The sequence below is a fragment of the Streptomyces sp. NPDC001668 genome (genome assembly GCF_042893155.1).
In the GTDB taxonomy this organism is placed as follows: domain Bacteria; phylum Actinomycetota; class Actinomycetes; order Streptomycetales; family Streptomycetaceae; genus Streptomyces.
In genome coordinates this window covers 860,541-906,150 of record NZ_JBIAUQ010000002.1, presented here as the reverse complement: position 1 = coordinate 906,150, position 45,610 = coordinate 860,541, and the positions used below count along the sequence as shown (strand labels likewise).

The window sequence follows — 45,610 nt, the reverse complement described above, 5'->3', positions numbered from 1 at the left end:
ACGGTGATCCCGGAGGGGAGGACGACACTCGCGGTCCCCCCCCCCCCCCCCCCCGGCCCCCCCCCCGGCCCCCCCCCCCCCCCCCCCCCCCCCCCCCCCCCCCCCCCCGCCGCGGGGGAGGACATCGGCACCACTTCCAAGCGGTCGGCGGGGACGGGTTCGTGTCGCCATACCGTAGGAATCCGCAGGTCAGCGGCACATGTGGTGGGACACCATAGTTCTGGGTGTGGAGGTGCGTGCGGCCACCATGGGGGCGTCGCCGGAGCTCTGCGGGAGCCCCGATCGGGCCCGCGAGAGAGCTGTCCGAGTTGTGCTGTTCGGGCATGTTTTGGGGGTGGAGTGCTGACTCCCGTGCTGACTTGGTGCTGACCACGCTGCGTCAAAATCTGGCGTGTGGGCCATATCGGGCGAGCCTCGGTAGGTGGCTGGCACCGCTGTGGCGACAGGTATCGCCGAACTGGGGCGCCTCATCGGCGAGGGCGCATACCTGCCTGTGTGTCCTCCTGCGGGTAGCAGCACATGGCGAGGTCCCGCCCGTCGGTCCCTCCCAGCAGGTTCTTCGTCTGCTGGTGGTACACAGCTCGCATGTCGCTGAAATGCGGAAATAACCTTTGCTGAGGTGGGTGGCGGGTCGCTGGTCCGGGGTGGTCCGGATCTTGGTTCGAGGTCCGACCTGGCCGTCTCGGCTCTATCTGGCGTGGTGGAGGCGGGTGGGCGGACCGGCACTGTCGTGTGGCTGGGGACGGTGACGTAGGTGACGCCGAGCGGCACGTTGTTGCGCGTCCGCCAGATGCTGCGCGCGGACGCATGGTCCGGACGCTTGAAACTTCCGACGCTGATCAGACGGCCAGTGTGACGCGTCGTGCCCTCGTGAGGGCGACGTACAGCGACCGGTGATCCTCTTGCTGGGGGTCGAGGCCGCTCGCCAGAGCTTCCGCGTCGGCCTTCTCCAGTTTGACGCCGACTTTGTCCCACTCCCGCCCCTTTGCTTGGTGGCACGTCAGACCGGGAACGAGGGGTCGGGTAACTTGCAGGCGGGCTTGCAGGCCCTTAAGGCCGGCAAGGGGCGCGCGCTCGGTGTTTCCCGGGGGTCTGGTGAGGAGTTCGTCGAGCAGGGCTTGGGACAGGGAGTGCCACACATGACGAGGGTCGCTGGAGCCTCCTAGCTGGTCCACGGTGGATTGAATATGCGGGCGTATGGTTGCCAAGGAATCCCCGTCCTTGATGCCCAGGGTTATCAGAGCGTCATTGAGGAAGGCCGCTTGCATGTCGAAGGCGCGCTGGGTGACCTCGTTCAGAAGCAATGTGCAGGCGGCTTCCTGAAGTTGTCCTGATCGCGGCTTGATGGCAAGAGGCAGGACGTGCGGGTCGGCATCCCGCGTGCCTCGGCGACGTATGCGTGGGAGGTGGTGCAAACTGCTGGCATGCCCGAGGACGAGGCGCAGTACACTCCTCCAGACTCACTGCTACAGGTGATCGACAACCTCGCGCGGTTCCACCGAGAGCATGAGAAGTACTACTCACAGGCCCCTCTGCGGCAGGCCGCAGAGCTTCAGGCGCGATCTCGGGCGCTGAAGTCACTGGCCGATCGATGGAGCGACGTCGAGGCCGGTGAACAGACGTCGGCGATCGCGTTCGCCGGCACGGAGGACCTGAATGCTCCAGGTCTTGTAGCGGAGGCGGGCATCCTCTTCATGGAAGGGGAGGACGAGCCCGCAGAACTCCGGAGGCTGAAGAGGGAAGTCGGCATGATTGCCGAAGACACCGAGCAGGGCGCTGCCTGGCTGGCCCAGGCGATGGAGCAGGCGTGGGAGATCGCGGGAAGCCTGGCCGCCTACCCGGCGCTTGCCGACCTGTTGGGGGAACGGCACCGGATCATCGCCAATGACTGGCAGTCGGCGGGTCTGCAGGCTCTGGTTGCGCGGCTGCTGCGCCGCGCTCTCGACCTGCTGGCCCGGGTCGACTTCTCTCCGGCGGCGCTCCGGGCCGACCTGCGAGGCGAGCGGAAGGCTCCTTCCTACCTCTATTCGGCTTCTGAGCTGTTCGACCGGGCAGCCGACCTGATGGCGGAGTCAGCGATGCTTGTGCATGAGAACGAGAGGCGCTGGCGCACGTTCCGTACCCGGGTTCGCGAACTGCAATCCGAATAGGCCGGCGACCACGGGAGTGTTCCCACCGCGAGAGATGATCTTCATGGATCCGCTGCTGCGCTCGCAGCACAGCAACGCCGCCAGGTCGGGTGCCTCGCGCGGAGTCACGGTCTCGCCGCCGCGTACGGCCCGGCCCTCGGGCGCGTAGCCGGTCCCCATGACCGTCGCCTCGCCGAGGGACGTCGTCCACAGCTGCTCGGCCGCCATCCGGCCCTCGGTCAGGGTGCCGGTCTTGTCGGTGGCGATCACCGTCACCGAGCCCAGCGTCTCCACCGCGCAGCGGGTCACGCAGCACCCGCCGCCACACCAGGGTCCGCGGTTCCGAGGGGATTTCGTTGGGCCCATGGCGCCTGAGACGCCTTGCGGCCTCTCCGACGACAGACCTGTCGAGGGAGTCGAGTCCGAGCGTCGGTTTGCCTCGGCAGCGGGCCTCTGGCTGCCACTGCGGCGGTTCACGGCCGTCGCTGAGGCATGCCCGGGCGGCTCTGCGTGCTGGGTGCCATAACCGCTCCCGTCCTGTGACCGGCCGCCCGAGGCGTGATCGCCGAGGCAGCCCGCCAGGGGCAGACGGACTTGTCTCTGGTCAGCGTAGACTCCACCACCGCCCGCGCCCACCACGACGCCGCCGGGATGCGCATCGGCAAGGAGGCCATGGACGCCTCTGAGGAAGCCGCCGCCGAGCAGGAGCGGGCCCGGCAAAAGGGGGCGGCCCGCCGGAACAGAATGGACAGGACGGAAGTGACGCCCCCGGCCGGGAAGAGGGGCGGCACATCAGGCGACGGCGCAAGCTTCGTCTGAAGGAGGACCTGCTCGGCAGGTCCCGTGGCGGGCTGACGAACAAGATTCATCTCGCCGCGGACCGCAAGTGCCGTCCGTTGTCGTTCGTCCAGCCCGCGGGACAGGCCGCTGACAGCCCGCAGTTCGCCCCGGTGCTGCAGTTGGACGCCCTGCGCATCTGGGGCCCCGGCCACGGCGGCCCCGCCGTGGGCATGCCTGCCCTTCGTCAGCCGCAACCGCTGGCTCCTGCGAGGGCCGGACACTCCTCGGACCGGGGATCCTCCGCTCGTCGGCGGAGTGCCCCGGTTGCGGGAGGGAGACGACGCCTGCTGGTCAGGTCCGGTCTTCGTCCGTGTGCAGGGCGAGGACGGGGCAGGCGGCGACGGCGCGGCGGGCGTGGACACGCAGTCGCTCGGGAACGGTCTTGTCCTCCAGGACGGGATAACCCCATTCGTCGAGGTCGATCAGCTCGGGGAGGAGTTCGGCGCACAGGCCGTGCCCGGTGCAGGCGATGCGGTCGATGCGCAGGTTGCGGGTGCGGTTCATCGCCAGCTCTTCGGGGCTGTGGAGGGTGGCACGGGGAGCAGAGGTGGCTGATGGGCGGCCGGGCAGGTGCCGTGAGCGCGGTGGTGGTCGACGTCGTGGGCGAACGCGTGCAGTGCGGAGCCCGCGAGGCGGGCGGCGCCGTCGGGATGGCGGCAGGCGCCCCGGCCCGGGAGCAGGCCGACGCGGTGGCGCAGGCGGGACAGCAGGGCCGCGTCCGCCCGTCCGGTGGCCAGCATGGTGAAGTCCTCGGCCACGGCGGGCAGGCCGAGACGGCAGGGGCCGCACTGGCGGGCACTGTGCGCGGCCAGGTAGGTGAGGATGCGGGCCGTCTCTGTCAGGCCGCAGGACGCTTCGGGCAGTGCGACGAGCACGCCGGCGCCGGGTGCGGCGCCCAACGGGGCAAGATCGCGCCGGGTGAGCGGGGTGCGCAGGTGCTCCATGGGGAGCCAGGTGCCGGCGAACCCGCCGAGCAGGACCGCGCGCAGTGGCTGCGTGGCGCCGCCGGCCTGGTCGAGGACCGAGGTGAGCGGTGTGCCTGGCGCCACCTCCAGCACGGCGGGGGCGCGGACGGCGCCCGAGACGGTGACCAGCAGGGTGCCAGGCTCGTCCGGCGTGCCGGCCTGTCGGAACCAGGTCGGTCCGTAGCGGGCGATCAGAGCCAGATGGGCGAGCGTCTCGGCGTTGTGGACGAGCGTGGGGCGTCGGCCGACGCCTCGCTCGTGGGTGCGTGGCGGGTTGCCCTGGGGCCGGGCCGGGCCTCCGTTGAGCCAGCGCACCAGCGCGGTCGCCTCGCTGGAGACGTAGGTGTGCGGAAGGGCGTGCAGACGCAGTCGCGCCCGGTCCACGCGGGCGCGTCGCCGCTCGTCCACGGCAATGGTCAGTTGCCGGTACTGGGCGGCACGGTCGCGGGGCAGGCACACATGGACGGTGTCCGCGCCGACCGCCACGGCGGCCAGCACGGCGCCGTCGAGGACGAGATGGGGCGCCACGGCGATCAGGAACTGGTCCTTGCGGCTGGCCGGTTCGCTCTCCATGGCATTGACTACGACCACGCAGCGGCCCCGCCGCGCGGCCACGGCGGCCAGCTTGCGGCCGGTCGGGAACCCCGCGCCGCCGCGCCCGGTGAGCCCTGCCTCCGCAACGGCCTCCACCAGCGGCAGGGAGGAGCGGGCGCCGGTGGGGGGTGACCCGTAGCGCCTCAGGTGATCGACAAGCGTTGCCGGTCGGCCCGTGGCGTACCAGCCCGCCAGCAGCCGGGCGGTGGGGGGATTGTCCGCTCCCGGGAGGAGGTGATGGGGTGTGAAGGGCATCGCGGCCGAGGAGTTCATCGTCCGCCTCCGAGAAGGACCGCCGTCGAGGTGGCGCGCTGGGACCAGCCCGGCTGAAGCGGCCCGGTCGCGAGGAAGGCGGTGAGCAGCACCGGTACGGCGGTCGCGGCGAGGGCAGCCGTCAGGCGCCCGGCGAACCGGCCCGGACCGGCCCTCACCAGCCGCCACCCCACGGCCGCGAGCACGGTGGCGAGGCATCCGGCGTACATCCACAGCTGGAGGGGGAGCCGGGTGTCGGTGCCGGTGCCCACCCCGTGGAAGAGGGCGAACGGCCAGGCCGCGTACGCCAGCCAGTGCACCGCCTTCCAGCGGCGTACCCCGAGGCGCCGGCGCAGCCCGCTGGTGATCGCGACGGCCAGCAGCAGATCCAGCGCGGCCGTGCCGAGGCCGAGCCACAGCGGGCGATAGGACGCGCCGAACGGAACAACGGACGCCGCCCACCCCAGGTGGACGAACGGATCGAGCACGGCCGTCACCACGTGCACGACGAGGAACACCAGCGTGAGCAGGGACAGGTTGCGGTGCAGCACACCGAGCTCGAAGCGGGCGAGGCCGCGCGGCCGGGCCCGCCCGCCGGAGATGATGCCGAGCAGCACGGTGGCGGTGAGCAGCAGCAGGGCGACGGTGCCGCCCGCGCGGCTGGCGTACCACAGCGGGCTTCCGGTCAGGGCCAGGGTCGTCATCGCGGATCTCCGGGGGTGACTGCGGGGACGCCGGCGGGGGCGGAGTCGGGCGGCCAGCCGCCGAGCCGTACGACGCGGCCGTCCAGGGCCACCAGCCGGGCGGGCAGAGCCGTGCCGCGCAACCAGTCGACCGCCCTGTCGCCCAGCACGATCGCCGCCGTGCTCGCGGTGTTGGCGTCGACACAGCAGGCGGCCGCGACGGTCACGGTGCGCCAGACGGGGGTGGCGGGTTCGCCGGTGGCCGGGTCGACGATGTGATGCAGGGTGCGTCCTGCCCGGTGCCAGGTACGTACGCGGATTCCGGAGGTCGCGAGCGCCCCGCCGGTCACCGTCACGGCGGGGCCGTGCTCGGTGGCGGGCCGGGCGTGGTCGTCGGCGAGGGCGATCCGCCAGCCGCCTTCCGGGGGCGCACCGGCCACCGTGAGGTCCCCGCCGAGGCTGACCAGGACCCCGCACCCGATGGTCGCTGCGGCGCGGTGGGCTGCGCGGTCGGCGGCGAGGGCCTTGGCGGTCGCGCCGAGGTCGAGCTGGGTGTATGTGGGCAGACGCAGCAGCCGGGAACGGGGATCGAAGGCGATCCGCCGCCATCCGGGGGCGGGCAGGGCGGGCGGTAGCGGGCGGGTGTCCTCGGGTCTCAGGGCTGCGAAGGTGCGGTCGTAGCCGAGGGCGGTCATGGCGCGGCCGACGGTCGGGTCGACGGCGCCGTCGGTGAGCAGGGCGGCGCGGAGAGCGGCTTGGAGGGCCTCGGCGAAGCGTTCGCTGACCGTCGTCGGGTTGCCTGCGTTCAGGTTGACGCGGGTGAGTTCGGAGTCCGGCCGGAAGCGGCTGCACGCGAGGTCGACGGCGACCAGCTCGGCGCGCAGAACGGCCTCAGCGGTCGGCAGCGCCTCCGGGTCGGTCACCAGCAGCACGGCCGTGGTGCCGAGCGCGGGGAACACGGCTACGGCCGGGGACACTGCGGGAGCGCGGATGGTCATGACGCCCCCGTCGTGGTGTGAGGCGGCTGTTGGGTGGGAGCGGGCGGCTGAACCGGGGGTTGCGGGGCCGGCTGCGACGCCCGGGCCGCTCCCGTGTCGTCCTCGCCCTCGTCGTCACTGTCGCCGCTCCCCTGACGGGCCGAGTCGCCATGGTCGCCGTCGGAGCCGGCCCGTGGGGCGGCACTGGAGGACGCCGCGGGGTGCGGGGTGGGGCCCGACGGTACGGGTGAGGCTGAACTCCCGGGAAGCAGATGGGTGTAGAGGCTGCCCAGGGCCGCCGTACCGGCTACGGCGGTGACGGCGATCCAGCGGGTGAGACGGCGGCCCCGCCGCAGGCCGCGATCGCGTGCTCGTGCCGCGTCGGGCGGGGACGGGGGCTGCTCGAAGTCGTCGGAGGAAGGGGACATGGCAGCGGCTCCTGGTGGATCGGCGGCCCGGAATCGGCTGCGGGCACCTTCCAGGCTGTGCCCACGGCACCCGGGAACCTGCTCACGTCTTCTTCAGAACCGGTAAAGATCAGAACCGGTGGAGGTCGGAGCCGGCGGAGGTCAAAACCGGCGGAGATCAGAGTCGATGGAGGTGAGAACCGGCGAAGATCTCAGGGTTCCGTCCGTAGAGGCAGGTCCATGACCACGGTCAGCCCGCCGCCCGGCGTGTCCTCCAACCGCGCGCTGCCTCCGTTGGCGGTGACCAGCCGGTGGACGATGGCCAGCCCGAGCCCTGTGCCCCTGGCCTCGGGGTTGCCGAACCGGCGGAAGGCGACTGCCTTTTCCCTGTCGGTCATTCCAGGGCCGTCGTCCCTCACCCACACCCGCGCCGAGTCCCGCGCGAGCCTATAGCCGACGGCCACGCCCCCTTCGTAGGGAACGGCGTCCAAGGCGTTGGCGACCAGGTTGTCGAGAATCTGCTCCAGGTGGCCACTGCCCAGCGAGGCGGTCAGGGCGGGCCCCTCCGACGCGCTCAGACGCACGCCGCGCTCCCCGGCTACCGGCGACCACGCGGCCACCCGCTCCGTCACCACCTCGTCCACCCGGACCGCGGTCGGCCGGGGCGTCGCTTGTTCGGCACGTGCCACCGCGAGCAGCCCGTCGACCAGCCGTGACAGCCGTGCGATCTCTTCCTGGGCCGCGTCCAGCTCTGCCGCGGTGTCGCCCTCGGCACCGGTACGCAGGACGTCGAGCCGCAGCCGCAGGGCCGCCAATGGGGTGCGCAACTGATGGGACACGTCGGCGATCATGGCCCGGTGACCGTGCACCAGGGCCTCCGTACGGGCCGCCATGGTATTGAACGTGGCGGCCAGGCGCCGTACTTCGGGTGGTCCGCCGTCCACCTCGGCCCGCTCGTCGAGAGCGCCCTCGCCGAGCTTCCTTGAGGTGGCGTCGAGTGCGGACAGCGGACGGTTCACCCAGCGGGCGAGGCGGACGGACAGTAGAACGGACGCGCCGAGCCCCGCTGCACCGATCGCGGCGGACCACCCCCAGATCGCGGCGGTACGGGCATCCAGCGGGGCCGCGGAGCGGGCCAGGACGACGGCGCCGACGGGCCTGCGGACCTCACCGGCCGGTTCGGCGGCCAGCAGTCGGCCCTCGTTCTCCGGCGGCTCCGGCTCCTGCCCGGCCAGCACGTCCTTCACCAGTTCGTCCGCCTCCTCGCCCTGGGCGGCGCCGCAGGGCGTGCTCGCCACCACTCGGGCGGAGGTGTCGTACGCGGCGGCACAGTCCCCGGCCCGTGCCGCCGCATCCAGTTCCCGGCGCATGGCGGTCGGAGGTTTGTGGTCGGAGAGGTACTCCTCGGCCGCGGCGGCGATCACGCGGGTGGCCGCCCGCTGATCGTCGCGGAAGGTGACGCGTTCACGCGCGGTCATCAATACGGCCAGTGGTACGACCGCCAGCACCAGCAGCACGGAGGTCAGGGCGAGCAGTGTCCAGGTGAGGCGCCGGGTCACGGCCGTTCCCGCGCGCCCTCGGCCTCACCGAGCCGGAATCCGTGCCCGTAGACCGTCTCGATCAGCCCCGCCAGGCCGAGTTTGCGGCGCAGCGCCGCGATGTGCACGTCCAGGACCTTGGTGGGTCCGTACCAGTGGGCGTCCCAGGCCCGTTCCAGGATCTGCTGCCGGCTCATCACCCTGCCCGGGTCGGCGGCCAGGCACTCCAGGATCCCGAACTCCTTCGGGGTGAGCGCGATCGGCCGGTCGTCCACCGAGACCTGCCGGGTGCGCAGGTCGAGGGCCATGGGCCCGTGCCGCACGACCTCCGGACCGACGGGGCGTCTGCGGCGCAGTACGGCCCGGATCCGTGCCAGCAGCTCGGCCAGCCCGAACGGTTTGACCAGGTAGTCGTCGGCACCCTCGTCCAGAGCCACCACCCGGTCCGCCTCCTCGCCGCGGGCGGTCACCGCGATGATCGCGGCATCCGACCGCGCGCGCAGCATCCGGCACACCTCGACCCCGTCGATGTCGGGCAGCCCCAGATCGAGCAGCACGACGTCGGGAACCGCAGCGCTCAGGGCTGCCCGGCCGGTACGCACCCCCTCGACCGCGTATCCGGCCTGCCGCAGGCCGCGCACCAGGGATTCCGCGATGCTGCGGTCGTCCTCCACGACCAGCACCCGCGTTTCCTCGGTCAAGCCCGTGACCTGCCCGTTCATGCCTCAGACCCGCTTTCGGACCATGAGAGTCGGATACGCCCTTCGTCATCCAGTCTGCGTCGTCGGCCGGGCTGCGCCACAAGGGGCCGTTCGTCCCTGTCTGCTCCGCGGAAGGGACAGTCAAGGCTTCGAGCCCCGATCCACGGCCGCCCGCAAGGACGTGGGTTCAGAAGAAGCTGAGAGATTTCTGTGCCAGGCTGACGCGCCCTGCCAGCCGGCGCGCGCCGACGTGCCCGAGCTGACTCCTCACGGTCGCTTCATGGAGGAACACCTGATGAGCCTCACCGTCGTCAACGGTCTGCCGGCCCACGTCCTGATCGTGCACTTCGTCATCGTGCTCGTTCCACTGAGCGCTCTGGCGGTTGTGGCCGGCGCGATATGGCCCGGCGCCGCCCGGCGCATGGGGATCGTGCTGCCGGTGCTGGGTCTGCTGACGCTGGCGAGCGTGCCCTTGGCCACGCAGGCCGGTGAGTGGCTGGAGGAGCACGTCGACGGCAACGCCCTGGTGCGCAGGCACGCCGAACTGGGCGACGGGTTGCTCCCCTGGGCAGCGGGTCTGTTCGTGCTGGCCGTGGCGATCTGGTGGACGACTCGCAGGTCGGCCGCGGCACAGACCACTCCTGGAGAGCAGTGGACTCGGCCGGCCTCGTCCAGGTCCGCGCTGGTCGTCCGCGTGGCGGTGGTGGTGCTGTCCGTCGGCGTGGCTGCGGGCGCGGTCGTGGACGTCTACCGGATCGGCGACTCGGGGGCGAAAGCGGCCTGGCAGGACGGCTTCTCCAAGACTGCCACGGGCGAGCGGAGTGACAACGGCTGATGCGATCGGCTCAGCCGTTGGAGCGGACGCGTAGGCATCGGATGCCGTAGCCGGGCGGGCAACCGAACAACTCGGTTCCCTGCCCGGGACCATGCACCGGGGCTGCCGGTGGCACGCCGCCAGGATCCGTCTCCGAGACAAGTGCGAGGACCGGTGCCAGTCCTCCATCCGGGCATCTGGGATACGCACGTCTGGTAGCGACCGCATCAGGTCCACACAGTCGGTCAGCCACCCCGCACGCTGCCCCTCTTCTCGGACCAACGCACCCGTTTCCCTTGACCAAAGACACCGGGGCACCCCCTGTCGTTGGCCGGTTGCTGAGTCAGTTGCTCGTGCCGGGGGCGGTGAGTGAGGTGAGGGCGGCGTCGAGGCGCCGAGTGGCCTCTTCGGCGACCGGGCGCAGCGCGTCGAGTTCCGTGAGCGCGATCATCGTGTTCGGGTCGAGGACCTGTACGGTTGTGTGGCCGCCGTCGCGGCGGACGACGACGTTGCACGGCAGCAGCAGGCCGATCGAGCGGTCGGTGTCCAAGGCGCGGAAGGCCAGAGACGGGTTGCAGGCACCGAGGATGACGTAGTCCTCCATGTCGTGGTCGAGCTTGGCCTTGAGGGTGGCGGTGACGTCGATCTCGGTGAGGATGCCGAACCCCTGCTCCGCGAGGGCGTCGCGGGTGCGGGCGACCGCGGTGGCGAAATCGGTGTCGAGCAGCACGGTCCGGTCGTAGCGCATGGCGTCGGCCTTTCTCGTCGTCGCGAGGGCCGGACCGGTGTCCGGCCGAGTAAAGGAATCTCCCGTCCTGTGGCCGGCCGCCCCGTAGGACGGAACCCAGCTTCTCAGAGTGCCACCCCTTGCTCGCTCAGGGCTGAGCGCCGTCGCGGCCGTGGTCGGCGGCGTATGCGGCGAACACTTCCGTCGGTGGGCCGCCCGTATGGAGGAAACGTTGGTCGAGGATGTTGGCGAGGTCTTTCATCGCGCCTGCGAGCAGGGCGCCCGCCAGTCGCACCTCAGGTCGTTCCGCCGCCTGCCCGCGCTGGGCGAGTACGGCGGCGTAGCCGACCATGGCCGCCAGCGACGAGTGGTCCTCCCCGTCGTGGAAGTAGTACGCCTCGGCGTACTGGGTGAAGTCGATGCGGACGCGTGAGACGTCGGTGGCCAGGCTGTCCAGCAGCAGCGCTCCTGCGGTGCAGTCGATCTGCCGCGTCGTGGGCTCGGCGTCGCGCAGCAGAGCCAGTCGGACGGCCAGGACCCTCCGGCGGGTCAGCGCCGGATAGATCTCCAGCACCCAGGAGACGGTGGCCGTCAGGAGGGCGAAACCGATGAGGGCTTCGAGCGGTGAGACCAGACGGAGCCAGCCCTCGTCGGGTGCGATGTCGCCCAGTCCCAGGGTGGCCACCGTGACGAGCGACAGGTACACGGAGTCGAGCAGTGCCGGCTGCTGTGCTGCCTGGGAACCGGGGGAGAAGGTGAATGCCCCGGGCATGTGGGGCCAGTAGACGATCGCCCAGCCGAGGACGACGGTGACGGCCCACATGCTCACGACCGTGACCATGGCGAGCGGTCCGACGAGCCCGACCACGCGGCCGGGTGCGCGGAAACGCCGGGCGAGGCGCCACATTGCTGTCATCACGAGGCGGCTCAGACCACCGTGGCGTGTGGGGTGCCAGAGGGTGTGGAACAGGTCCCGCAGCGTGACCATGACGAGCCCGGCACCGGCCAGCGAGACCAGCCACTTCATCCGCGTCTCCCCACGGCCCTTTGGCATGAACGGAAACCTATTCGGAGCGTAGGCCGTGTGCGGCGCGTGACGGTGCGGATGCGGGTACGCCACGCTCATTCGCTCGGATCATCCGCCTTCAGAACGAGCGTGCAGGTCTCCCCAGGAGCCACAGTCACGGCCCGGTCCGCCAACACCACGCGGATCGCCGACTCCTCCGAGTCGGGCACGCCGATCTGCAACTGTCCGCTCAGGCGCCGCATGCGCACCCCCCAGTGGCCGCGATAACGCAGCGAGAATCCGTACTCGGAGAGCGCCGGAAGAGGCACGGGGTCCAGCCATAGGGCGTCCTCACGTGTCTCCAGGCCCGTCAGTCCACGCTGGACCAGGTCGAGGGTTCCGGCCATCGCCCCGAGGTGGATACCTTCGCCGGTCGTGCCGCCCTGGATGTCGGCGATGTCAGCCTCCAGGGCCTCCTGGACGTACTGCCACGCCTCGGCCCGTCTGGCCCTGGCGAGGACCAGGCCGTGGACGAGGCCGCTGAGCGTGGAGCCGTGGCTGGTGCGCCGGAGGTAGTAGTCGACGGTCCCGCGCCAGATGTCGTCGTCCAGGTCGTGGCCGAGCCGCTCGAACAGCTGCCGAAGCTCCGCGGGTGAGAACAGGTAGCCGAGCATGAGGACGTCGGCCTGCTTGGACGCCTTGTAGCGGTTGACCGTGTCGCCCTCGGCCTCCAGGATCCGGTCCAGCCGCCGGACGTTGTCGTAGCGTGTGCGGTAGGCGTCCCAGTCCAGCTCGGCCAGATCGCCGTAGCCCTCGAACTGGCTGATGACGCCACGGTGGAACGGCACCCACAACCGTCGGGAGATCTCCTCCCACTCGGGGGGTTCGTCGTCGTCCAGCCGGATGCGGTCGCGCAGTTCCTCCCGGCGCCAGGCGGGAAGGCGCCGCAGGAGGTCCAGGGCGCGGCCGAGCACCCAGGCGGCGGTGACGTTGGTGTACGCGTTGTCCTCCAGCCCTGGCACGTCGGCGCCCGGGTAGGAGTCGTGGTACTCGTCGGGGCCGACGACTCCGCGGATGTGATAGCGCTCCGTCGCGGGGTCGAAGACCGCGAGGTTCGCCCAGAAACGGGCGATCTGCAGCAGCATCTCCGCGCCCCTGGTGTGCAGGAACTCGGTGTCGCCGGTGGCCTCGCAGTACTGCCACACGTTGTAGGCGATCGCCGAGCCCACGTGGTGCTGGAGCCGCGAGTGGTCCGGCAGCCAGCGCCCCGAGCGGGGGTTGAGATGCCACTCCTGGGTTTCCTCGCGGCCGTCGCTGCCGCTCTGCCAGGGGTACATCGCCCCGCTCCGGCCGATCGCGGCGGCGGCTTCGCAGGCCCGTGGGAGGCGTCGGAACCGGTAGTTCAGCAGGGCCCGGGCGACCTCGGGGAAGTGCAGGTTGAGGTACGGCAGGACGAACAGCTCGTCCCAGAAGACGTGGCCCCGGTACGCCTCGCCGTGCAGCCCCCGGGCCGGGACGCCCACGTCCAGGTCCGCGGTGTGCGGTGACAGCGTCTGCAGGAGGTGGAAGAGGTGGAAGCGCAGGACGCGCCCGGACTGACCAGGCACCTGGATCTCCGCGCGCCGCCACAACCGCTCCCAGGCCGCGACGTGGGAGTTGAGCAGGCCCGCGAAGTCCGCCGCCGAGGACACCCGGTCGACCGCCGCCCCGAGAGGATCGCTGATCGCCGTGTCGCGTGAGGTGTGCAGCGCCACGGTCTTCTCCACGGCGACGGGACGGCCGGGAGCGAGTGGGAGCACCAGGCGGTGGACGGCACGGTGGCGGGCTGGGCGGAGCTCCGACGACGTCGGAGGTCGGTCGGTGACGACCGTCCGGGCGGCCATGGCAACACTGAGGTCGGAGGTGGTGGTCCGGCAGGTCAGCCAGACGGTGTCGGGCTCCCACCTCCCGGTCCGCACCTGGGTCAGCTGGTGGCGGTTGAGGGCACGGTAACGGTGCACATTGCCGTTGAGTACCTCGCCGTCGAGGCAGGACTCGACCTCGACCTCTCCCGACCAGTCCTCGGCGGTGAAGACCGTCCGTAGTGCGGCCAGATGAGGATCACCCATGTGCACGAGGCGGGTCTGCTCGACAGCGACCACACCTGCCCTCTCGTCCCGGTGGCGGAAGGTACGGGTGAGCGTGGCGCGGCGCAGATCCAGGGTGTGCCGGTGGTCCAGGAGGGTGCGCGGACGGGGGGAGAACCACGGGCCCCACACCCCCTCGGCGCGGCGCAGGCGGAACCGCAGGAGCAGCCAGTTGGGGAGGTTGACCAGGTCTTCGTTCACCACCTGGCGTCCCGCCACGGTCGACTCCGGGCGGTTGTAGCATCCGGCCGCGTAGGTTCCCGGGTAGTGCACCAGTCCCGCCCGGCACTCGGGCACCGCACCTCTTGTGGCGAAGTAGCCGTTGCCGAGCGTGCAGAGCGATTCCCGCAGCTGTTCGGCAGCGGGGTCGTATCCCTTCCACTCCCACGTCCACTCCGACATCCGTCGCCCTCCTCAGTTCGGAAGCCGTGGAAGCGGTGCCTGCACGGTGAACCTCACACCCGATGAGGGATGACGGCGACCGGGCACGCGGAGTGGTGCAGCAAGGCGTGGGCGATACTGCCGAGTTGCAGACCGAAGTGCCCGTGCCGGCGCAGAGCACCGACGACGATCAGGTCGGCATCCGCCGATGCCTCCAGCAGGACACGGTGGGCGGGGCCCTCGACCGCGCTGCGCGTGACATCGACCTCGGGGTGCTCCCGTAGGACCTCGCGTAGCGCGTCGTCGAGAGTGGCCGAGACTTGCTCCTCGGGCGCCGCGGCGGCGTCCGCCACGTCCCGGGGGTCCCCCGGGACGGACTCTGCGGGAGGGGAGCCCGGTTCGTGAGCCGGACTGCGCCAGGCCCGTACGGCGGTCAGGGCGCAGCCCCGCGAGTCGGCCTCTTGGGCGGCGAACCGTACGGCACCCGTGCCGCCGGTCGCATCGCCGACTCCCACCACGACCCGGCCAAGGGACCCCCGAAGGTTCGGTTCGTCGCCTCGGACGACGATGACCGGGCACATGGCACGAGCCGCCACAGTGAGGCTGACCGACCCCAGCAGCAGCCCGGCGACCTCGCCGCGCCCATGAACGCCCGTGACCAGGGCGAACGCCTCGGACCCCGCCCGAAGCAGCGTGGACACCGCATCGGCGGCCACGACGTCGGCGGACACCTTCACCTCGGGGTCGCGGAGCTGGGCTCGGTGAGCACAGGAAGCGACGATGTTCTGCGCCATGACCTCTCCGGCGGGGCGATCGGCGCTGAGAGAGGGCCGGGCTCTCTCATAACGCTCCCAGAGGGAGGCATGGACAAGCCGCAGCGGCAGGCCGTGACGGGCCGCTTCGTCCACCGCCCAGTCGACCGCCAGCAAACTGGATTCCGATCCGTCGACGCCCACGACCAGCGGGAGTTCCATCGCGGCCACCGCCTTCCGTCCCGTTGCTGACAAACCCCCTGTGAATACCGTCGCACCGCCCGCGGGCCGCCGCGACATCCGGGCGGGCGCTCGGATCGGGTGGCCGTCGACGAGTTGCGGTGCGCCGGGTCGCGACGACGCCGCAGATGTACAGCCCGACCAAGCGCCCGGTGCGCTCCCCAAGGACCTGGGACATGCCTGAGACCCGCACATCGTGAGGGATGCGATGACCTTTCCAGCGGTAGCCGTCCGGCGCGCGTCGCCCCAGATCAGCATCTGTCCGAGCGCGCCGAGGAGGGGGCGGTGACCGCCGAGGAGCACATGACCGCTCCCGGGTATGGCCTTGTCCACGAGGACGGACGGACAGCAGATGTTCGCGACTTAGAGCGGCACCGGCGGAGGCCACGGTTCGAATGCCGTGAGGATGCCCCTGTCAGTGTTCGCTGGTGGCGATGTAGGTGCCGTGCCAGGTGTGGTCCCACACGGCGCCGGTGGAGGCGTTGACCGACAGCATGCCGTTGATCTTCCCGGAGCGCAGGGTGTGCAAGGTGCAGTAGCCCGGGAAGGCCTCCGCCTCGTCGGCGGTCAGTTTGCTGCCCTGGTCGCTCAGCCACTGCTGGGCGCGGTCCTGAGCCTGGTCGGGGGAGATGCGAGTCTGGGTCTGGCTCTGGCCGCGGGGGTGCATGCCGTAGTCGGTGTTCCACATCATCGCCGGGCCGTATTCGATCCCGGTGTCACCGTCGGCCGGGTCGACGAGGATCTCGGTGGCCAGCGTCCCGGAGGGGGTTTTCAGCTCGGCGTAGAAGTTCTTCGAGAACTGCATGACCTCGCCGACGCGCAGGTCGAGCCGGTTCGCGAAGGCGTCGGCGCGCTGTCGGGCCTGGTCCAGGGTCTTCACCGGGGTGCCGTCGCCGCGCTGCCAGTAGTGTCCCCCCATCATGCCGGGGCCCCACGAGCAGTCATCGCGGCCCATCATGCCCGGCCCCATACCGGGCCCCCATGAGTCCCAGTCATCCCAGTCGTCGCCCGATGCGTCCGACCTCCAGCAGTCCTTGGCCGAGGGGCTGGGCTGGGCGGCCGGGCGGATGGAAGCACCGCTTGAGGGGCTGCTGTTGCCTGCCGCGCATCCAGCGGCCACCGTGCCGGCCAGTACGAGGGCCGCCAGTGCGGCGGCGGTCCGCCTGCTCGCCCTGCGCATGATGATCACCCTCCGGGTCGTTCCCTTCGCGTCCGCCCGGCCCGGCAGACGCGGGCGTGTTACCCCCAGCCTCTCTCCGCGCGCAGGGAACCGCCCAGGGCCATCCGGACCTGCCGGTTCCCCGATCGGCCCACGCGTGAAACGGTGCCCACGGATGTGCCCCTTCGGCCTGCTGACCTTCGTTCTCTTCGGCTGGAGCCGGCTCGACCCACTCGCCGGATTCTTCGTCGCCGCCTTCGTCATCATGGAAGGCAAGGAAGCCTGGGAGGGCGAACTCGTCTGCGACGACGGAAAATCCGCCGTGAAGGGCACGACCACCTCGTGCTCCGACGGCTGCAACTGACCAGTCCCCTACCGACACGGCGAGGGCCCCGCCGCTGCATCGCAAGACGCCGGAGCCCGCAGTTCTGCTCAAACCCTGGCGCACAAACGCTGCTCAAACTCGGCCGTGGACAGCCCAGGGTCAGGCTTCGATGTCGAGTACCTCCGACACAGGGCGGCGCGGCGTGCCGGGACCGTTGGGGCCGTAGCCCAGGCGCAGCAGGACCTGTGTGTAGCCCGTCCCGGTCATCGGGTCGCGCACCGGCCAGCGCAGGTCTGCCCATTCGAGAGGCTGGGTCACGAAGGAGCTGGCGAGGCCCTCGCGGGTGGCCAGCAGCAGCGCGCGTTCCATCGCCTGGCCGGCGTGGAGCCAGTCTTCCGGGCGGTCATGATCGGTGCTGATGAGAGCCAGTTGAGGGTTCTGCTCGAAGTCCGCCGCGTCGCGTCCCGCCACCTGCCGGGGGCCCGCGAAGTCGCGCATGGGTGCCTTGCCCCCGCGCTTGCGCGGCCCGAAGGCGTAGTGCGGGACTCCGTCGTCGGCGGTGCTCACCGACGGGGCGTCGATACGCGGCCACCGGGCCAGGTCCTGGTCGCTGCCGAGGCCGGTCGCGGCGAGAGCCGCCCGCACGGGCTCGGGGATCTGTCTCTCCTCGAACGGGTAGCGGCTGCTGTGCCGTTGGCGGATCGCCGGACACAGCGCGCCGAGGCCGCTCACACCGCCCGTACGGCCGGCCAGCCGCACGCTCGCGAGGAGGGCCCGGTCGGTGAGGTCGGGCAGTAGCCGGGTTTCCGAATGCCAGCCCGCGTGGGCGATGGCGGCCCTCAGGTTCAACAGGGCGGCACCGCAGCCGAGATGAAAGCCGCGAGTATCGGGGTCGGAGTGCGGCATGGCGCGCTCGAAGTCGGCCCACACCTCGAAAGCGCGGCTCTGCCGGAGATGGAGATAACGGAAGCGCCAGGGCTGCACGTTGTGCATCGACGGCGCGGCCACCGCGTCGCGTACCACGGCGGCCACCCATTCGTCGGACGGTGCTGGCTGGCTCATCGGGACACCCTTCGAGAGCCGTCGGGGCAGGAGCGCTCTCAGTGGCCCGCGACTGCCTCATCATCCATCGGCTGGAGTGATGCGGCGGCCCGTGAGGCGTGCGGGCTGGATCGCCACCCACATCTCGCGTTCACCGCCCGGCCACGGCGTGGTGTGGGCGCGTTCGGTGAGCCTGCGCACGGTGTCAGGCTCCGTCACCACGCTCGCGGGGCCGACGACGAGGACGCTCCAGCCCTGACTCAGGGCCTCGTCCATGTGATCGACCTCGAAGGCGACCTCGGATCCGACGGCTGCCGCGGGTGTGGAGTCCGGCGCGGTCCGGAAGACGATCGCGTCATCGACGACCTCGTAGTTGACCGGCACGACCGCCGGGCGGCCGTCGGAGGCCGTCACCGCGACGCGCCCCACGCCGTGGGTGGAGAGCAACGTGCGGCATTCCTCCGGGCCGATGTCCCGCAGCTGAGGATGCAGCAGCGCATGTCCTTGGCCGGGTGGCAGATCCATTCCGCCTCCGCGCAGCTTGGTGACGGTGGTGCCCAGCGCGTCGGCCAGCCTGATGAGGGTCGCCAGACTCGGGTCGCCAGGCCGTTCCTCCAGGTACTCCAGGTAACCGGGGGACATCCGGGCGCGGCGGGCCGTCTCCTCGCGGCTGAGCCGCTGCCTGTGGCGTTCGACAGCCACGCGTCGGCCGATGTCACCGGGGTCGGGTGCGGGTGCTTTGGGCGGCACGGCCTCCGCCTCGGCCGTGTCGGGGACCGAAGGGGCATCGGTGCTGACGGGCCGGCCGTGTTCGAGATGGCGGATGTGCGCGTCGGGCCCGGGGAACACGAGCGTCACTTCGTCCGTGTCCGACCAGCGCACGTCGTAAGGAGGCGTTCCGTCCTCGTGATGGAGTCCGACGATCTCGCCGTCACGTTTGCCGGCGCCGGTCGTCGTGCGTTCGATGACGAGTTGGTCGCCGAGGTGAGCTCTCATGGCGCCGCCCTCTCCTCAGAATGGTGCTGTATCCAACGTGCCACGCGCGACGGGCGGTCGCACGGGACCGATCAGCCTGGGAGGCTGCCCCGCCTCGCTCCCGCACGGCCGTCGACCGACTCAGCCGGTGATCTCGATGCGCTGAGCCTTGCCCTTCTCGGTCTTGGGGACCTTCACCGTGAGGACTCCGTTGTTCAGATCCGCGCTGATGTGCTCGGTGTCGGAGTTCGGCGGCAGGATCGTGCGGTAGTCGAACCGGCCGATGCGACGGGTCTGCCGGCGGACCGTCCCGGTGTGTTCCTTCTCCCGGATCTCACCGTGGATGTCGAGTTCGCCTTCGGCGACCTCCACGGTGATCTGGTCCTTCGCCACTCCAGGCAGCTCCAGTTCCACCAGGCAGGCGTCCTTGGTGTCCTCGATGTCAGCAAGGGGTGCCCATGGCTCGGCCACGCCGAACCCGGGGAAGCCGCCACCGGGAAAGGCGGCGTGCATGAGCTGGTCCACCCTGGTACGCAGGTCCTCAAGCTCCCGCAGGGCTGCCGGAAGCCCACCTCTGCTGTGTTGCGCGGGATGTGTCATGGCGGAACCCTCCTTCGACTTCTGCCACGGGGGCGCTGTGTCGCCGTCGGTCACGTGAACCACCCGGCGACCTCCCGCCCGTGTGGCCGGGGTGCGCCCATGCCCTCGATGTCGCGCTCGGCGGTCTTCAGCAGCTGCCCGGCCAGGTCGTTCAAGGCCCGGCCCGCTGCCAGTTCGTCACCGATCTCCGGCACGTTCGAGTCCGCCGGATGGCAGTGCGCGGTCCCGTGACCGGTGAGTTCTGAGGTGCCGGTGTCCAGTACCAGACGTGCCTTCGTCGTTCCCGCGTCGTCCTCGAACAGATGAAGACGAACCGTCCATTCCAACGTATGCGGCATCGTTTTCTCCTCACCTCGGTACGGACCGATGCGATCCTGATGGGGCTCGTTCTGGGGCTTGCCGTGCGGAGGCGGCCGGCATCCGGTCCTCGATGCGTTGCCGGACTCGGGCCGTGAGTACGCTCAGTCGCTCGGAGGTCGTCGCCCGGGGCGCGACGGGCGCTCGGATCCGGCGCGCGGCCGAGGGCAGCTCTCCCAGGTCCGCGGCGAGTCTGTCCCGGCACTCGTCGAGCGTGGGCCGCCTGCCGGTGCGCCGCCCGTTCAGCATCACCGTCTCCAGCAGCGGAGCGCCGTCGGCGGGCGGCTGCTCGTCGGCGAGACCGATCACGTCGGCGCAGCCGGGGCGGCGGAACACCTGCTTGCGGCCGGGTGCCGTCACCTTCGCCGACGAGAGCTTCATGACCGGGTGGCCGTCGAACTCGACCAGCTTGTACGCGGAGTCCAGGTACGGCGCGTCGGCCGACACGCCGACGCGGGTGCCCACGGCGTACGTGTCGATCGGTGCTCCGGAGCGCACGAGGTCGGCCACGGCGTACTCGTCGAGACCGCCACTGGCGACGATCCGCACCTCCGGCAGACCCGCGTCGTCGAGGATCGACCGGGCCCGTACCGCCAGGTCGCCGAGATCACCGCTGTCCAGCCGCACGGCGGAGCCGGGCCCGCGGTCCAGGTCCCGCAGGACGCGTGCCGCGACGCGGACGCCTTCCTCCGTGTCGTAGGTGTCCACCAGCAGGGTCACCGGTCCGGGGTGGCACCGGGCGAAGGCGCGGAACGCGTCCTCCTCAGAGGCGAACGCCTCCACGAAGGAGTGGGCCATCGTGCCGACGGCGGGGATGCCCTCAGCGGTGGCCGCCGCCACGTTGCTGGTTCCGGCGAATCCGACCATCGCACCCAGACGAGCGGCTTGGAACCCCGCCTGCGGACCGTGGGTGCGCCGCAGGGAGAAGTCGACGACCGGGTGACCAGCCGCCGCGAGCACGCAGCGTGCGGCCTTCGACGCGATCGCCGTCTGATGGCTGAGCAGGTTGAGTACGTACGACTCGACCAACTGCGCTTGCGGAAGTGGTCCGGTCACCTCCAGCAGCGGCTCACCCGCGAACACGATCCGCCCCTCCGGGACCGCCCGCACCTGGCCGGTGAACGTCAGGCCGAGCAGCGGCTCCAGGTCCCCTGGCGGTCTGTGCAGCGCGGAAGCGAAGGCGTCGACGTCCTCGGGGCCGACATGAAAGCCGGCCAGGTGGTCGAGCGCCGACTCGAGCCCCGCTGCCACCAGGAAGCCGCGTTCAGGGGGCAGGTCGCGGACGAAGAGGCTGAACGTCGCCGGGCCGGTCATCCCCTCCCGCAGGTAGGCCATCGCCATCGTGACTTCGTACAGATCGGTGGTCGTCGCATCCGACATCGGTGTCACCTCCTGGGCTTCCGTGCGGCTCGCTGGTCGTCACCGGCGGAAGCGCGCGGACCACTGCGGTTCCACCAGGTCCCACTCGGCGCCCCACTGTGCATACCTTCTCCGGTCCAGGACCAGGCGCATGCCCGCCCAGGCCGCGCAGGATCCGGCGGCCACGCCGAACGCCGCCATACCGCCCACCATCCAGCCACTGGTCGTCGCGTTGAGAGTGCTCGTCGGCGGACTGGTGACGGTTCCGGCTCGTGTCACCCACACACGCACGTCGGCGCCTTTGGCAGTTCCCGGCTTCACGAGGGCCGTTCCCATGCGCACGACACCGTTGGTGTCGGTCCAGCGGACTTGCACCGGTCGCTTCGCCCAGTCGTCGTCGCTCTTGACGCCCGCTGTCAGCTGGGCGGTCACCTGGTGCCGTTCCGCCGCCTGGGCCCGCACGGTGCGCATCGACGCCTCGTACGCCGTCCGTCCCGCGCTGACCGCGGCTGCCGGCAGCCCGAGGACGAGAACGACCATCAGGACGCGGCGGAACCAGCATTCGAACCTGTCGGACATACGGCTCAGGGAGTTCGCGCCCTTGGGCGCGCGGTCGCCGCGCTTGGGCGGCGGACCTGATGCGTACGGCGAACCTTGTGCGCTCATGAGTCGGCCTCCAGCAACTCGCCGGCCGTCCCCCACCACCTGCTCCCACCGTCGACCGGCAGCGGGTTCGGGGTACAGGGCCGAAAGGCCCTGTCGGGCCTGGCTTTCGGCCCAGGCCCACCGGCGGCCCGCCTGGTGCGTTTCCGTAGACCGCGGTCATGTCGGTCATATCTGGGGTACGACCGCGACGGGACACGGAGCGTGGTGCAGCAGGGCGTGATTGATCAGGCCCAGCTGCAGGCCCGGGTGCCCCTGCCGCCTGCGCGCGCCGACGACCAGCAGGTCCGCCTCCGACGCCGCGTCCAGCAGCGCCCGGCGGGCCGGGCCCTCGATCACCGTGGAACTCACCCGGGCGGAGCGATACCGCTCCGCCAGGCCGCGCAGGGCGTCGTCGAGGACCTGGGACGGTGGCCGCCGATGGGCCTCCATGGCGTACCACGACGGAGCCGGCCGCGTGGTGAGAGCCCTGGATGACGGATTCCAGGCGTGCACCGCTGTCAGCCGGCAGCTCCGCACGTGAGCCTCCCGCAACGCGAACTGCAAGGCCGTGCCGCTGCCTTCCCCCTCCTCGACACCGACGACGATGTTCCCGAACCGGCCGTCCCTGTGCTCAGCGGCACCGCGCACCACGACGACCGGGCAGTCCGCCCGGGCGGCCACGGCCAGACTGACCGCGCCCAGGAGCATCTCGGTGAGATCTCCGAGCCCTCTGGATCCGAGCACCAGCGCGAAGGCGTTGCGTCCCTTGGCAAGGAGGGCAGCGGCGGCGTCCTCGGGCAGCACCTCGCTCGACAGCCGCACCGTCGGAGCTCTTCCTCTGGCTCGTTCCGAGGCGGCACTGATCACGTCGGACGGCTCGCGGTCCCCGGACACCGCATGCACGAGGTGGAGTGGCACGCTGTGCCGGACCGCCTCGTCGGCGGCCCAGTCCACCGCCTCCAGACTTGGTTCGGACCCATCGATGCCGACCACCAGGGGAATCGCCACCGCACCTGTCTCCTCTCGTGGCGGGTGCCACGTGACCGGCCTCCCCCTCCACGGCTCCACATGCGCCGGGGCGGGGATTGGGGTACTCCTCGAAGGAGAGAAACACCGCGCTCGGCATGTCGGCGACGCCCGGAGCACGCACGCCATCGGACTCGTTCACCGTCACCCACCGTCGTATCCAGCTTCGTACGAGACGGAGGCCGCCGCCATGCAGCCAGTCGTCACCGTGGGCCTCGACGGCTCACCCGAGAGTCTCGCCGCGGCCCGCTGGGCCGCCGACGAGGCCGAGAAACGCCGGCTCACGCTGCGCCTGCTGCACGCCTGGCCCTTGCTCGCGCCGGAACCCGCCCATGCCCACCCCGAGGTCGATCAGAACTACTGGGCGAAGCGTCTCGTGCACACCGCGAAAACCGAATTGCAAGCCCGCCACGCGAGCCTGACCATTGTCGGGAGCCTGGTGGCCGACGACGCTCAGGAGGCCCTGCTCCAGGCGGCGTCGGAATCCGAGATGATCGTGCTCGGCTCACGGGGGCTGGAACCCGTCGAGAGCTACTTCCTGGGCGACGTCAGTATGCCGGTCGTGGCCCGGGCGGAGCGGCCGGTGGTGCTGGTCCGCGCCGAAACCCGGGTGGAGGGAACACCTCCGGCACCTGCGGGCCGCGTGGTCGTGACCCTGAAACTGAACGGATCCTCCGACGACCTGCTCGACTTCGCGTTCCACACCGCCGCGGCCAGAGGGGTTCCGCTCCTGGCCGTGCACGGCCGAAGCGTGCCGCTTCACGCGCGCGTGCCCTGGGGGGTGGACCACGCCGCCACCGACGAGATGACGCGGGACGCGCAGAAGGAGCTGAGCAAGGTCCTCCACCCCTGGCGCGAGAAGTATCCGCAGGTGGACGTGGCCGACAGCATCCGTCTCGCAAGCCCCGCCAAGGCCGTCGTGCGGGCCGCCGAAGGCGCCGCGCTGCTGGTCGTCGGCCGACGGGCACACCGGCACGGTGTGGCACCCCACCTGGGTCCGGTCGCCCACGCCGCCATCCATCACGGGCGCTGCCCCGTCGCCGTCGTTCCCCATGACTGAGCCCGGGCCACCGCCCCAGCGCGCGGAGGTGTGCGAGACCCACACCGCGATCGTGTTCTTCGCCGGGGACCGCGCCTACAAGGTCAAGAAACCGGTGGACCTGGGATTCCTGGACTACACCACGCGCGCGGCGCGCCAGGACGCGTGCGAACGCGAAGTCACCCTCAACCGCCGCTTCGCCCCCGACGTCTACCTGGGCCTGGGCGAGTTCAGCAGCCCGGACGACGAAGGTCCCGAGCCCTTCGTGGTGATGCGACGCATGCCCGCTGACCGGCGTCTCTCCCGCCTGGTGCGTGAAGGGGCCGTCCCGGACGGCGTCCTCCGGGCCGTCGCCCGGCGTCTCGCCGCGTGGCACGCGGACGCGCCCCGTGGCCGGGATGTGGACGAGCAGGGAACGCGGGACGCCCTGTCATCGCGGTGGGAGGCCAGCTTCGCGCAGATCCACGCGCTGCCCGACGACGGCTCCGTGCCCGAGGGGATGACGGAGACGGAACAACTGGTGCGCCGCTTTCTCGCAGGCCGCGAGCGGTTGTTCGCGTCCCGTATCGAGCAAGGGCGGGTGGTCGACGGCCACGGTGACCTGCTCGCCGAGGACATCTTCTGCCTCGACGACGGCCCCCGTGTCCTGGACTGCCTGGAGTTCGACGACCGGTTGCGCTACGTCGACGGCCTGGACGACGCCGCCTTCCTCGCCATGGACCTGGAACAGCTCGGCGCCCCGGAGGCCGCCGCCTACTTCCTCGCGCAGTACAGCGAGTACTCCGGTGATCCGGCTCCCGCGTCGCTGTGGCACCACTACGTCGCCTACCGCGCGTTCGTCCGCGCCAAGGTCTCCCTGATCCAAGCCCGCCAGGGCGCACCGGGTGCGGAGACGGCGTCACGAAGGCTCGTCTCGACGACGCTGCGCCACCTGCGCACCTCCGCCGTCGGCCTGACCGTCGTCGGTGGGATGCCGGGCAGCGGGAAGTCCACCCTCTCCGGTGCGCTGGCCGACCGGCTGGGGGTCACCCTGCTCAGCAGCGACCGCCTCCGCAAGGAGCTGGCGGGCATTCCCGCGGAGCAGTCCGCTGCGGCCGGCTACGGCGAAGGGCTGTACACACCGGAGTGGACCGCCAGAACCTACGCCACCCTCCTCGACCGTGCGGCCGCCCTGCTGTCCGCCGGGGAGTCGGTCGTCCTCGACGCCACCTGGTCCGACACGGCACAGCGTGAAGCAGCACGACGCGTGGCCGAACGCACCAGCGCCGACCTGTTCGCCCTGCACTGCCACGTCCCGGACGACGTGTCAGCGGCCCGCCTGAGCACCCGCGCCTCCGGCCCGTCCGACGCCGACGTCGACATCGCCACCGCCATGGCGGCCAGGGAACCCGCGTGGCCCGAGGCTGTCGCCGTCGACACCAGCGGCCCGTTGGAGTCCGCGGTCGCGCGGGCGCTGGCAGCCGTACGTCCCTGGGGCATCGGCCAGGCCCCGGTCTTCCGCCGCCCCTACATGGAGCCGGACTGACGGGAGGGACACGACGACGCGGCGGTCTGTGTTGCCGGGGTGTTCCACCGGGGGGACCGTGGAGGTGGGGGAGCGAGGGAGTGAGTACCGTGCGAGCGCTCGTCTATCACGGCCCGGGGCACGTCTCATGGGACACCGTCCCGGATCCCGCGATCGAGGAGGCGACCGACGCGATCGTGCGTGTCGACGCCACCACCGTCTGCGGCACTGATCTGCACATCCTGCGAGGCGACCTCCCCGACGTGAAGCCGGGGACGGTTCTCGGTCATGAGGCCGTGGGCGAGGTCGTGGAGGTCGGCCGTGACGTCCACGGGCTGCGCCCCGGCCACGAGGTGATCGTGTCGTCGGTCTCGGCCTGCGGCCGCTGCCAGGCGTGCCGGGACACCCTGCGCGGCCAATGCCGCGAAGGCGGTGGCTGGATCCTCGGAAACCAGGTCAACGGAACCCAGGCCGAGTTCGTGCGGGTCCCCTTCGCCGACCACTCCACCCACCGACGGCCTTCCGCGATCCCGCTCGATGACGCGCTCCTGCTCGCCGAGGTCCTCCCCACCGCCTACGAGGTCGGGGTACGGAACGGACACGTCGGTCCTGGAGACACCGTCGTCGTCGTGGGCGCCGGCCCCGTCGGTCTCGCCACGGTCGCCGTCGCACGGCTCTACTCACCCCGCCGGATCATCGCGGTGGACCTGTCCGACGCCCGGCTGGAAGCCGCCGCGCGCGTGGCCGATGCCGCCGAAGTGCCGGGGAAGATGATCGCCGAGCTGTCCGAGGGGCGGGGCGCCGACGTCGCCATCGAGGCATCGGGCGAGCCGGATGGCTTCGTTCTCTGCACCCGGGCAGTCAGGGCGGGAGGGCACATCGCCAACATCGGGACGCACGGCAGACCGGTCACGCTGCACCTCGAGTCCCTGTGGCGGAAGAACGTGACGATCAGCACCGGCCAGGTGGACACGTCCTCCACGCCGTGGCTGCTGGAGCTGCTGAGGTTCGGACGCCTGCCCGTCTCCCAGCTGGTCACCCACACCTTCGGCCTCGACCGGATGGAGCACGCCTACGAGGTGTTCTCACAGGGCGCCACCACAGGTGCTCTCAAGGTCGTGCTGCACCGGGAGTGAGAGGTGCCGAAACAGAAGCCCGAGGGGGCCGGACGGTCACACTTCGGCGCTGGGCAGCTCGGACCGCCGAGCGGTGACCGGTTCTGGACGTTCCGCGTCCGGCGATCACTGGAAGGCCGCGTGGATTTCCTGCTCGGTCGCGTTGTGCGAGACGAGCAGGATCTCGTCACCGGGCCGGAGCCGGAGTGCTGGATCAGGCACGGTGGGTTGTCCGTCGCGGACGATCGTGGCGACGACCGACCCCTCGGGCAACCGGACGTCGCCCAGGACGCGTCCGGCCGTCCTGGACTGCGGTGTGATGGCCGTTTCGATGACGTCGACGCCGGCCTTGCTGAGCCGCAGGAGGGCGACCGTGTCGGTGGCCCCGGTGGCCTCCTCGATGAGGGAGATCAGCGGGGTGGCGGCCGGGACGGCGACGTCCACGCCCCAGCGTCCGTCGAACAGCCAGGCGTTGTCGGCGTCGTTGACGCGGGCGGCGACGCGGTCCACGGCGAACTGGCGTTTGGCGAGCAGGCTGATGACGAGGTTGTCCTCGTCGTCCCCGGTGGTGGCGATGACGAGGTCGGCGGTGAGAGCGCCGGCGTGTTCCAGGAGCGCCGGTTCGCAGGCGTCCCCGGCGACCAGCCGCACCGGGACGCGCCCCTCCAGTTCGGCGACGCGATCGTCGTCAATGTCGATCAGCGTCACCTCGTTGTGGGCGGCGGCGAGCACCTGGGCGATCTGGGTGCCGAGCCGTCCGGCCCCGGCGATGATCACGTTCACGTCCCCAGCTCCTTGTCGAGAAAGCCGCGCAGCCTGCCGAGCGCGGTCGCGGCGACGGCGAAGGTGACCAGGTCGCCCGCACGCGCGGGCGTGCTGTGCGTGGGGATCAGCGAGCGGCCCGCGCGGGTGACCTCCACGACGCGGATCTCGCCGTCGACCTCGAACTCGGCCAGCGGCCGCCCGGTCAGGTAGGCCGGAAGTTCGGAGCGGTAGAGCAGGGTCTCGCCGTTGCCGAAGCTGATTTCGGGGGAGAGGTGGCGGTGCAGCAGCATCCGGTGGATCTGGTGGACCGTCCAGCGGACGCTGGCGATGGTGGGGATGCCGAGTTCGCGGTAGATGTCGGCGCGTCGGGGGTCGTAGATGCGGGCGAGCACGTTCGGCACCCGGTAGGTCTCCTTCGCCGTGCGCGCGCTGACGATGTTGCTGTTGTCCCCGGAGGTGACGGCGACGAAGGCGTCCACGTGTTCGACACCGGCGGCCTCAAGCACGGCGCGGCTGTAGCCGTTGCCCTCGTGGAAGCTGATACGGGGGCTGTCGGGCAGCCGCCGGGCCGCCTTGGGACGCCGGTCGACGACCTGCACGTCGTGCCCTTCGGAGGCGAGCAGACCGGCGAGGGTGGCGCCCACCCGGCCGCAGCCGACGACGATCACCTTCACTGTCGCGCTCCCTTCCGGTGGCCTGCGCGGCGGCGCAGCCACCACTTGCGGAGCTCGTCCGCGATCAGGGGCAGGGTCCCGAGCCCGACCAGTACCGCCCAGTCGGCGGCGTCGAGCGGGGCGGTGTTGAAGACGTCCTGGAGCAGCGGTACATAGCTGATCGCGGCCATGAGGGCGATACCGAAGCCGCCCGCCACCAGCAGGGCCGGATTGGAGAGCAGCCCCACCTTGAGGATGCTCTGCCGGTCGGTGCGCACCGCGAGCGCGTTGAAGAACTGGCTGAGCACGATCCCGGCCTGGACCATGGTGATCGCCTCCCGGTAGACGGGCGTGTCCTTGGTGAAGTCGTCGAACGGAATGCCCGAGGACCCGACGTGCCAGAAGAAGACGGCCGTGACGCACAGCGCCTGGATGCCGCCGAGGAACAGGATCCGTCCCACCACAGCGGCTGAGAACAGCCGTTCCCGACGGGAGCGCGGCGGGCGCTCCATCACGTCGGGCTCGGGCGGCTCGGCGCCCAGGGCCAAGGCGGGCAGTACGTCGGAGCCCAGGTCGATCGCCAGGATCTGCACCGCACTGATGGGCACCAGCGGGAAACCGGCGAAGGTCGCAGCCAGGATCGGGACCAGCTCCCCGATGTTGTGGCTGAAGAGGTAGACGAGGAACTTGCGGATGTTCTGGTAGACCGCCCGGCCGAGCCGCACCGCCACGGCGATGGAAGCGAACGAGTCGTCCAGCAGCACCATCGAGGCCGCCTCCCGGGCCACGTCGGTGCCCGACGCCCCCATCGCCACGCCGATGTCGGCATGTTTGAGTGCGGGAGCGTCGTTCGCGCCGTCCCCGGTGACCGCCACCACCTCGCCCCGCCGCTGGAAAGCTGTGACCACGCGCATCTTGTGCTCCGGACTGACCCGGCACAACAGCAACTCGGACGGCTCGGCGAGCAGCGCGTCGAGCGACTCCTCGTCCATCGCGTCGAGCCGGGCGCCCGTCACCACGGCCGGATCCGGCCCGAGTACGATCCCCACCCGCCGGGCCACGGCCTCACCGGTGAGCGGGTGGTCGCCGGTGACCATGACGATGCGGATTCCGGCCCTGCGGCAGGCGGCGACCGCGTCGGCGACCTCCGGACGCGGCGGATCCAGCATGCCGACCAGTCCCAGGAGCGTGAGGCCCGACTCGGCCTCGTTCTGTGCAGGGCGGGGCCCGTCCAGCTCCCGCCGCGCGACGGCCAGCACCCGCAACCCCTGCGACGCCAGCGCGTCACTCGCCGCGAGTGCCGTCGCTCGTTCCTGCTCGGTCAGCGGCCCGCGATGTTCCTCCCACCGCACGTCGGTGCAGCGCGCCAGCAGCTCGGCCGGCGCTCCCTTGACGCACGCCTGGTAGCCCGCGCCGTTCTTGTGCACCGTGGTCATCATCTTGCGGTCCGAGTCGAAGGGGAACTCGGTCACGCGCGGAGCCGCGGCCTCCTCAGCGCCCGGGTCGAGACCGGCCTTGGCCGCGACGACGAGCAGCGCGCCCTCGGTGGTGTCGCCGAGCACCCGCCAGTGCTGTCCGTCCTCGGGCGGGACCATGCGGGCGTTGCAGCACAGGCCCGCCACCCGGAGCAGCTCGCGCACCGGCGCCGCGTCGGCGACCTGCCCGTCCGGGGCGTATCCCACCCCGGTCACCGTGTGCGTCGCACCCCCCGCCCACACCTGGGTGACGGTCATCTCCGCCTGTGTCAGCGTTCCGGTCTTGTCGGTGCATACGACCGTGGTCGACCCGAGCGCCTCGACCGCCAGCAGCTTCTTGATCAGGGCACGGCGGCGCGCCATCCGCCGTACGCCGATCGCCAGGGACACCGAGAGGGTGGCGGGCAGCCCTTCAGGCACCATCGCCACCATCACCCCGAGCGCGAAGACGAAGGCGGGCACCAGGGACTCCCCGGTGGGCAGCCGCACGGCGAACATCAGGGCGCCGATCGCCAGGGCCGCACCTGCCACCCGGCGTGCCATGGAGGCCACCTGGTGCTGCAGCGGGGTCTTCTGCTGCGGGGCCGCCGCGGCCAGCCGGTAGATCCGCCCGAACTCGGTCGCCGCACCGGTGGCGAAGACCACGGCTCGTCCGGACCCGGCGACGACATCGGTCCCCATGAACACGCAGTTGCGGGCCTCCAGCGGCGGCCCGGCCGCCACCGGATCGGCCGTACGGCCCACGGCGTTGCTCTCCCCGGTCAACGGCGCGTTGTTCACCGTCAGCTCGTGCCCCTCGACCACTCGGCAGTCCGCCGGCACGGCGTCCCCGGCCTCCAGCACCACCACATCGCCCGGCACCAGGTCCCGGGCGGGCACCTCCAGCCGCCGTCCGTCGCGCAGCACCCGGCAGGCGTGGGGCACCATCGCCTCCAGCGCCTGAGCCGTCCGCTCGGCCGAGTACTCCTGCGCGAAACCGATGGCGGCGTTCAGCATCACTACGCAAAGGATCGCCACCGCGAGCTGAAGATTGCCCACGTCACGCGGTTCCTGAAGGCCGTAGGCCAGGAACGTGATCACCGACGCGACGATCAGTACGACCGCGAAGAGGTCCCTGAACTGCGCCCCCAGCTGCAGCCACACGGGGCGGCGCCTCGTCCGGGGCATTTCGTTGGGCCCGTGCCGCTCCAGCCCCGCCCGTGCCCGATCCGCCGACAAGCCGCGCCGTGAGGTGCCCAGCGCTGCGAAGACATCACCGGCGGCGAGTTCCCGTACCGGAGGACGCGGACCGAAGCCGGACGTGGCGTCGACCGCCGCGTCCGTCCCTCCGCCTGGTACCAGCGGGTCCGTGCCGGTGCGCATCATCCGAACCCGTACGGTGCCGAGGTCCTCGGTTCCTGCGAAACCGGTCGGATCGCACGGAGGGCCTTGCATGAGGCTTCCATCACGGACTCCAGTGAGTTCGGCGGCCGTCCGGCCGGTGTGCCGCCCCCCGGCGGCAGCGCCCTCTCATCGTGGAACGGACCGTCCGGCGCCACCAGGGCCATACGGGGCAGGGGATGGCGCCGTTCGGCGTCTCAAACCGGGACCGTGATGACGGGGCAGTGGGCGTGGTGCAGCACTCCCTGGCTCACCGAGCCCAGCAGCATGCCCGTGAACCCGCCGTGCCCGCGGGTTCCCACGACCAGGCCCAGCGCGTGTTCCGAGGCTTCCGTCAGTACCCGCACGGGATGACCGAGGACGACCTCGTGGTACAGCTCCACTTCCGGGTACCTCGCGGTCCGGCCCGCGACCGTCTCGGACAGCACCCGGCGGCACTCCCGTACAGCGGCGTCCTCGTCCAGGACACCGAGGAGCGGCGGGTGCCACACGTACAGGGCTCTGAGGGTCGCTCCGCGCAGGGCCGCCTCCTCGAACGCCACGTCCACCGCCGCCGCCGCGTGCGGACTGCCGTCGACGCCGACGACGAAGTACGCGGGCTCCTGGGTGATGTGCTCCGGTTCCGGAACGACGACGACCGGGCAGGGAGCGTGGGCGGAGACCGGCAGTGCCATGGAGGCGGAAGTGAACATCTCGCGCCGGGTGCTCAGGTGCCAGGAGCCCACCACGACCAGCGAGGCGTTCCGCGCCTCCTCCCGCAGAACCCACGCGGGCTCTCCTTCCGACAGCATGGTCGACACCTCCACCGTCGGCCGCCGGGACTCGACGAAGGCAACCGCCTGCTTGAGTACCTCGGCACCCGCTTCGTGCAGTGTCCGGTTCCACTCCTCCCAGGACGGCAGTGCCTCGCCCGTGCGGTATCCGCCCGTCGGTACGCCCTGGGCGTGGACGAGCCGCACCGGCAGGCCACGGCGATCCGCCTCGTCAGCGGCCCAGGCGAGTGCCAGCCGCTTCGAGGGATCGGGGTCGACACCCACGACGATCGGCTCACGCCCGTGCGCACTGCTCATGGCACCTCCAGCAGACTTCCGTGCCGCCGTCCTTCACTGTCTTCCAGCGTGACCCCGGCAGGCGGCGGCCGCCACGTCACCGCCTCGTGGGGCTGATCTGGCGGTTCGCGGCTTTGTGGTGGCCCAGGGTGGCTGAGGTGGGCGGCTGCGCGATGTGAAGCCACTTGATGCGGGGCGGCGCAGCCTGGTGGAGCCTGGCAGGGGGGAGACGGGGCAGTCGGCCGCGGGCCGGCTGGGCCCGCGGCGAATTATGGAGGTGTCGTGATGGACCCGGTCGTCGTGGGAGTGGACGGCTCGTCTTCGAGCCTCGACGCGGTGGAGGTCGCGGCACGTGAGGCCGGACTGCGCGGCGTGGGACTGCGGCTGGTGCACGCCTTCGGGTGGCCGTCGATGCATCTGCCGCCCGGCGGACCGCCGTGGAATCCGGCGATGGCGGGGGTGCGGGAGTTGGTGGACGGCACGCTGATCGACGCTGAGGAGCGTGCCCGCAGAGCCGTACCGCAGGTGGATGTGACGCGCGAGGTCACCGTCGGCGAGCCGCTGATGGTCCTGGAGATCGAGTCGCGGACCGCCTCGCTCGTCGTGGTCGGCAGCCGGGGCCTCGGGGCGTTCGGCAGCCTGCTGCTCGGTTCCACCGCCGTGCATCTGACCGCGCACGGCCGCTGTCCGGTGCTGGTGGTGCGCGGCCGGCCCGACCCGAGTGGTCCTGTGCTGCTGGCGGTCGACGGCTCACCGGCGGGCGAGGCAGCCGTCGAGTTCGCCTTCGCCGAGGCGTTGCTTCGCGGCGTGGACCTGCTGGCGCTGCACGTCTGGAACACCCGGAGCGAGCGGGCTTACGAGGGGCCTGGTGATCCGCTGAACGCGGTGGTGGACATCGAGCGGCTCCGCCAGGAGGAGCAGCGGCTGTTGGACGAAACCGTGGCCCCGTGGCAGGAGCGTCATCCCCGGCTCGTCGTCGAGCGGCGCCTTGTGCGTTCCCGTGTGCGCCCGTCCCTGATCGAGGCGAGCCGCGACGCGCAACTCGTCGTGGTCGGCGCCCGCGGCCGAGGCGGCTTCACGGGCCTGCTGCTCGGCTCGGTCAGCCAGGCACTGCTGCACCACGCGCACTGCCCGGTCGCCGTCGTACGAGGCGGGGAGCGGCCATGACCGCCGGGTGGTGCGCGACGGACCCGGAGGTCACTGTGCGCGGCAGCGCTTCGGAAGCCCGCAGGGTCGCCGAAGGCGACACCGGCGAGGCACAGGTACCGGCCTGTTCCACACAGTGCGCCGATGGCCGCACAGCCGGGCGCGAGAAAGAGGGATCATGAACCCAACGCGGACTGACCGAGGAAGCCGCCACCGCCTCCGACGGCCAGGCATGCCGCATGCTCCGGCTGCCGTCCATCCGCCAGCAGTTCCCCGACCTCCCTGACGGCGCCGCCCGCGACCAGATGCCGTATCGGGCCTTCGTCGCGGAACTGCTGATGGCCGAGTGCGACGACCGGCCCGGCGCCGTTCCGAGCGCCGGATCAAGGCCGCTTCACCTGCTGATCGCGCTGGGCATCGAGGCGGCGATGAACGGCTACCGGTCCGCTATGTTCACCGACCCCGGGCTTTGCGCGGCCATCGTCGACCGGCTGACCTTCAACGGCGCCATCATCCAGACCGGCACCGAGTCCTACCGCCTTGGCCATACCAAGGCCCAGGCAGAACGAGCCGAGCCGACTGAACGGGCTCAGCCGTCGCGGACCTCCGGCGCTGTGAACCGTGCCTTCGCAATCGCCAGCAGTTCGGTGGCGGTGTTTCTGCCGTCGACCGGAGCGGGGCTGTTCATCAGCCAGGCGGCAGTGTCGGCCACCGTTGTGGGAGGGATGACGAGCAAGGTACGAAAGCCTTTGAGATAGGAGCAGAGCAGAATCTCGTTCTGTTCGCGACCGGAAACGAACCACCCCACGGTCACCAACTTCTCGCCCACGCCGACCTCGTGCGGGACATCGGGCCACAGCTCGATCCCCAGAGTGACCCTGGTAAAGCTGCCTGCCCCGGCCATCGCTTCCACCAGAAGAGGCAGTTCAACGACGAGATCGTTGGAGTACGGCCACCAGGCGCCGTCGAGCCTGCCCGGGACGATTTCGTAAGGCGCCAGCGAAAGCCGGACCTGCGCTGGTGGGGAGGTGCGCTTCGCGGTGGTCGCGGAATGATCGGCAGTCGGTTCCATGACATGGACCTGCCTCCAGGCGCGGTCTCACCGGCCTGGCATTGTCGTTCACCGAGAACGGCGCCGATACGGCCACCAGCGCACGCAGTGCCCTCGGTAACTGCAGCCTACTCCCCACGGGACTCGCCACTGCCTGGCTTGGACGGCATAACCACGCACGCTGGAATGTCCCTGGTCAGGGGCTGTGAGCGCTCGACCAGGGACACACAGACGCCTGTCCCCCCCAAAGAAGGCTCTGCCGCCCCGGTGCCGTGTCCGGAGCGTCCAACGGGTCGGGTGCTTCTGAGAGCGTCCCGAGCTCTTGCGGAGCACCGCCGGGGTCTATGTCATGGATACGCCGTCGGGGCCCGTACCCGGGAGGGCCTAAAGGGCACACCCCGGCCCCGACCGGCATGTTGCGCTATCCACTACTGGGGTCGGCCAGTCCGCAGGAGCGCGGCCAGCGAAAGGCGGCACGGCCCATCATGCCGGGCATGGAGAACCGTGCCCCGGAGCGGACGGATAGCAGCAGCGGCTGCCCCGGCCGCCGTCCCGCGGCCGCTCCAACGCGGTGAGGTGTGTGGAGATCTCGCGGGCCAGGGTCCGGCTCGCTGCCGGTGGCCAGGAAGGCCCGGAGGCGTCGGTGGTCACGGTGAAGCCTGGCGGGACAGGCCGCATCTCGGCCAGGTTCGGCCCTTGCCGCCGAGCAGGTCGGCCTAGTCGCGACCGCCTTCTGCGAAGTCGTAAACGTAACGGACCATGGCGCCGGGCTCCTCCGTCGGGCTTCGGGCCGACCGGGCACCGGGACGTCGTTGTCAGAGCTCGACCGGCACATCGGGATGTCCATGGTGGACAGACCCGGTGTCTCCCGAACCACAGGGCCGGTGCGCGCGTTCCTCTGGAAGGCGGTGGGTGCATCTCGTCCACCGGCGCAGGAGGTTCACCGCCCTGGTGCACCGGCTGTGGTCTGGCTCCCGGCGCGGAGGTGATGCGTAACGTCGACGACACCGTCGACGCTTTCGGCCAGGCGTACCGCGATGGGGATGAGGCTTTCCTTCGGCAGGGTGCCGTCGAGTGTCACCCGTCCGTCGGCGACCCGGACGGTGACCTCGCCGGGTCGCAGGCCGAGGCTCCGGGTCAGGACATCCGTGGTGATCTCCTCCTGGATGGCGATGTCTCGCCGCAGGAAGACGTGCAGTAGGTCATCGCGGCTGACGATGCCCACCAGCCGGCCGAGGTCGTCCACGACGGGCAGCCGTTTGACGCGGTGGCGGGCCATGGCACGGGCGGCCTCCACGACCGACCACTCAGGCCGCGCCGTGACGGCGGGGCTCGTCATCAGCTCCCCGGCGGTCAGCGCGTGCGCCTTGGCGCTTTCCGCGGGCAGCAGGTGCGTGGCGCTCAGGTGTCCGCCCGGATCCGCCTGGTTTTCCTGTCTGCGAAGCAGGTCCGCCTCCGACACCACGCCGATCGGGCGGCCTTGATCATCGACGACGGGTACCGCGGTGATGTCGTGCTCGGTGAGGTTCTGGACGATGTCCTTGAAGCCCATGTCCCGCCGCACACTCACCACAGCCGTGGTCATGAGGTCTCCGACCAGTCGATGCAGCATGTCGCTGCTCCCTCCTCAGGTCCTCGCGGCACAGGTTCACTCTCCACTGTCCGCCCCTTGGAGAGCGCCTGCATTTCACGCGCTCCGGGGGTTGCCTCCGCCGAGCGGCACCGGATCGCGCTCGCGGCCCGGCGCTTCAAGGGGCCGACTCGATCACCGGCGTCGTCATCGCCGTTGACGGCGCGACGGGCGGCGACGGCCACCGGCAGAGAGGCCCCCATATCTCGACTGTTCGTCGTCACGGTCCCGGCCACACCTGCCACGCGGGCTCACCGGGAGAGCGCACCACCGACCAGGGCTCGGGTCACCGTTGTCAGCGACCACGGGGATGTCGGGTGCTCGCGGCGGCTCCCGCCCGGTGCGTCGGCAGGCGAGAGTTGGACCTGTGAGGGCGTGTCGCCGCCGGGTGCCGCAGGTCCCGCACAGCGATTGCCCAGACGGCGGACGGCAGCAGTGCGTCCTTGACATCGAGTGGGGCCGACATCACCGGCTTCCCGTAGTGGCTCGGCTCAGTCATGGGGGATGACGGCGACTGGGCAGCGTGCGTGGTGAACGGCGGCCTGAGCCACGGGACCCAGGCGTGATGCCAGGGCGGGGTGGTTGCGTCGGCCGATGACGAGGAGCTCGGCGCCCTCGGCGGACGCTACGACGACCCTGGCGGGGCTTTCGAGGTGGATGGTGTCCGTGACGGCCACGCCCGGGAACTTCTTGCGCCAGGCACGGAGGGCCTGGCTCAGATGCTTCTGCGCGTCCTGGATGATCTCCTGAGTCACGGTGTGGTCCACGCCCCAAGGGGCGTACGCGTGGATCGGGATGGCGCGGCCGTGGACGGCGCGGAGGGGCACGCCCCGAGCTGCCGCAGTGGTGAAGGCGAATGCGAGTAGGTCGTCGCACGGGCCGTGCAGTTTCAGCCCCACCACCACTGCGTCTGCCGCACCCGACTCAGGTGTCGAGGGCCCTTCTGCACGTTTCTTGTCGGCGCGTACGAGGACCACGGGCCGCCCGGCGCGTGCCACGACGAGCATGCTGATGTCGCCGAGGAAGTAGCTCTCCACGGGAGTCAGGCCCCGCGAGCCGAGCACGAGCATCTCGGACTCCGACGCCGCTCGGATCAGCGCGTCCTGGGCGTCGTCGGCGACCAGGTTGCCGACGACGGTGAGGCCCGGGTGGTGTGCCTGGAGTTCCGTCTGGGCGTTGTGCACGAGGCGCTTCGCCCAGTAGTTCTGGTCGATTTCCGAGGGGACGGCGGTCGGTTCCGGCGCCAGCAGGGGCCACGCGTGCAGGAGGCGCAGGGTGAGTTTGCGCCGCTGGGCTTCGTCGGCGGCCCAATGCGCAGCGGCGAGGCTCTCGGGTGAGCCGTCGAGGCCCACGGTGAGGACTCGTTCCATGGCGACTGCCTCCGTCTCGTACGAAGCTGGAAGGACGGCGAGTGTGGCCGCTGTCCGGACTGCTGCGGTCTCCCCGTGAGGCTGTGGCCGTGCAGGCCGGCTGTGGGTGTGGTCGCCGTAGCGCATGAGCACTGTGTCGGCGCGCTGAGCACGGCGCTTCTTCTTGAGGAGTACCCCAGATCTCCTCGCGGCGCATGTGGGTCCGGGAACGGCGGCGAACGGACGGACATGAAGTCAGGCATGAGGAGGAGGCAGAAGCAATGGCGGTTCCCCTGGTAGTCGGCATCGACGGGTCGCAGGCGAGCCTCGAGGCGGTGGATTGGGCCGCGGACGAGGCGCTCCGACACGACGTGCCGCTCCATCTCTTGCACGCGGGCGCAGCGGACCACGATGCGTCAGACCTGGTCGCCGCCGCCTCGGAGCGAGCCAGGAAGAGTGCTCCTGCGGTACGGCTGTCGAGTGAGGTGCTGTTCGAGGACGCGGCGTCCGCGCTGGTCAGCGATGGGCGCAACGCTCTCGCTCTGGTACTTGGGTCCAGAGGGCTCGGAGGTCTCGCCGGACTGCTCCTCGGTTCGGTCAGCCTGGCTGTGGCGGCCCGCGCCGACTGTCCGGTCGTCGTGGTGCGCGGCGGGGGGGAGCGCCGGCACGGCGGGTTCGGGTGCGTCGTCGTTGGGGTCGAGGACGGGGAAGGCAGCGGTACTGCCGTGGAGTTCGCGTGCCGCGAGGCCCACGTGCGACGCTGTCGGCTCCTGGCGGTGCACGCCTGGAGCGTCCCGGTCGGGAACCCCGGGCCTCCCGGCCTGTCCGGCTACGCCCTCCAAGCCCTCGACCGCCCGCCTGCCCAGGTGCTTGCCGACGCCCTGCGCGGTCCCGAGAAGCGGTATCCGGACCTGACGGTGAGGAGCGAGGTGGTGGAGGGCTCGGCACGACAGGCGCTCCTGAATGCCGCGTCCGGTGCTGATCTGCTCGTTGCCGGAGCCCGGAGACGACATGGGCACGTCGGTCTGCAGCTGGGCTTGGTCAACCATGCGGTGCTACATCATGCGCCGTGTCCGATCGCGGTCGTTCCGCAGATATGACCAGGTAGGGGCCGGATGAGTCCTGTGGTCTGTCGGCGAGGCCCTTTGTCCTTCACTGCGAGCCCCCCGGTTCAGCCTGAGCGGTGGACTCGCCGGTGAGGTGGGGCTCGACGTCCACGACGCCCTCGACGGAACGCACGAGGCGCACGGCGACCGAGATGAGCGAGGTGTCGCGGATGTGTCCGCGGAGGGTGACGACTCCCTCGTGGACGTTCACGTGGATGGCGTGGCTGAAGGCCGGGAAGAGATAGGACACCACCGTGCGTAGGACCTCCTCCTCGATGTCCTCGTCCGACCGCAGGAAGACCTTCAGCAGATCGGCACGGCTGACGATGCCCTGGAGCATGCCGATGTCGTCGACCACGGGCAGACGCTTGACGTGGCGGACGGCCATGATCCTCGCCGCTTGGGCCAGGGTGACGCCGGGGTGGACCGTGATGGCGGGGGTGCTCATGAGCTCCTCCGCCGTGGCTGCTCCGGCCTTGGCGACGTCGGACAGCCGGCGACGTTGCTCGAAGAGGCTCGGGTCGCTGTCACGGAACTCCTCCTTGGGCAGCAGGTCTGCTTCGGAGACGACACCGATGACGCGGCCTTCGCCCTCAAGGACGGGCATGGCGCTGACTTTCCACTGCTCCATGGTCCGGACGATCTCCTTGAAGGGCGCGTCGCGGCCGACAGCCACGACCGTCTGAGTCATCACATCGCTCACGATGTGCGGGGTCTGCGGCACCTCGAAGCACCTCTTCTCGCCTTGTCAGGGGACCTCGCCCGCCCCGTGGGGCGCGTACAGGTCGAGCAGTCGCACCCGGGCGGATCTCAGCCGGCGCGCGAGCACGCCGGAGACATAAGTGCAGAGTTCGTGATCCAGCCCCGGGTCCTTCGCGCACATCTCACGAACCGCCGCCGCGTCGAACTCGTAGGCACGCACCGGGCTGGTGGCTTCGGCCCCCATGTGCCAGTGATGGGGAGGGACCAGCCAGGACCAGCCCAGCATTCTTCCGGCGCCGAGGGTCTCGACGACCGCTGCCTGGCGGCCGGGCACGTGAAGGTCGAGAGCGACCGTGCCCGTGTGGATGATCCAGAAGCGGTCGGCCCTGCCGCCTTCGTCGAAGATGCGCTCGCCTGCCGCGAACGACACCTCACGAGCGTGTGACATGAGCTGCTCGCGGTGCTCCTGGGTCATGGCGCCGAAAACGCCGGTCCTCGCGACCACGATGGCCGTCCCTTCTCCGCGACCTCGGAGTGGAGCCGGGCTCCTGTCCGGTCACGGACGTCTCAGCACGCGGCCGGTGCGCAAGCCGTGGAGGGGGGATCCAGCGGCGTCTTGCTGCCGGCCGCATGACTCCACCATCGCCGCAAACCGGCGTGGCGCAACCTGGGCGGAGGCACTCCGGGAATTCACAGGGGTTCTCGCAGCGGCTGGGCAGGAAGGCGGTGGGACGGTGGAGCTCCCGCTGGCCTTGGGGGTCGACGGATCGGATTCCAGCCTGGAGGCGGTGGACGAGGCGACGCGCCACGGACTGTCCGTGCGGCTTGTCCGCGGCTTCCTGCGGGTGCATTACGAGAGGCGCTTCCCTCCTTCCGCACCGACCCGCCCGTCCGGAGCGATCATGGCGGTGAACATCGCCGCGTCGTGCGCGGAACGCGCCTGGCTGCGCAACCCGGATCCGAAGATCTCCGGCGGGTGCTGAGGTTTCGAGGAGGCACGTGATGACGGACGACGAGCGCAGTCGACCCATGGTTCACGCCCTGCTCGCGGACGGCACGACTGTGTCCATTCGGGCCGTGACGCCGCGAGATCACGAAAAGCTGCAAAGGTTGCACGAGGAGATGTCCACGGAGAATCTCCGGCTGCGGTTCTTCGCTGCGAGCCGGCGCTCCGCCACGATGGCGGCCGACCGGGCCCGCGCGCCGCCGCGTACGGCGGCGGACCGGTCGACCTCGAAGGGCTCGAAGGGCTGCTCCTGCGCCTCTCCCGGATGGCGAGCGACCTGCCGCAGCTCGCCGAAGCCGACTAACCCCGTCCTGGCGACACCCGGCGAGGTCACCGTGCTCGACGCACGCGTACGCCTGCTGCCGCGTCGGCCCAAGGACCCGTGTCTGCGTCGACTGCGCTGAGGAGGAAGTGACATGAAGAGGTGGTCGACAAGCTCCCACGACCGCTGGACGACATGCACGCGCGGCCGGACGAGCCGGCGAGCCGGGTGTTACGACGAACGGGTCGACCGCGCAAATCACGGAGTCCATCGCCGACGTCCTGCGCAAGGAAGGGCTGACGGTCGAGGCGATGCCCGCCCGGTCCGTGACGAATCTGGAGTCGTACGACGCCGTAGTGGTCGGTGGCGGCCTGTACGCGGGACGCTGGCACAGGGACGCACGCCACTTCGTCCGGCGGCACTCCCGCGAGCTGTCCCGGCGTCCGCTGTGGCTCTTCAGCAGCGGTCCCCTCGACGCCTCGGCCTCGGAACGCGACATCCCACCTGTTCCCGGCGTCCGCCGGGCCATGATCCGGCTGGATGTCCAGGAACACGTCACGTTCGGCGGCTGCCTCGAAGAGGGAGCGAAGGGATTCATCGCCCGGAAGATCGTCTCCTCCGGGAAGGGCGGGGACTTCCGCGACTTCCATCAGATCGAGACGTGGGCCGCGCGCATCGGCAGCGAACTGGCGAAGGAGTCGCCCAGGACCTGAATCGAACATCTGGTACCCGTGGCCGGTCTCCAGTCCCTAGGTTGGTGACGAGGGCGTGGAGGGAGGGCCGAGCGCCTTGGTCCTGGCCAATGTTTGGACTCGTGGGTACCGTCCAGGACTCTCTGGCGTGCGGCGCCGAAGGGCGGAGGTTCGGACGGTCGGGCGCCGTCCAAACACCGGGGCGCCCAGCCCGTACACGGTCGGAAGTACGGCCACTGGCGCGGCGGTTACGCCCGCTCTTCCGGAGTGGCCGTCTCCGAGCCGCCCAGGTCCAGGCGGAACGGTGGGTACTTGTCCGTCATCAGGGTGGCGTATGCGGTGACGCGCAGGACCCACCGGTTGAGGCCAATGATCAGGTCGAACAGATCCTTCGGATACTTCTCGGTGAAGGCCAGGATCACGGCTGCGATGACCGTCAGCAGGGCGATCAGGCCACCGGACCACCAGCCGAGGTGGGCGCCGCCGAGGAAGAAGCCGATGACCATGTAGTGAGGGATGGCCAGAAGCCACCACTTCACCAGCACCAGGCCGCGGGAGAGCCGCTCCGGGTAGGCAATGTCCAGCCGTGCCGGGTAGTCCGGTTCCTCGCCCAGGCTGAACGGGGGATACCGGTCGGTGCCCAGGGCGTCGTACGAGTAGTACGAGACCCGCCAACTCCAGCGCAATACTCCTAGGTTGAAGTCGAACAGGGCGCGGGGGTAGCGCTCGGTGAACAGGATGGCGAAGAACGCGATCACGGTCACCACGGTGAAAGCGCACCAGAGGAAGCACAGCACCACGTAGTGAGGAATGGCGAGGATCCATTTCACGAGCCACAGCCATCGGGACAGTGGCGAGTCGATACGCGCATTCACCCGGACCGGGCGCTCCGGGAATCCCACCAGGTTCGTCATGGTGATCAACTCCTTCACCTCGGCATAGGAGTCGCCAAGGGGCTCATGACCAGCCTGGCTGCTTCCGTGTGACGCCGCGAGGGCAGTGGGGTCCGTCCGGGAGCCTCTCGGCCTACGCAGCCGCCAGTTCGGGGCACAGGTTTCGGTACCGTTCCGGAGTGCTCTGCACGAGGACGGCTGGAACCGAGTGACGCTGGCGCCGCATTAGCGAAGGACTCATCGGCCGCGTGGACAGTCACCATGCCGACGAGAAATGCCGCCCTGCGAAACGGATTGGTCCACCAGCACCGCCACAACATCTGACCGGTTCGCCTTGCCTTGGCCCTGGCACTGAACCCCTCGTCGCCCCTGAGAGGAAGGTGACACTTGAACGAGCCGCGGCTGGGGCCGATTGCTCGGCATCCTGGGGCCGTCCGGTGCAACCCCCCCCACGTCCGGCCTTGGGCGGGGTTCGGCCCCGGTGCGCAAACGGCAGCCTTCATGGGCAGGCTGGATAGACGAGGTCACTCCGCTCGAAGGTGGCCGCCTGATGGCGTCCCACCATCCTCGGCGCCGACGCTTCCAGGGGCAGCGGGTGGGCGCGCGCCGCAGGGCCCCAGTCGCTGTTGTTGCCCACGACCGGTACCCAGAAGCCCAGGAAGGGACCGTTATGAAAGCACTCGTGTTCCATGGCTCCGGCAAGTCCGCCTGGGAGGAGACCGCGGACCCCGCCCCGCAGGAGGCCACCGACGCGATCGTCCGGGTCGACGCCGTGACCATCTGCGGGACCGACCTGCACATCCTCAAGGGCGATGTGCCGGAGGTACGCTCCGCACGGTGCTCGGGCATGAAGCCGTCGGTGAGATCGTCGAGGTGGGCAGTGACGTGCGCAGTGTCCGTCCCGGCGACCGCGTCCTGGTCTCGTGCATCACGGCGTGCGGCCGCTGCCGTTTCTGTCGGGAGGGGGCGTACGGACAGTGTCGCGGCGGCGGAGGCTGGATCCTCGGCCATCTGATCAACGGCACCCAGGCCGAGTACGTCCGCGTGCCGTACGCGGATCTGTCCGTGTACCCGCTGCCCGGTGCGGTGGACAGCAAGGACGCCGTCTTGCTGGCCGACATCTTCCCCACTGCCTACGAGGCGGGTGTTCTGAACGGGCGCGTACGGCCTGGAGACACCGTCGCCGTGGTCGGAGCGGGGCCCATCGGGCTCGCTGCGATCGCCACCGCTCGGCTCTACACCCCGGAGAAGATCATCGCCGTGGACCTCGCCCCGTCGAGACTGGAGGCCGCCAAGCGCCTTGGCGCCGATGCCGTGGCCTTGGCGGGTGAAGAAGCCGAGCAGCTGGTCGCCGACCTCACCGAGGGACGTGCACGCGCATAGTGCGGCCGGGCGGGCATGTAGCCAATGTCGGCGTGCACGGCAAGCCGACGTCACCACCGGCCTGGTCGAACGTACTCCACACCCACTCTGCTGCGCATGATGGCCGCCGGCCGTCTGCCTGCGGCGTCCATGGTCACCCACGCTTTCCCGCTGGACCGTATGGAAGAGGCGTACGACGTCTTCTCACGGGCCGGCGACACCGGTGCCCTCAAGGTCGTTCTCGGCGGGCAGCAGCACGATGTCCTGACGGTTCGGACGTCCTGACAGGAGGATTGAAGGTCCGGGGCCGGGCTGCGGCGGCAATGGATCCTGCGGCTGCGCGATGGTCTTGCGGGGGGCCGCAGCGGGCGGTGGGCGAGCCCGTCGAGGGAAAGAGTGGAACGGGCCAGGTCGCATGCAGGGCCTTCGGCCCCCCCTGGACAAAGGTTTGCAGGCCCTGGCTCTCACGGGGCTGCGATGACAGCGTGAATGGTGCGCCCGTCCAAGCGGCACTGAAAGGGGCATGGCTTGAGGGCATTCACATTTACTGCCCGGAAGGAGGAGCCATGAAGAACACAACTGTACGCAATGAGGTGATCGTCGGGATCGACCCACGCGAGCAGCACGTTCCGGCGCTCGCCTGGGCAGTCGACGAGGCTGTACGCAGACGGTTGCCCCTCCAACTGGTTGTGGCGGTACCGCCCCTGCCCGGCGGGCAGCACATCGACACACCCTGGCGCCGCACGATGCTCCAGGCCCAGGGCGAAAGCGCGCTCGCCGAGGCGGTCGCCACGGTGCGGACGCTGCACGCGGAAGTGCCTCTGACGACGGAACTGCTGGACGGCATTCCATCGGCGGTGCTTTGACAGGAGGCGGCGCAGGCCCGGATGCTCGTCGGCGGTTCCCGTCGGCTCAGTCGACCGGAGGAGCTCTTCAGTGCGGGCTCGGTGGTAGTTCCGGTCAGTGCCCAGGCGGACTGCCCGGTCGTCGTGGTCAGGGAGCCGGAGCACGCGGGAGAGCGGCACCCCCATCTCGGCGTGGGTGTCGATGGCAGCAAATCCTCCAGGGCAGCCGTGGACTTCGCTGTGGAAGAGGCAGCGCTGCATGGCGCTGCCCTGCGCGCCGTGTGGGTGTGGCGGCGGCCCGTCGTGTCCTTCGGCGACGAAGCTGTCCGAGACCGTGGCGGGATGGGCGGAACTGGCTCTCGCTTCGGTCGGCGCCCTGGTGGTCGTCGTCGGCAGGTATGGGCGTGGGGGGTACTCCGGGATGAGGCTGGGGTCGGTGGTTCATGGCTTGTTGCACCGGGCGGAGTGCCCTCAGTACGACGTCCTCATAACGCCCGCTGCGCCTACCGCCGCGATCCCGGCCGGGAGCCGATCCCTCACGGTCGACGGCACCGAACGGAGCTTCTTCGACCAGACCGGCTGGGCCAACCTCACCAGCCACATCGGCCTGCCCAGCCTGGTCATGCCTATTGCGCATGGCACCGACGGCCTCCCGATCGGTGTGCAGCTCGTCGGATCGTCCTACTCGGACCAGACTTTGCTCGTGATGGCCGAGCGCCTGGCGTCCCTGCTCGGACGAGATGGCTTGTAACGGTTCGATCAATGCCGATGGTTGAACTGTCTCGCGGCCGAGGGGCCGTGCGGGCAGGTGGCCAGGGCCGAGTGGCCCTTTCCACTACCCGTCGGTCCGGCGGCCGCGAGTCGGCGAGTCTCTGCGGATCCCCGTATAGAGCGTGGGCCGAACGTCCCGACGTAGGGCCGTTTCGGCCCCTCATGCCGACCGGAACGGCATGCGACGGTGAGGGTGGATTCCCCGCTGTGCAAGCCGCAGCAATTCGACGAAAGGCGGTGGGGACGATGGAACTGCCCTTGGTCGTAGGTGTGGACGGATCGGAGTCGAGCCTCGTGGCGGTCGACTGGGCAGTGGACGAAGCTGCCCGGCGAGATGTTCCGCTGCGCTTGGTGTACGCCTCCTTGTGGCAGCGCTATGAGGGCGCGGCACTTCAGGACAGCCTGGAGCGCCCGGCCGAGCAGGTGATGGCGGAGAACACCGTCGCAGTCGCCGCGGAGCGCGCTCGACGGCGCAACCCCGAAGTGAAGACGACCACCGAGGTCCTCGCCGAGGACGCGGTGCACGCGCTCCTGAACGAGGGCCGCAACGCCACGGCCCTCGTGACCGGGTCGCGTGGCCGCGGTGAACTGAGCGGGCTGCTGCTCGGTTCGGTCAGTCTGGCCGTGGCGGGCCGTGCTCACTGCCCGGTCGTCGTGGTCAGGGGTGACGCAGCCGGCCTGGAGGGCGCCCACGAGCGGATTCTGCTCGGCGCGGGCGAGCCCACCACGAGCGGTGAGGCGGTTCGGTTCGCGTTCCGCGAGGCCGAGGCGCGCGGATGCGTCCTGGACGTCGTACGCGCCTGGCGCTGCCCCGCGCACGAGACCGCCGACCACCCCCTGCTGGCCGGGGACCCGGCGCACCGGCACGAGGAGCAGGCGTCCGCCCTGCTGGACACCCTGCTCCACGACGCGACGGCCGACCATCCCGGTGTCCGGGTACGCCGCACCACGGTCGAAGGACCGGCCCGCAAGGTGCTCCTGAACCGTTCCGCCGCCGCAGACCTCCTGGTCGTGGGGGCGCAGCACAGGCACGGGCAGCACGGTCTCCAGCTGGGCCGCGTGGGACACACACTGCTGCACCACGCGCAGTGCCCGGTGGCGATCGTGCCGCAGCACGTGTGATCACTTCTGCCCGATCGTGAGAGGGGGGCTCATGGCTGTTCGTGCCGGCATCGACGGCGTCCGCCGCACAACCC

At 70.5% G+C, this 45,610-nt stretch carries 45 protein-coding genes and 8 pseudogenes (1 of these 53 running past the window's edge); 20 read left to right on the top strand and 33 right to left on the bottom strand.

The window, feature by feature from the left end; all coding sequences use genetic code 11:
* Positions 1-839: 839 nt before the first annotated feature.
* Positions 840-1,304: an ATP-binding domain-containing protein gene (locus tag ACFYZ8_RS09665; RefSeq protein ID WP_388530870.1), complete on the bottom strand. Its 465-nt coding sequence runs from the start codon at positions 1,302-1,304 to the stop codon at positions 840-842.
* Positions 1,305-1,424: 120 nt separating this feature from the next.
* On the opposite strand from ACFYZ8_RS09665, the gene ACFYZ8_RS09660 reads away from it, so the two are divergent.
* Complete coding sequence (locus ACFYZ8_RS09660) at positions 1,425-2,150, top strand: hypothetical protein (protein WP_388530873.1); 726 nt, start codon at positions 1,425-1,427, stop codon at positions 2,148-2,150.
* Here the strand turns inward: ACFYZ8_RS09660 and ACFYZ8_RS09655 are convergent.
* Positions 2,073-2,438, bottom strand: coding sequence for a hypothetical protein (locus ACFYZ8_RS09655; RefSeq protein WP_388530876.1), 366 nt, complete (start codon positions 2,436-2,438; stop codon positions 2,073-2,075). The two genes, ACFYZ8_RS09660 and ACFYZ8_RS09655, sit on opposite strands and share 78 nt — an antisense overlap.
* A gap of 37 nt (positions 2,439-2,475) precedes the next feature.
* Positions 2,476-2,703, bottom strand: a pseudogene (locus tag ACFYZ8_RS09650) (hypothetical protein); the annotation flags it as partial.
* On the opposite strand from ACFYZ8_RS09650, the pseudogene ACFYZ8_RS09645 reads away from it, so the two are divergent.
* Positions 2,685-3,223: pseudogene (locus ACFYZ8_RS09645) on the top strand (hypothetical protein); the annotation flags it as partial. The pseudogenes ACFYZ8_RS09650 and ACFYZ8_RS09645 sit on opposite strands and share 19 nt — an antisense overlap.
* 37 nt (positions 3,224-3,260) lie before the next feature.
* On the opposite strand, the gene ACFYZ8_RS09640 reads toward ACFYZ8_RS09645, so the two are convergent.
* The 7 genes from ACFYZ8_RS09640 to ACFYZ8_RS09610 all read right to left on the bottom strand — a co-directional run bounded on the left by ACFYZ8_RS09640 (position 3,261) and on the right by ACFYZ8_RS09610 (position 9,107).
* Complete coding sequence (locus ACFYZ8_RS09640; protein ID WP_388530879.1) at positions 3,261-3,473, bottom strand: ferredoxin; 213 nt, start codon at positions 3,471-3,473, stop codon at positions 3,261-3,263.
* Positions 3,470-4,801: an NADH-ubiquinone oxidoreductase-F iron-sulfur binding region domain-containing protein gene (locus ACFYZ8_RS09635; RefSeq protein WP_388530882.1), complete on the bottom strand. Its 1,332-nt coding sequence runs from the start codon at positions 4,799-4,801 to the stop codon at positions 3,470-3,472. Before ACFYZ8_RS09635 ends, ACFYZ8_RS09640 begins: the two co-directional genes overlap by 4 nt.
* Positions 4,798-5,484: a ferric reductase-like transmembrane domain-containing protein gene (locus ACFYZ8_RS09630; protein ID WP_388530885.1), complete on the bottom strand. Its 687-nt coding sequence runs from the start codon at positions 5,482-5,484 to the stop codon at positions 4,798-4,800. The genes ACFYZ8_RS09635 and ACFYZ8_RS09630 overlap by 4 nt, the downstream gene beginning before the upstream one ends.
* Entirely contained in the window at positions 5,481-6,461 is a 981-nt protein-coding gene (locus ACFYZ8_RS09625; RefSeq protein WP_388530888.1) for an FAD:protein FMN transferase, read from the bottom strand. The genes ACFYZ8_RS09630 and ACFYZ8_RS09625 overlap by 4 nt, the downstream gene beginning before the upstream one ends.
* Positions 6,458-6,868, bottom strand: coding sequence for a hypothetical protein (locus tag ACFYZ8_RS09620; protein WP_388530891.1), 411 nt, complete (start codon positions 6,866-6,868; stop codon positions 6,458-6,460). Before ACFYZ8_RS09620 ends, ACFYZ8_RS09625 begins: the two co-directional genes overlap by 4 nt.
* 191 nt (positions 6,869-7,059) lie before the next feature.
* Complete coding sequence (locus ACFYZ8_RS09615) at positions 7,060-8,406, bottom strand: sensor histidine kinase (protein WP_388530894.1); 1,347 nt, start codon at positions 8,404-8,406, stop codon at positions 7,060-7,062.
* Positions 8,403-9,107: a response regulator transcription factor gene (locus ACFYZ8_RS09610; RefSeq protein WP_388530897.1), complete on the bottom strand. Its 705-nt coding sequence runs from the start codon at positions 9,105-9,107 to the stop codon at positions 8,403-8,405. The genes ACFYZ8_RS09615 and ACFYZ8_RS09610 overlap by 4 nt, the downstream gene beginning before the upstream one ends.
* A 259-nt stretch (positions 9,108-9,366) precedes the next feature.
* Here ACFYZ8_RS09610 and ACFYZ8_RS09605 point away from each other — a divergent pair, with 259 nt between their 5' ends.
* Positions 9,367-9,921, top strand: a complete 555-nt coding sequence (locus ACFYZ8_RS09605) for a DUF2231 domain-containing protein (protein ID WP_388530899.1) — start codon at positions 9,367-9,369, stop codon at positions 9,919-9,921.
* A 322-nt stretch (positions 9,922-10,243) separates the two neighbouring features.
* On the opposite strand, the gene ACFYZ8_RS09600 is transcribed toward ACFYZ8_RS09605, so the two are convergent.
* The 5 genes from ACFYZ8_RS09600 to ACFYZ8_RS09580 all read right to left on the bottom strand — a co-directional run bounded on the left by ACFYZ8_RS09600 (position 10,244) and on the right by ACFYZ8_RS09580 (position 16,312).
* Positions 10,244-10,648 (bottom strand): DUF302 domain-containing protein, encoded by a 405-nt coding sequence (locus tag ACFYZ8_RS09600; RefSeq protein ID WP_388530902.1) that lies wholly within the window; start codon positions 10,646-10,648, stop codon positions 10,244-10,246.
* Between the two features lie 127 nt (positions 10,649-10,775).
* Positions 10,776-11,654 (bottom strand): potassium channel family protein, encoded by an 879-nt coding sequence (locus ACFYZ8_RS09595; RefSeq protein WP_359028633.1) that lies wholly within the window; start codon positions 11,652-11,654, stop codon positions 10,776-10,778.
* 95 nt (positions 11,655-11,749) lie between these two features.
* On the bottom strand, positions 11,750-14,161 hold the full coding sequence (locus tag ACFYZ8_RS09590) for a glycoside hydrolase family 65 protein (protein WP_388530905.1): 2,412 nt from the start codon (positions 14,159-14,161) through the stop codon (positions 11,750-11,752).
* A 53-nt stretch (positions 14,162-14,214) separates the two neighbouring features.
* Positions 14,215-15,114 carry a universal stress protein gene (locus ACFYZ8_RS09585; protein WP_388530908.1) on the bottom strand — a complete coding sequence of 300 codons (900 nt, stop codon included), beginning with the start codon at positions 15,112-15,114 and terminating at the stop codon, positions 14,215-14,217.
* 433 nt (positions 15,115-15,547) lie between these two features.
* Positions 15,548-16,312 (bottom strand): hypothetical protein, encoded by a 765-nt coding sequence (locus tag ACFYZ8_RS09580; protein ID WP_388530910.1) that lies wholly within the window; start codon positions 16,310-16,312, stop codon positions 15,548-15,550.
* 154 nt (positions 16,313-16,466) lie between these two features.
* On the opposite strand from ACFYZ8_RS09580, the gene ACFYZ8_RS09575 reads away from it, so the two are divergent.
* Positions 16,467-16,655 carry a hypothetical protein gene (locus tag ACFYZ8_RS09575; protein WP_388530913.1) on the top strand — a complete coding sequence of 63 codons (189 nt, stop codon included), beginning with the start codon at positions 16,467-16,469 and terminating at the stop codon, positions 16,653-16,655.
* 120 nt (positions 16,656-16,775) lie between these two features.
* Here ACFYZ8_RS09575 and ACFYZ8_RS09570 read toward each other — a convergent pair whose 3' ends face one another.
* The 7 genes from ACFYZ8_RS09570 to ACFYZ8_RS09540 all read right to left on the bottom strand — a co-directional run bounded on the left by ACFYZ8_RS09570 (position 16,776) and on the right by ACFYZ8_RS09540 (position 22,601).
* Positions 16,776-17,678, bottom strand: a complete 903-nt coding sequence (locus tag ACFYZ8_RS09570; RefSeq protein ID WP_388530916.1) for a nitroreductase — start codon at positions 17,676-17,678, stop codon at positions 16,776-16,778.
* A gap of 60 nt (positions 17,679-17,738) precedes the next feature.
* Complete coding sequence (locus ACFYZ8_RS09565; protein ID WP_359028490.1) at positions 17,739-18,653, bottom strand: pyridoxamine 5'-phosphate oxidase family protein; 915 nt, start codon at positions 18,651-18,653, stop codon at positions 17,739-17,741.
* Between the two features lie 120 nt (positions 18,654-18,773).
* Positions 18,774-19,232: an Hsp20/alpha crystallin family protein gene (locus tag ACFYZ8_RS09560; RefSeq protein ID WP_388530919.1), complete on the bottom strand. Its 459-nt coding sequence runs from the start codon at positions 19,230-19,232 to the stop codon at positions 18,774-18,776.
* A 50-nt stretch (positions 19,233-19,282) separates the two neighbouring features.
* Positions 19,283-19,570, bottom strand: coding sequence for a DUF1876 domain-containing protein (locus tag ACFYZ8_RS09555; protein WP_359028492.1), 288 nt, complete (start codon positions 19,568-19,570; stop codon positions 19,283-19,285).
* A gap of 10 nt (positions 19,571-19,580) precedes the next feature.
* Complete coding sequence (locus ACFYZ8_RS09550) at positions 19,581-20,978, bottom strand: nicotinate phosphoribosyltransferase (RefSeq protein WP_388530923.1); 1,398 nt, start codon at positions 20,976-20,978, stop codon at positions 19,581-19,583.
* Positions 20,979-21,008: 30 nt separating this feature from the next.
* Positions 21,009-21,614, bottom strand: a complete 606-nt coding sequence (locus tag ACFYZ8_RS09545) for a hypothetical protein (RefSeq protein ID WP_388530926.1) — start codon at positions 21,612-21,614, stop codon at positions 21,009-21,011.
* A gap of 165 nt (positions 21,615-21,779) precedes the next feature.
* Positions 21,780-22,601: a universal stress protein gene (locus tag ACFYZ8_RS09540; protein WP_388530929.1), complete on the bottom strand. Its 822-nt coding sequence runs from the start codon at positions 22,599-22,601 to the stop codon at positions 21,780-21,782.
* 208 nt (positions 22,602-22,809) lie between these two features.
* Between ACFYZ8_RS09540 and ACFYZ8_RS09535 the strand changes: the two genes are divergently transcribed.
* From ACFYZ8_RS09535 to ACFYZ8_RS09525, 3 genes are all read left to right on the top strand, one after another.
* Positions 22,810-23,679: a universal stress protein gene (locus ACFYZ8_RS09535; RefSeq protein WP_388530932.1), complete on the top strand. Its 870-nt coding sequence runs from the start codon at positions 22,810-22,812 to the stop codon at positions 23,677-23,679.
* Positions 23,672-25,183 carry an AAA family ATPase gene (locus ACFYZ8_RS09530; protein ID WP_388530935.1) on the top strand — a complete coding sequence of 504 codons (1,512 nt, stop codon included), beginning with the start codon at positions 23,672-23,674 and terminating at the stop codon, positions 25,181-25,183. The genes ACFYZ8_RS09535 and ACFYZ8_RS09530 overlap by 8 nt, the downstream gene beginning before the upstream one ends.
* An 89-nt stretch (positions 25,184-25,272) precedes the next feature.
* The gene (locus tag ACFYZ8_RS09525; protein WP_359028634.1) at positions 25,273-26,298 is read left to right on the top strand and encodes an alcohol dehydrogenase catalytic domain-containing protein; all 1,026 of its coding nucleotides are present in this window, start codon (positions 25,273-25,275) and stop codon (positions 26,296-26,298) included.
* Positions 26,299-26,403: 105 nt separating this feature from the next.
* On the opposite strand, the gene ACFYZ8_RS09520 is transcribed toward ACFYZ8_RS09525, so the two are convergent.
* From ACFYZ8_RS09520 to ACFYZ8_RS09505, 4 genes are all read right to left on the bottom strand, one after another.
* Positions 26,404-27,060, bottom strand: coding sequence for a potassium channel family protein (locus ACFYZ8_RS09520; protein ID WP_388530938.1), 657 nt, complete (start codon positions 27,058-27,060; stop codon positions 26,404-26,406).
* Positions 27,057-27,716, bottom strand: a complete 660-nt coding sequence (locus tag ACFYZ8_RS09515) for a TrkA family potassium uptake protein (RefSeq protein ID WP_359028499.1) — start codon at positions 27,714-27,716, stop codon at positions 27,057-27,059. Before ACFYZ8_RS09515 ends, ACFYZ8_RS09520 begins: the two co-directional genes overlap by 4 nt.
* On the bottom strand, positions 27,713-30,604 hold the full coding sequence (locus tag ACFYZ8_RS09510; protein WP_389049772.1) for a cation-translocating P-type ATPase: 2,892 nt from the start codon (positions 30,602-30,604) through the stop codon (positions 27,713-27,715). The genes ACFYZ8_RS09515 and ACFYZ8_RS09510 overlap by 4 nt, the downstream gene beginning before the upstream one ends.
* A gap of 143 nt (positions 30,605-30,747) precedes the next feature.
* Positions 30,748-31,620, bottom strand: a complete 873-nt coding sequence (locus tag ACFYZ8_RS09505) for a universal stress protein (RefSeq protein ID WP_388530941.1) — start codon at positions 31,618-31,620, stop codon at positions 30,748-30,750.
* A 264-nt stretch (positions 31,621-31,884) separates the two neighbouring features.
* On the opposite strand from ACFYZ8_RS09505, the gene ACFYZ8_RS09500 reads away from it, so the two are divergent.
* Both ACFYZ8_RS09500 and ACFYZ8_RS09495 read left to right on the top strand, forming a co-directional pair.
* Complete coding sequence (locus ACFYZ8_RS09500) at positions 31,885-32,766, top strand: universal stress protein (protein ID WP_388530944.1); 882 nt, start codon at positions 31,885-31,887, stop codon at positions 32,764-32,766.
* Between the two features lie 218 nt (positions 32,767-32,984).
* Positions 32,985-33,314: pseudogene (locus tag ACFYZ8_RS09495) on the top strand (hypothetical protein); the annotation flags it as partial.
* 20 nt (positions 33,315-33,334) lie between these two features.
* Here the strand turns inward: ACFYZ8_RS09495 and ACFYZ8_RS09490 are convergent.
* From ACFYZ8_RS09490 to ACFYZ8_RS09475, 4 genes and pseudogenes are all read right to left on the bottom strand, one after another.
* The gene (locus tag ACFYZ8_RS09490) at positions 33,335-33,817 is read right to left on the bottom strand and encodes a DUF5994 family protein (RefSeq protein WP_388530947.1); all 483 of its coding nucleotides are present in this window, start codon (positions 33,815-33,817) and stop codon (positions 33,335-33,337) included.
* Positions 33,818-34,277: 460 nt separating this feature from the next.
* Positions 34,278-34,506, bottom strand: a pseudogene (locus tag ACFYZ8_RS09485) (PEP/pyruvate-binding domain-containing protein); the annotation flags it as partial.
* Positions 34,507-34,736: 230 nt separating this feature from the next.
* Positions 34,737-35,408 carry a CBS domain-containing protein gene (locus ACFYZ8_RS09480; protein ID WP_359028503.1) on the bottom strand — a complete coding sequence of 224 codons (672 nt, stop codon included), beginning with the start codon at positions 35,406-35,408 and terminating at the stop codon, positions 34,737-34,739.
* 509 nt (positions 35,409-35,917) lie between these two features.
* Positions 35,918-36,796, bottom strand: a complete 879-nt coding sequence (locus ACFYZ8_RS09475) for a universal stress protein (RefSeq protein ID WP_388530950.1) — start codon at positions 36,794-36,796, stop codon at positions 35,918-35,920.
* Between the two features lie 260 nt (positions 36,797-37,056).
* Here ACFYZ8_RS09475 and ACFYZ8_RS09470 point away from each other — a divergent pair, with 260 nt between their 5' ends.
* A complete protein-coding gene (locus ACFYZ8_RS09470; RefSeq protein ID WP_388530953.1) occupies positions 37,057-37,875 on the top strand; it encodes a universal stress protein in 819 nt (272 codons plus the stop codon).
* A 52-nt stretch (positions 37,876-37,927) separates the two neighbouring features.
* Here the strand turns inward: ACFYZ8_RS09470 and ACFYZ8_RS09465 are convergent, their stop codons facing one another.
* Both ACFYZ8_RS09465 and ACFYZ8_RS09460 read right to left on the bottom strand, forming a co-directional pair.
* On the bottom strand, positions 37,928-38,605 hold the full coding sequence (locus tag ACFYZ8_RS09465; protein ID WP_388530955.1) for a CBS domain-containing protein: 678 nt from the start codon (positions 38,603-38,605) through the stop codon (positions 37,928-37,930).
* 24 nt (positions 38,606-38,629) lie between these two features.
* The gene (locus ACFYZ8_RS09460) at positions 38,630-39,058 is read right to left on the bottom strand and encodes a Crp/Fnr family transcriptional regulator (protein WP_388532085.1); all 429 of its coding nucleotides are present in this window, start codon (positions 39,056-39,058) and stop codon (positions 38,630-38,632) included.
* Positions 39,059-39,317: 259 nt separating this feature from the next.
* On the opposite strand from ACFYZ8_RS09460, the gene ACFYZ8_RS09455 reads away from it, so the two are divergent.
* The 3 genes and pseudogenes from ACFYZ8_RS09455 (at position 39,318) to ACFYZ8_RS09445 (ending at position 40,564) form a co-directional block, all read left to right on the top strand.
* Entirely contained in the window at positions 39,318-39,566 is a 249-nt protein-coding gene (locus ACFYZ8_RS09455; protein WP_388530958.1) for a hypothetical protein, read from the top strand.
* Positions 39,567-39,665: 99 nt separating this feature from the next.
* Positions 39,666-39,993, top strand: a pseudogene (locus tag ACFYZ8_RS09450) (acetate--CoA ligase family protein); the annotation flags it as partial.
* A gap of 115 nt (positions 39,994-40,108) precedes the next feature.
* Positions 40,109-40,564 (top strand): flavodoxin domain-containing protein, encoded by a 456-nt coding sequence (locus ACFYZ8_RS09445; RefSeq protein WP_388532087.1) that lies wholly within the window; start codon positions 40,109-40,111, stop codon positions 40,562-40,564.
* Positions 40,565-40,791: 227 nt separating this feature from the next.
* On the opposite strand, the gene ACFYZ8_RS09440 is transcribed toward ACFYZ8_RS09445, so the two are convergent.
* Entirely contained in the window at positions 40,792-41,457 is a 666-nt protein-coding gene (locus ACFYZ8_RS09440) for a DUF4389 domain-containing protein (protein WP_388530960.1), read from the bottom strand.
* A 649-nt stretch (positions 41,458-42,106) separates the two neighbouring features.
* Here ACFYZ8_RS09440 and ACFYZ8_RS09435 point away from each other — a divergent pair.
* The 7 genes and pseudogenes from ACFYZ8_RS09435 to ACFYZ8_RS09405 all read left to right on the top strand — a co-directional run.
* Positions 42,107-43,083, top strand: a pseudogene (locus tag ACFYZ8_RS09435) (alcohol dehydrogenase catalytic domain-containing protein).
* Between the two features lie 281 nt (positions 43,084-43,364).
* Positions 43,365-43,664, top strand: a complete 300-nt coding sequence (locus ACFYZ8_RS09430; RefSeq protein WP_359028508.1) for a universal stress protein — start codon at positions 43,365-43,367, stop codon at positions 43,662-43,664.
* 21 nt (positions 43,665-43,685) lie between these two features.
* Positions 43,686-43,904 (top strand): annotated as a pseudogene (locus ACFYZ8_RS09425) (universal stress protein); the annotation flags it as partial.
* Positions 43,846-44,058 (top strand): annotated as a pseudogene (locus ACFYZ8_RS09420) (hypothetical protein); the annotation flags it as partial. The pseudogenes ACFYZ8_RS09425 and ACFYZ8_RS09420, both read left to right, overlap by 59 nt.
* A 21-nt stretch (positions 44,059-44,079) precedes the next feature.
* On the top strand, positions 44,080-44,394 hold the full coding sequence (locus ACFYZ8_RS09415) for an amidase family protein (protein WP_388532089.1): 315 nt from the start codon (positions 44,080-44,082) through the stop codon (positions 44,392-44,394).
* A 266-nt stretch (positions 44,395-44,660) separates the two neighbouring features.
* Positions 44,661-45,536 (top strand): universal stress protein, encoded by an 876-nt coding sequence (locus ACFYZ8_RS09410; protein WP_388532090.1) that lies wholly within the window; start codon positions 44,661-44,663, stop codon positions 45,534-45,536.
* Between the two features lie 31 nt (positions 45,537-45,567).
* Positions 45,568-45,610, top strand: the start of a protein-coding gene (locus ACFYZ8_RS09405; RefSeq protein ID WP_388530964.1) for an HAD family hydrolase. It continues 812 nt past the right edge of the window; only the first 43 of its 855 coding nucleotides appear in the window; its start codon is at positions 45,568-45,570; its stop codon lies beyond the right edge, outside the window.

Excerpts from the sequence above, each read along its gene's own strand:
- ACFYZ8_RS09610 (WP_388530897.1), bottom strand. The coding sequence starts at position 9,107 with ATGAACGGGCAGGTCACGGGCTTGACCGAGGAAACGCGGGTGCTGGTC.
- ACFYZ8_RS09505 (WP_388530941.1), bottom strand. The coding sequence starts at position 31,620 with ATGAGCAGTGCGCACGGGCGTGAGCCGATCGTCGTGGGTGTCGACCCC.
- ACFYZ8_RS09410 (WP_388532090.1), top strand. The coding sequence starts at position 44,661 with ATGGAACTGCCCTTGGTCGTAGGTGTGGACGGATCGGAGTCGAGCCTC.
- ACFYZ8_RS09560 (WP_388530919.1), bottom strand. The coding sequence starts at position 19,232 with ATGACACATCCCGCGCAACACAGCAGAGGTGGGCTTCCGGCAGCCCTG.
- ACFYZ8_RS09555 (WP_359028492.1), bottom strand. The coding sequence starts at position 19,570 with ATGCCGCATACGTTGGAATGGACGGTTCGTCTTCATCTGTTCGAGGAC.
- ACFYZ8_RS09575 (WP_388530913.1), top strand. The coding sequence starts at position 16,467 with ATGTGCCCCTTCGGCCTGCTGACCTTCGTTCTCTTCGGCTGGAGCCGG.
- ACFYZ8_RS09430 (WP_359028508.1), top strand. The coding sequence starts at position 43,365 with ATGAAGAACACAACTGTACGCAATGAGGTGATCGTCGGGATCGACCCA.
- ACFYZ8_RS09480 (WP_359028503.1), bottom strand. The coding sequence starts at position 35,408 with ATGCTGCATCGACTGGTCGGAGACCTCATGACCACGGCTGTGGTGAGT.
- ACFYZ8_RS09530 (WP_388530935.1), top strand. The coding sequence starts at position 23,672 with ATGACTGAGCCCGGGCCACCGCCCCAGCGCGCGGAGGTGTGCGAGACC.
- ACFYZ8_RS09565 (WP_359028490.1), bottom strand. The coding sequence starts at position 18,653 with ATGAGAGCTCACCTCGGCGACCAACTCGTCATCGAACGCACGACGACC.
- ACFYZ8_RS09630 (WP_388530885.1), bottom strand. The coding sequence starts at position 5,484 with ATGACGACCCTGGCCCTGACCGGAAGCCCGCTGTGGTACGCCAGCCGC.
- ACFYZ8_RS09470 (WP_388530953.1), top strand. The coding sequence starts at position 37,057 with ATGGCGGTTCCCCTGGTAGTCGGCATCGACGGGTCGCAGGCGAGCCTC.
- ACFYZ8_RS09595 (WP_359028633.1), bottom strand. The coding sequence starts at position 11,654 with ATGAAGTGGCTGGTCTCGCTGGCCGGTGCCGGGCTCGTCATGGTCACG.
- ACFYZ8_RS09500 (WP_388530944.1), top strand. The coding sequence starts at position 31,885 with ATGGACCCGGTCGTCGTGGGAGTGGACGGCTCGTCTTCGAGCCTCGAC.
- ACFYZ8_RS09535 (WP_388530932.1), top strand. The coding sequence starts at position 22,810 with ATGCAGCCAGTCGTCACCGTGGGCCTCGACGGCTCACCCGAGAGTCTC.
- ACFYZ8_RS09660 (WP_388530873.1), top strand. The coding sequence starts at position 1,425 with ATGCCCGAGGACGAGGCGCAGTACACTCCTCCAGACTCACTGCTACAG.
- ACFYZ8_RS09580 (WP_388530910.1), bottom strand. The coding sequence starts at position 16,312 with ATGCGCAGGGCGAGCAGGCGGACCGCCGCCGCACTGGCGGCCCTCGTA.
- ACFYZ8_RS09570 (WP_388530916.1), bottom strand. The coding sequence starts at position 17,678 with ATGAGCCAGCCAGCACCGTCCGACGAATGGGTGGCCGCCGTGGTACGC.
- ACFYZ8_RS09640 (WP_388530879.1), bottom strand. The coding sequence starts at position 3,473 with ATGAACCGCACCCGCAACCTGCGCATCGACCGCATCGCCTGCACCGGG.
- ACFYZ8_RS09625 (WP_388530888.1), bottom strand. The coding sequence starts at position 6,461 with ATGACCATCCGCGCTCCCGCAGTGTCCCCGGCCGTAGCCGTGTTCCCC.
- ACFYZ8_RS09475 (WP_388530950.1), bottom strand. The coding sequence starts at position 36,796 with ATGGAACGAGTCCTCACCGTGGGCCTCGACGGCTCACCCGAGAGCCTC.
- ACFYZ8_RS09585 (WP_388530908.1), bottom strand. The coding sequence starts at position 15,114 with ATGGAACTCCCGCTGGTCGTGGGCGTCGACGGATCGGAATCCAGTTTG.
- ACFYZ8_RS09510 (WP_389049772.1), bottom strand. The coding sequence starts at position 30,604 with ATGCAAGGCCCTCCGTGCGATCCGACCGGTTTCGCAGGAACCGAGGAC.
- ACFYZ8_RS09545 (WP_388530926.1), bottom strand. The coding sequence starts at position 21,614 with ATGAGCGCACAAGGTTCGCCGTACGCATCAGGTCCGCCGCCCAAGCGC.
- ACFYZ8_RS09605 (WP_388530899.1), top strand. The coding sequence starts at position 9,367 with ATGGAGGAACACCTGATGAGCCTCACCGTCGTCAACGGTCTGCCGGCC.
- ACFYZ8_RS09600 (WP_388530902.1), bottom strand. The coding sequence starts at position 10,648 with ATGCGCTACGACCGGACCGTGCTGCTCGACACCGATTTCGCCACCGCG.
- ACFYZ8_RS09490 (WP_388530947.1), bottom strand. The coding sequence starts at position 33,817 with ATGGAACCGACTGCCGATCATTCCGCGACCACCGCGAAGCGCACCTCC.
- ACFYZ8_RS09620 (WP_388530891.1), bottom strand. The coding sequence starts at position 6,868 with ATGTCCCCTTCCTCCGACGACTTCGAGCAGCCCCCGTCCCCGCCCGAC.
- ACFYZ8_RS09590 (WP_388530905.1), bottom strand. The coding sequence starts at position 14,161 with ATGTCGGAGTGGACGTGGGAGTGGAAGGGATACGACCCCGCTGCCGAA.
- ACFYZ8_RS09440 (WP_388530960.1), bottom strand. The coding sequence starts at position 41,457 with ATGACGAACCTGGTGGGATTCCCGGAGCGCCCGGTCCGGGTGAATGCG.
- ACFYZ8_RS09635 (WP_388530882.1), bottom strand. The coding sequence starts at position 4,801 with ATGAACTCCTCGGCCGCGATGCCCTTCACACCCCATCACCTCCTCCCG.
- ACFYZ8_RS09460 (WP_388532085.1), bottom strand. The coding sequence starts at position 39,058 with ATGACCCAGGAGCACCGCGAGCAGCTCATGTCACACGCTCGTGAGGTG.